At 67.7% G+C, this 55,328-nt stretch carries 54 protein-coding genes, 2 pseudogenes and 1 riboswitch; of the genes and pseudogenes, 30 read left to right on the top strand and 26 right to left on the bottom strand.

Annotation, left to right across the window (positions count from 1 at the left end):
• Positions 1-61: 61 nt before the first annotated feature.
• From tolB to GLR48_RS00260, 6 genes are all read left to right on the top strand, one after another.
• Positions 62-1,390 (top strand): Tol-Pal system beta propeller repeat protein TolB, encoded by a 1,329-nt coding sequence (gene tolB, locus GLR48_RS00285; protein WP_442915731.1) that lies wholly within the window; start codon positions 62-64, stop codon positions 1,388-1,390.
• 62 nt (positions 1,391-1,452) lie between these two features.
• Complete coding sequence (gene pal, locus GLR48_RS00280) at positions 1,453-1,986, top strand: peptidoglycan-associated lipoprotein Pal (RefSeq protein WP_237057665.1); 534 nt, start codon at positions 1,453-1,455, stop codon at positions 1,984-1,986.
• On the top strand, positions 1,986-2,813 hold the full coding sequence (gene ybgF, locus GLR48_RS00275; RefSeq protein WP_237057664.1) for a tol-pal system protein YbgF: 828 nt from the start codon (positions 1,986-1,988) through the stop codon (positions 2,811-2,813). The genes pal and ybgF overlap by 1 nt, the downstream gene beginning before the upstream one ends.
• Before the next feature lie 41 nt (positions 2,814-2,854).
• Entirely contained in the window at positions 2,855-4,126 is a 1,272-nt protein-coding gene (gene tilS, locus GLR48_RS00270; protein WP_237057663.1) for a tRNA lysidine(34) synthetase TilS, read from the top strand.
• 87 nt (positions 4,127-4,213) lie between these two features.
• Entirely contained in the window at positions 4,214-6,127 is a 1,914-nt protein-coding gene (gene ftsH, locus GLR48_RS00265; RefSeq protein ID WP_237057662.1) for an ATP-dependent zinc metalloprotease FtsH, read from the top strand.
• Positions 6,128-6,194: 67 nt separating this feature from the next.
• Positions 6,195-6,776 (top strand): MOSC domain-containing protein, encoded by a 582-nt coding sequence (locus GLR48_RS00260; protein WP_237057660.1) that lies wholly within the window; start codon positions 6,195-6,197, stop codon positions 6,774-6,776.
• Positions 6,777-6,854: 78 nt separating this feature from the next.
• Here GLR48_RS00260 and pdeM read toward each other — a convergent pair whose 3' ends face one another.
• From pdeM to smpB, 4 genes are all read right to left on the bottom strand, one after another.
• A complete protein-coding gene (pdeM, locus tag GLR48_RS00255; protein WP_237057658.1) occupies positions 6,855-7,553 on the bottom strand; it encodes a ligase-associated DNA damage response endonuclease PdeM in 699 nt (232 codons plus the stop codon).
• Positions 7,554-7,658: 105 nt separating this feature from the next.
• Complete coding sequence (locus tag GLR48_RS00250; protein WP_237057657.1) at positions 7,659-8,843, bottom strand: amino acid aminotransferase; 1,185 nt, start codon at positions 8,841-8,843, stop codon at positions 7,659-7,661.
• A gap of 22 nt (positions 8,844-8,865) precedes the next feature.
• Entirely contained in the window at positions 8,866-9,732 is an 867-nt protein-coding gene (gene sseA / locus GLR48_RS00245; RefSeq protein WP_237057656.1) for a 3-mercaptopyruvate sulfurtransferase, read from the bottom strand.
• A gap of 66 nt (positions 9,733-9,798) precedes the next feature.
• On the bottom strand, positions 9,799-10,272 hold the full coding sequence (gene smpB, locus GLR48_RS00240; protein WP_237064265.1) for an SsrA-binding protein SmpB: 474 nt from the start codon (positions 10,270-10,272) through the stop codon (positions 9,799-9,801).
• A 94-nt stretch (positions 10,273-10,366) separates the two neighbouring features.
• On the opposite strand from smpB, the gene GLR48_RS00235 reads away from it, so the two are divergent.
• Positions 10,367-10,795 carry an ion channel gene (locus GLR48_RS00235; RefSeq protein WP_237057655.1) on the top strand — a complete coding sequence of 143 codons (429 nt, stop codon included), beginning with the start codon at positions 10,367-10,369 and terminating at the stop codon, positions 10,793-10,795.
• A complete protein-coding gene (locus GLR48_RS00230; RefSeq protein ID WP_237057654.1) occupies positions 10,792-11,970 on the top strand; it encodes a winged helix-turn-helix domain-containing protein in 1,179 nt (392 codons plus the stop codon). Before GLR48_RS00235 ends, GLR48_RS00230 begins: the two co-directional genes overlap by 4 nt.
• Before the next feature lie 44 nt (positions 11,971-12,014).
• On the opposite strand, the gene GLR48_RS00225 is transcribed toward GLR48_RS00230, so the two are convergent.
• Together GLR48_RS00225 and dapA are read right to left on the bottom strand one after the other, a co-directional pair.
• Complete coding sequence (locus GLR48_RS00225; RefSeq protein ID WP_237057653.1) at positions 12,015-12,524, bottom strand: metal-dependent hydrolase; 510 nt, start codon at positions 12,522-12,524, stop codon at positions 12,015-12,017.
• Between the two features lie 16 nt (positions 12,525-12,540).
• The gene (dapA, locus tag GLR48_RS00220; RefSeq protein ID WP_237057652.1) at positions 12,541-13,413 is read right to left on the bottom strand and encodes a 4-hydroxy-tetrahydrodipicolinate synthase; all 873 of its coding nucleotides are present in this window, start codon (positions 13,411-13,413) and stop codon (positions 12,541-12,543) included.
• A gap of 157 nt (positions 13,414-13,570) precedes the next feature.
• Here dapA and GLR48_RS00215 point away from each other — a divergent pair, with 157 nt between their 5' ends.
• Positions 13,571-15,892 carry a lytic transglycosylase domain-containing protein gene (locus tag GLR48_RS00215; protein WP_237057650.1) on the top strand — a complete coding sequence of 774 codons (2,322 nt, stop codon included), beginning with the start codon at positions 13,571-13,573 and terminating at the stop codon, positions 15,890-15,892.
• 108 nt (positions 15,893-16,000) lie between these two features.
• Here GLR48_RS00215 and GLR48_RS00210 read toward each other — a convergent pair whose 3' ends face one another.
• From GLR48_RS00210 to mnmD, 3 genes are all read right to left on the bottom strand, one after another.
• Positions 16,001-17,032 (bottom strand): sensor histidine kinase, encoded by a 1,032-nt coding sequence (locus tag GLR48_RS00210; RefSeq protein ID WP_237057648.1) that lies wholly within the window; start codon positions 17,030-17,032, stop codon positions 16,001-16,003.
• Positions 17,033-17,158: 126 nt separating this feature from the next.
• A complete protein-coding gene (locus tag GLR48_RS00205) occupies positions 17,159-18,037 on the bottom strand; it encodes a DMT family transporter (RefSeq protein ID WP_237057646.1) in 879 nt (292 codons plus the stop codon).
• Positions 18,037-18,717: a tRNA (5-methylaminomethyl-2-thiouridine)(34)-methyltransferase MnmD gene (gene mnmD, locus GLR48_RS00200; RefSeq protein WP_237057643.1), complete on the bottom strand. Its 681-nt coding sequence runs from the start codon at positions 18,715-18,717 to the stop codon at positions 18,037-18,039. Before mnmD ends, GLR48_RS00205 begins: the two co-directional genes overlap by 1 nt.
• A 48-nt stretch (positions 18,718-18,765) precedes the next feature.
• Here mnmD and GLR48_RS00195 point away from each other — a divergent pair, with 48 nt between their 5' ends.
• Positions 18,766-19,803 (top strand): NAD(P)/FAD-dependent oxidoreductase, encoded by a 1,038-nt coding sequence (locus GLR48_RS00195; protein WP_237057642.1) that lies wholly within the window; start codon positions 18,766-18,768, stop codon positions 19,801-19,803.
• A gap of 193 nt (positions 19,804-19,996) precedes the next feature.
• Positions 19,997-20,392 (top strand): VOC family protein, encoded by a 396-nt coding sequence (locus GLR48_RS00190; RefSeq protein ID WP_237057641.1) that lies wholly within the window; start codon positions 19,997-19,999, stop codon positions 20,390-20,392.
• On the opposite strand, the gene GLR48_RS00185 is transcribed toward GLR48_RS00190, so the two are convergent.
• Positions 20,389-20,919, bottom strand: coding sequence for an NADPH-dependent FMN reductase (locus GLR48_RS00185; RefSeq protein WP_237057640.1), 531 nt, complete (start codon positions 20,917-20,919; stop codon positions 20,389-20,391). The genes GLR48_RS00190 and GLR48_RS00185 overlap by 4 nt on opposite strands.
• 126 nt (positions 20,920-21,045) lie before the next feature.
• Here GLR48_RS00185 and GLR48_RS00180 point away from each other — a divergent pair, with 126 nt between their 5' ends.
• Positions 21,046-22,683, top strand: coding sequence for a thiamine pyrophosphate-binding protein (locus tag GLR48_RS00180; protein WP_237057639.1), 1,638 nt, complete (start codon positions 21,046-21,048; stop codon positions 22,681-22,683).
• A gap of 78 nt (positions 22,684-22,761) precedes the next feature.
• On the opposite strand, the gene GLR48_RS00175 is transcribed toward GLR48_RS00180, so the two are convergent.
• The 6 genes and pseudogenes from GLR48_RS00175 to cobN all read right to left on the bottom strand — a co-directional run bounded on the left by GLR48_RS00175 (position 22,762) and on the right by cobN (position 29,430).
• Positions 22,762-23,220, bottom strand: coding sequence for a cupin domain-containing protein (locus GLR48_RS00175; RefSeq protein WP_237057638.1), 459 nt, complete (start codon positions 23,218-23,220; stop codon positions 22,762-22,764).
• A gap of 1 nt (position 23,221) precedes the next feature.
• Positions 23,222-23,831 (bottom strand): annotated as a pseudogene (gene cobO, locus GLR48_RS00170) (cob(I)yrinic acid a,c-diamide adenosyltransferase).
• 20 nt (positions 23,832-23,851) lie between these two features.
• Complete coding sequence (locus tag GLR48_RS00165; RefSeq protein ID WP_237057637.1) at positions 23,852-24,568, bottom strand: LrgB family protein; 717 nt, start codon at positions 24,566-24,568, stop codon at positions 23,852-23,854.
• Positions 24,565-24,906, bottom strand: coding sequence for a CidA/LrgA family protein (locus tag GLR48_RS00160; protein ID WP_237057636.1), 342 nt, complete (start codon positions 24,904-24,906; stop codon positions 24,565-24,567). The genes GLR48_RS00165 and GLR48_RS00160 overlap by 4 nt, the downstream gene beginning before the upstream one ends.
• Positions 24,903-25,397 (bottom strand): GNAT family N-acetyltransferase, encoded by a 495-nt coding sequence (locus GLR48_RS00155; RefSeq protein WP_237057634.1) that lies wholly within the window; start codon positions 25,395-25,397, stop codon positions 24,903-24,905. Before GLR48_RS00155 ends, GLR48_RS00160 begins: the two co-directional genes overlap by 4 nt.
• Before the next feature lie 274 nt (positions 25,398-25,671).
• Entirely contained in the window at positions 25,672-29,430 is a 3,759-nt protein-coding gene (gene cobN / locus GLR48_RS00150; protein WP_237057633.1) for a cobaltochelatase subunit CobN, read from the bottom strand.
• A 65-nt stretch (positions 29,431-29,495) separates the two neighbouring features.
• On the opposite strand from cobN, the gene GLR48_RS00145 reads away from it, so the two are divergent.
• On the top strand, positions 29,496-29,741 hold the full coding sequence (locus GLR48_RS00145) for a hypothetical protein (protein WP_237064612.1): 246 nt from the start codon (positions 29,496-29,498) through the stop codon (positions 29,739-29,741).
• Positions 29,742-29,746: 5 nt separating this feature from the next.
• Here GLR48_RS00145 and GLR48_RS00140 read toward each other — a convergent pair whose 3' ends face one another.
• The 3 genes from GLR48_RS00140 to GLR48_RS00130 all read right to left on the bottom strand — a co-directional run bounded on the left by GLR48_RS00140 (position 29,747) and on the right by GLR48_RS00130 (position 32,010).
• Positions 29,747-30,199, bottom strand: a complete 453-nt coding sequence (locus tag GLR48_RS00140; RefSeq protein ID WP_237057632.1) for a GNAT family N-acetyltransferase — start codon at positions 30,197-30,199, stop codon at positions 29,747-29,749.
• On the bottom strand, positions 30,196-31,263 hold the full coding sequence (cobW, locus tag GLR48_RS00135; protein WP_237057631.1) for a cobalamin biosynthesis protein CobW: 1,068 nt from the start codon (positions 31,261-31,263) through the stop codon (positions 30,196-30,198). The genes GLR48_RS00140 and cobW overlap by 4 nt, the downstream gene beginning before the upstream one ends.
• A 78-nt stretch (positions 31,264-31,341) precedes the next feature.
• Positions 31,342-32,010 carry an energy-coupling factor ABC transporter permease gene (locus GLR48_RS00130; RefSeq protein ID WP_237057630.1) on the bottom strand — a complete coding sequence of 223 codons (669 nt, stop codon included), beginning with the start codon at positions 32,008-32,010 and terminating at the stop codon, positions 31,342-31,344.
• A gap of 35 nt (positions 32,011-32,045) precedes the next feature.
• Positions 32,046-32,282, bottom strand: a riboswitch (cobalamin riboswitch).
• 186 nt (positions 32,283-32,468) lie between these two features.
• On the opposite strand from GLR48_RS00130, the gene smc reads away from it, so the two are divergent.
• Both smc and GLR48_RS00120 read left to right on the top strand, forming a co-directional pair.
• Positions 32,469-35,924, top strand: a complete 3,456-nt coding sequence (smc, locus tag GLR48_RS00125) for a chromosome segregation protein SMC (protein ID WP_237057629.1) — start codon at positions 32,469-32,471, stop codon at positions 35,922-35,924.
• On the top strand, positions 35,921-36,313 hold the full coding sequence (locus GLR48_RS00120; RefSeq protein ID WP_237057628.1) for a hypothetical protein: 393 nt from the start codon (positions 35,921-35,923) through the stop codon (positions 36,311-36,313). Before smc ends, GLR48_RS00120 begins: the two co-directional genes overlap by 4 nt.
• Before the next feature lie 345 nt (positions 36,314-36,658).
• Here GLR48_RS00120 and GLR48_RS00115 read toward each other — a convergent pair whose 3' ends face one another.
• Genes GLR48_RS00115 through GLR48_RS00100 form a run of 4 tightly spaced genes read right to left on the bottom strand, consistent with a single transcriptional unit; the run spans position 36,659 to position 40,078 of the window.
• Complete coding sequence (locus tag GLR48_RS00115; RefSeq protein WP_237057627.1) at positions 36,659-37,813, bottom strand: lytic murein transglycosylase; 1,155 nt, start codon at positions 37,811-37,813, stop codon at positions 36,659-36,661.
• Positions 37,814-37,863: 50 nt separating this feature from the next.
• Positions 37,864-38,763: an adenosylcobinamide-phosphate synthase CbiB gene (gene cbiB, locus GLR48_RS00110; protein WP_237057626.1), complete on the bottom strand. Its 900-nt coding sequence runs from the start codon at positions 38,761-38,763 to the stop codon at positions 37,864-37,866.
• Positions 38,760-39,695 carry a threonine-phosphate decarboxylase gene (locus tag GLR48_RS00105; RefSeq protein WP_237057624.1) on the bottom strand — a complete coding sequence of 312 codons (936 nt, stop codon included), beginning with the start codon at positions 39,693-39,695 and terminating at the stop codon, positions 38,760-38,762. The genes cbiB and GLR48_RS00105 overlap by 4 nt, the downstream gene beginning before the upstream one ends.
• A complete protein-coding gene (locus GLR48_RS00100; protein WP_237057622.1) occupies positions 39,692-40,078 on the bottom strand; it encodes a DUF1636 family protein in 387 nt (128 codons plus the stop codon). The genes GLR48_RS00105 and GLR48_RS00100 overlap by 4 nt, the downstream gene beginning before the upstream one ends.
• 146 nt (positions 40,079-40,224) lie before the next feature.
• Here GLR48_RS00100 and GLR48_RS00095 point away from each other — a divergent pair, with 146 nt between their 5' ends.
• Positions 40,225-40,641 carry a hypothetical protein gene (locus GLR48_RS00095; RefSeq protein WP_237057620.1) on the top strand — a complete coding sequence of 139 codons (417 nt, stop codon included), beginning with the start codon at positions 40,225-40,227 and terminating at the stop codon, positions 40,639-40,641.
• On the opposite strand, the gene GLR48_RS00090 is transcribed toward GLR48_RS00095, so the two are convergent.
• Positions 40,621-41,607, bottom strand: coding sequence for a glutathione S-transferase family protein (locus GLR48_RS00090; RefSeq protein WP_237057618.1), 987 nt, complete (start codon positions 41,605-41,607; stop codon positions 40,621-40,623). The two genes, GLR48_RS00095 and GLR48_RS00090, sit on opposite strands and share 21 nt — an antisense overlap.
• Before the next feature lie 432 nt (positions 41,608-42,039).
• Here GLR48_RS00090 and GLR48_RS00085 point away from each other — a divergent pair.
• From GLR48_RS00085 to GLR48_RS00040, 9 genes and pseudogenes are all read left to right on the top strand, one after another.
• Positions 42,040-43,085 (top strand): annotated as a pseudogene (locus GLR48_RS00085) (Hint domain-containing protein).
• 226 nt (positions 43,086-43,311) lie between these two features.
• Positions 43,312-43,515, top strand: a complete 204-nt coding sequence (locus GLR48_RS00075) for a DUF6732 family protein (RefSeq protein ID WP_237057615.1) — start codon at positions 43,312-43,314, stop codon at positions 43,513-43,515.
• Complete coding sequence (locus GLR48_RS00070; protein ID WP_237057614.1) at positions 43,512-44,768, top strand: sirohydrochlorin chelatase; 1,257 nt, start codon at positions 43,512-43,514, stop codon at positions 44,766-44,768. The genes GLR48_RS00075 and GLR48_RS00070 overlap by 4 nt, the downstream gene beginning before the upstream one ends.
• A 68-nt stretch (positions 44,769-44,836) precedes the next feature.
• Positions 44,837-45,475, top strand: a complete 639-nt coding sequence (locus GLR48_RS00065) for a precorrin-8X methylmutase (protein WP_237057613.1) — start codon at positions 44,837-44,839, stop codon at positions 45,473-45,475.
• Between the two features lie 43 nt (positions 45,476-45,518).
• A complete protein-coding gene (cbiE, locus tag GLR48_RS00060; RefSeq protein WP_237057612.1) occupies positions 45,519-46,718 on the top strand; it encodes a precorrin-6y C5,15-methyltransferase (decarboxylating) subunit CbiE in 1,200 nt (399 codons plus the stop codon).
• A 124-nt stretch (positions 46,719-46,842) separates the two neighbouring features.
• Positions 46,843-47,544 (top strand): precorrin-2 C(20)-methyltransferase, encoded by a 702-nt coding sequence (gene cobI, locus GLR48_RS00055; protein WP_237057611.1) that lies wholly within the window; start codon positions 46,843-46,845, stop codon positions 47,542-47,544.
• The gene (gene cobJ / locus GLR48_RS00050; RefSeq protein ID WP_237057609.1) at positions 47,535-49,355 is read left to right on the top strand and encodes a precorrin-3B C(17)-methyltransferase; all 1,821 of its coding nucleotides are present in this window, start codon (positions 47,535-47,537) and stop codon (positions 49,353-49,355) included. Before cobI ends, cobJ begins: the two co-directional genes overlap by 10 nt.
• 67 nt (positions 49,356-49,422) lie before the next feature.
• Positions 49,423-50,193, top strand: a complete 771-nt coding sequence (cobM, locus tag GLR48_RS00045; RefSeq protein ID WP_237057608.1) for a precorrin-4 C(11)-methyltransferase — start codon at positions 49,423-49,425, stop codon at positions 50,191-50,193.
• 95 nt (positions 50,194-50,288) lie between these two features.
• Positions 50,289-50,639, top strand: a complete 351-nt coding sequence (locus GLR48_RS00040; RefSeq protein ID WP_237057606.1) for a hypothetical protein — start codon at positions 50,289-50,291, stop codon at positions 50,637-50,639.
• Between the two features lie 21 nt (positions 50,640-50,660).
• Here GLR48_RS00040 and GLR48_RS00035 read toward each other — a convergent pair whose 3' ends face one another.
• Positions 50,661-51,830: a MalY/PatB family protein gene (locus GLR48_RS00035; RefSeq protein ID WP_237057604.1), complete on the bottom strand. Its 1,170-nt coding sequence runs from the start codon at positions 51,828-51,830 to the stop codon at positions 50,661-50,663.
• A gap of 113 nt (positions 51,831-51,943) precedes the next feature.
• Here GLR48_RS00035 and def (GLR48_RS00030) point away from each other — a divergent pair, with 113 nt between their 5' ends.
• The 3 genes from def (GLR48_RS00030) to def (GLR48_RS00020) are packed head-to-tail and all read left to right on the top strand — an operon-like array spanning position 51,944 to position 53,411.
• Positions 51,944-52,465 (top strand): peptide deformylase, encoded by a 522-nt coding sequence (def, locus tag GLR48_RS00030; RefSeq protein WP_237057602.1) that lies wholly within the window; start codon positions 51,944-51,946, stop codon positions 52,463-52,465.
• Positions 52,462-52,920 carry a peptide deformylase gene (gene def, locus GLR48_RS00025; protein WP_237057600.1) on the top strand — a complete coding sequence of 153 codons (459 nt, stop codon included), beginning with the start codon at positions 52,462-52,464 and terminating at the stop codon, positions 52,918-52,920. The genes def (GLR48_RS00030) and def (GLR48_RS00025) overlap by 4 nt, the downstream gene beginning before the upstream one ends.
• On the top strand, positions 52,920-53,411 hold the full coding sequence (gene def, locus GLR48_RS00020; protein ID WP_237064263.1) for a peptide deformylase: 492 nt from the start codon (positions 52,920-52,922) through the stop codon (positions 53,409-53,411). The genes def (GLR48_RS00025) and def (GLR48_RS00020) overlap by 1 nt, the downstream gene beginning before the upstream one ends.
• A gap of 91 nt (positions 53,412-53,502) precedes the next feature.
• On the opposite strand, the gene trpA is transcribed toward def (GLR48_RS00020), so the two are convergent.
• Entirely contained in the window at positions 53,503-54,294 is a 792-nt protein-coding gene (gene trpA, locus GLR48_RS00015; protein ID WP_237057599.1) for a tryptophan synthase subunit alpha, read from the bottom strand.
• 100 nt (positions 54,295-54,394) lie between these two features.
• On the opposite strand from trpA, the gene GLR48_RS00010 reads away from it, so the two are divergent.
• Positions 54,395-54,580: a hypothetical protein gene (locus GLR48_RS00010; protein WP_237057598.1), complete on the top strand. Its 186-nt coding sequence runs from the start codon at positions 54,395-54,397 to the stop codon at positions 54,578-54,580.
• A 265-nt stretch (positions 54,581-54,845) separates the two neighbouring features.
• On the top strand, positions 54,846-55,328 hold a 483-nt coding region (locus GLR48_RS00005; RefSeq protein ID WP_237057597.1), incomplete at its 3' end, for a GTPase.

Here is a 55,328-nt window from a genome sequence, read left to right as displayed (position 1 = left end):
CTTGATAGTGTGTCAACAACAGGCAAACGGGCGCAAAGCCCTGCGAGTGAGGACGAGAGTGATGAAGAACCGGTTCATGATTGCTGCAGTGGCCGCCGTGCTGGCGCTGGGCACGACCGCGCCAGTGCTGGCGCAAAGCGGGCCGCTGCGGCTGACGATCACCGATGGCGTGATCGAGCCGCTGCCCTTTGCGGTGCCGACATTCACCGCAGAGACCGCTGGCGCCGAGCAGCTGGCGAGCGATATCAGCCGGCTGGTGGCGCAGGATCTGGGCGGGACGGGCCTGTTCCGGGAAATCCCGTCAAGCGCCTACATCAGCCAGATGGGGGCATTCGGCTCTCCTGTCGCCTATCCTGACTGGCGGGCGATCAACGCGCAGGCGCTGATCGGCGGCGCCGTGGCGGTGAACGGCGACCAGCTGACGGTGAAGTTCCGCCTGTATGACGTGTTCACCGGGGCAGAGCTGGGCGAGGGGCTGCAATTCGCCGGCACGACGCAGGGCTGGCGGCGCATGGCGCACAAGGTGGCCGATGCAGCCTATAGCCGGATCACCGGCGAGGGCGGCTATTTCGACAGCCGCGTCGTCTACGTGGCCGAGCAGGGGCCGAAGGACAACCGCCAGAAGCGTCTGGCGATCATGGATTTCGACGGCGCGAACACGCAGTTCCTGACCGACAGCAGCGCCATCGTGCTGGCGCCACGGTTCTCGCCCTCGGGCGACCGGGTGCTTTATACCTCTTACGAATCGGGCTTTCCGCGGATCAACCTGCTGGACGTCGGCTCTGTCACCAAGCGGCAGGTTGCAACGGCAGAGGGCGAGATGGCGTTTTCCCCCCGCTTTTCCAAGGACGGCGCGCGGGTGGTCTATTCGATCGCCAACGGCGGCAACACGGACCTTTACATCTCTGACCTGAACAGCGGCGGATCGACCCGGCTGACCAATGCGCCCAGCATCGAAACGGCGCCCAGCTTCAGCCCCGACGGCAGCCAGATCGTGTTTGAATCCGACCGGTCCGGCGGCAGCCAGATCTACATCATGTCCGCCGGTGGCGGAGAGCCGCGGCGCGTGTCCTTTGGCGAGGGGCGTTACGGCACCCCCGTCTGGTCGCCGCGCGGCGACCTGATCGCGTTCACCAACCAGAACGGCGGGCAGTTCCATATCGGCGTCATGCGCACGGACGGGTCGGAGGAGCGTCTTCTGACGACATCGTTCCTTGACGAGGGCCCGACCTGGTCGCCCAATGGCCGCGTGCTGATGTTCACCCGCGAAACGCAGGGGGCGGGCGGCACTTCGGCAATGTATTCGGTCGATATTTCCGGCCGGAACCTGAAGGAAGTGCCCGTTCAGGGCGGCGCGTCGGACCCGTCGTGGGGCCCGTTGCAGCCGTGATTAACATGGCCGCAGGGCCGTGCTAGAGTGACACAAAGAGCAGTTCATAGGGACGATTTGACATGAAGATGACGACCAAGGCGATGCTGGTGCTGCTGGCGCTGTCGACCGCCGCTTGCACGCGGCCTGACCGGTTCGGCGGTGCGAACGGGGCTGACGGGATGGCGAACGGCGGCGCGCCGCTGGGCAATGCGATGCCGGCGGGCAATGGCGGCGCGTCCGACCCGCGCAGTGCGGCCTATTTCCAGCAGACCGTGGGCGACCGCGTGCTGTTCGTCGTGGACAGCAGCAGCCTGACACCGCAGGGGCAGGCCACGCTGGACGGTCAGGCGAACTGGTTGCAGACCAACAGCGACTATCTGGCGATCATCGAAGGTCACGCGGACGAGCAGGGCACGCGGGAATACAACCTCGCCCTTGGCGCGCGCCGGGCCAATGCGGTGCGTGAATATCTGGCCAGCAAGGGTATCGCGTCGTCGCGTCTGCGCACGATCAGCTACGGCAAGGAACGCCCGATCGAGGTCTGCTCGAACGAGGAATGCTACGCCAAGAACCGCCGCGCGGTCACGGTCATCTCGGTCGGATCGCTAAGCTGATGCGGGCCGTCGCACTGAAATTAGCGGTGGGCGCACTGATTTTCAGTGCGACGACCGCGATGGCGCAGGACAAGGCGGCCACGCTGGCGGATATCCGGCAGCAACTGGGCACGCTTTACAATGATGTGCAGGGCCTGCGGGCGGAACTGTCGACGACCGGCGCGCTGACCACCGGTGCAGTGGGGAACACCCCGCTGGACCGGCTGAACGCGATCGAAAGCGAGCTGACCCGCCTGACCGGCAAGACGGAAGAGCTGGAGTTCCGCATCAACCGGATCACCACGGACGGCACCAACCGGATCGGTGATCTGGAATTCCGGCTGTGCGAAATCGAGGAGGGCTGCGATATCGGCGCCCTTGGCGATACGCCGTCGCTGGGCGGTGTCGATTCGGCGGCGCAGGTGCCGACGGCGGCCCCCGCCCCGGCGCAACAACCGCAACTCGCCGTCGGCGAAAGTCAGGACTACCAGCGGGCGCAGGAGGCGCTCGCATCCGGTGACTTTCGCAGCGCCGCGGATCTCCTTGCGGCCTTTGGCACGACCTACCCGGGTTCAACGCTGACCGAAGACGCGGCGCTGGCGCGCGGCAAGGCGCTCGAAGGCTTGGGCGACACGCCCAATGCCGCCCGCGCCTATCTGGAGGCGTTTTCCGGCAATCCCGAAGGCACGGCGGCGCCAGAGGCGCTGTTCCGGCTGGGCAAGGCGCTGGGCGACGTGGGCCAGAATCAGGATGCTTGCGTGACGCTGAACGAAGTGGCGGTGCGGTTCCCGACCTCGCCCTTCGTGGCCGATGCCGCCAACGCGCGCGTCGCGCTGTCGTGTCCCTAGGGATCGATCTGCCCCAGCGGTTCGCGGACCGGATGGGGCAGATGCTTGGCCCCGACTTTCCCAGAGATATCGCCGTTGCCGTTTCCGGTGGCGGTGACAGCATGGCGATGCTGCATCTGGCCGCTGCTTGGGCGCGCGTCTATGGCGTGCGGCTGTGGGTCGTTACGGTGGATCATGGGTTGCGCACCGAGAGTGCCGCCGAGGCGACGATGGTGGCCGATGCGTGTGCCGCACTGGGCCTGCCGCACAGCACCCTGCGCTGGACCGGCTGGGACGGGCAGGGCAACCTGCAGGACACGGCCCGGCGTGCGCGGCGCGACCTGATCGGGGGGTGGCGGGGCGTTTGCGGCCATGTCCTGATGGCCCACACCCGCGACGATCAGGCGGAAACGCTGCTGATGCGGCTGGCGCGGGGGTCCGGCGTGGACGGGCTGGCGGCGATGGCCGTGCGCACCACGGTCCGGGCGGCTGCGGCGCCGGTGACCTGCCCGGACGGCCCGCCATCGCCCGCCACGCCGTCGGCGGCGTTCGAGATCCTGCGCCCGCTGCTGGACACCGACCGAGCCGCGCTTCGCCATTATCTCAAGACTTTGCATATCCCTTACGTCGACGATCCGTCGAACGACGACGACGCCTATGCCCGCGTCCGGATGCGCCGCCTGATCGGGGCAGAGGGGCTGGATGTCGCCACGCTGGCCGATACGGCGCGACAGATGGGCCGCGCGCAGGTGGCGCTGGACCGGCGCGCCCATGACGTCGCTGTGCAGGTCATGCGCGACGATGCGACGGCGCCGGGGGCTGTCGTGCTGGACCGCGACGGCTTTGCCTGGGTCGAGGCGGAAACGCAGTTGCGCATTCTGGCGGCGGCCTTGCAGATGGTCGCAACTGCGACCTATCGCCCCCGTCTGGATGCGCTGGAGGATGCGCTGGCGCGGCTGATCGGCGGTGGGACGACGACGCTGCACGGCGGAATCGTGGTGCCGCGCGGCGATCGCGTCTGGATCGCGCGGGAGCCTGCACGGGTGGCGGGGCGGATCGCCGTGGGCGAAAGCCAGCCCCTGTGGGACGGCCGGTGGCGGGTTTTCGGACCCAACATCAAAGGGTTGAGCGTGGGCGCGCTGGGCGAGGCGGGGCTGGCGCAGATCGCCGCAAAGCCCGCGCCGCGCGCGCCGCGTCTGGTACTGGCGGGCCTGCCGGGGGTCTGGGACGGCGACCGTCTGGTCGCCTGTCAGCCGCTGCGGTTCGGACCCCGATACGTGCTGGAACACCATCCCCCGGGAGGAGAGTTGCCGAACCGGCTGCTTGCGCATTGAAGATCGCGCGGGAATGTCTATTTTGCATGACAATAAACGGTCTGTTAGTAGACGGCCGGTAATTTCCGATGTCAAAGGAGCCTTCCATTGGGCAACGCGCGTAACATCGTCTTTTGGGTCGTCCTGTTCCTGCTGGTTCTGACGCTGTTCAATCTGTTCAGTGGCGGCACCAATGCGGGGATGAGCAATTCCAAAAGTTATTCCGAATTCGTGAGTGCCGTTGAAAGCGACTCGGTCAGCAGCGTCACGCTGGATGGCGAGCAGGTTCGCTATCGCGGCACCGACGGTCGCGACTATGTCGCGATCAAGCCGGCGGATGCGGAAGTCACCAACCTGCTGATCGCGCGCGACATTCCCGTCACCGCGAAAAGCCAGGAACAATCGCCGCTGTCGAGCTTTCTGATCGGCCTGCTGCCCTTCGTGCTGCTGATCGGTGTCTGGGTGTTCTTCATGAACCGGATGCAGGGCGGCGGCAAAGGCGGTGCGATGGGCTTTGGCAAGTCCAAGGCAAAGCTTTTGACCGAAAAGCACGGTCGTGTGACCTTTGACGAGGTCGCGGGCATCGACGAGGCGAAGGACGAGCTGGAAGAGATCGTCGAATTCCTGCGCAACCCGCAGAAGTTCAGCCGGCTGGGTGGCAAGATCCCCAAGGGTGCGCTGCTGGTTGGCCCTCCGGGCACCGGTAAGACGCTGCTGGCCCGCGCCATTGCGGGCGAGGCGGGTGTGCCGTTCTTCACGATCTCGGGTTCCGACTTTGTCGAGATGTTCGTGGGTGTCGGTGCCAGCCGGGTGCGCGACATGTTCGAGCAGGCGAAGAAGAACGCGCCCTGCATCGTCTTCATCGACGAAATCGACGCCGTGGGCCGGTCCCGTGGTGCCGGTTACGGTGGCGGCAACGACGAGCGCGAGCAGACGTTGAACCAGCTCTTGGTCGAGATGGACGGTTTCGAAGCGAACGAGGGCATCATCATCATCGCGGCCACCAACCGGCCCGACGTGCTGGACCCCGCGCTGCTGCGCCCCGGTCGTTTCGACCGGCAGGTCACGGTGCCGAATCCCGACATCAAGGGCCGCGAGAAGATCCTTGGCGTCCATGCGCGCAAGGTGCCGCTGGGTCCCGATGTGGACCTGCGCATCATCGCGCGCGGAACACCTGGTTTCTCCGGTGCTGACCTTGCGAACCTCGTGAACGAAAGCGCGCTGATGGCGGCCCGCGTGGGACGCCGGTTCGTGACGATGATCGACTTCGAATCGGCCAAAGACAAGGTCATGATGGGCGCGGAGCGTCGCAGCATGGTGATGACCGAAGACGAGAAGAAGCTGACTGCCTACCATGAAGCCGGTCACGCCGTCGTCGGCCTGAACGTGCCGCAGCACGACCCGATCCACAAGGCGACGATCATTCCGCGCGGCCGTGCGCTGGGTCTGGTGTTGAGCTTGCCGGAGCGGGACCAGTTGTCGGTGAGCTACACGAAGTATACCTCCAAGATCGCCATGGCGATGGGCGGCCGTGTGGCCGAGGAGCTGGTGTTCGGCAAGGATCAGGTGACCTCGGGTGCATCGTCTGACATCCAGCAGGTGTCGAAGATCGCCCGTGCGATGGTCACGCAGTTCGGCTATGCCGAAGAGCTGGGTTTCGTGGATTACGCCAACGAGCAGAACTCCTATCTGGGGAACTACGGTGGCGGCACGAACCATTCGGCGGATACCCAGAAGATCATCGACGACAAGGTGAAATCGCTGGTGCAGGAAGGCTATGACACCGCGATGCGCATCCTGACCGAGAAGCGCGACGATCTGGAGCGCCTGGCGCAGGGCCTGCTGGAATACGAGACGCTGACCGGCAACGAGATCACGCGCGTCATCGCCGGCGAGGCGCTGAAGCGGGGCGAGGATCTGGACGACACGCCGCCGTCTGGCGGGAACGCGATCCCCTCAGTGCCCAAGACGCGCAAGCAGCCGAAGGCGGACGGCGGGATGGAGCCGGAACCGACCGCCTGATCCGGGTTGATTAATCAAGGGCCCCGTGCTGCAAAGCACGGGGCCTTTTGCATTTGGGAGTGATGTCATGCCGGCGCTGGAAAAGACGGAGTATCTGGGGCGCGTGACATGGCTGGGTCGCGTGCCGCACCGGGATGCGCCCGAGATCGCAGGCGAGCCGCTGGCTGCGATGGCGCTGGGGTTCGACGGCATGACCGGCGAGGTGCATGCGGGTCTGACGCGGGCGTCCTGCAGCCGTGTGACGACGCAGTATCCCAAGGGGACCGAGATCCGGAACGTGCGGCAGGTCAGCATCGTGAGCGCGGAGGAGCTTGCGGTGATCGCCGACAAGCTGGGGCTGGAGGCGGTCGATCCGGCGTGGCTTGGTGCGTCTGTCGTGGTGAGCGGGATCGGTGATTTCACCCATCTGCCGCCGTCGTCGCGGCTGCAGGGGCCGGACGGTGTGACGCTTTGCGTCGACATGCTGAACCAGCCTTGCACTTTGGTGGCCAGAACGATCGAGGCGGCGCGACCGGGACACGGCAAGGCCTTCAAGGCGGCGGCCGCCGGGCGGCGCGGTGTCACCGCCTGGGTCGAGCGCCCGGGCACGCTGCGGCTGGGCGATACGCTGGTGTTGCATGTACCCGGACAGCGGGTCTGGCGTCCCTGACGGGGACGGTCGACGACGCTGTTCGGGCTGACGCCCGAAGGCGCCCCGCCCACCGTCCCCTGAGGGGCGGGTGGGGCGCTACTGCTTGCTGTGGCGCAGGCGCCGCGACGGCGCTGCGGACGTTGACCGGGCGAGCGGCACGCAGAGCGCGCGGTGCCCTGTCAGGATCGCCACGGTCTGTCCGGTGAAGAGGCGGGCGAGGACGGGGTCCGTCGCCCGCAGGCCGCCGGTATAGGCACCAAACGCGGGCAGGATCAGGCGGGTGCCGTCGGTGAGGAAGCAGGCGCGCGCGCCGCCCGCGCCGGGGATGGCGTGTTTCGGGTGGTAATGTCCCGAGATTTCCAGCGCGGTGTGGCTTGCGATGTGGCGGAACGTCAGACCGCCGTCGGTGTGGACGGCCAGGTGGGTCCCGCCAAAGGTCAGCGGACCCGGATCGTGGTTCCCTTCGAGCCAGAGCCAGCGGCGCCCGGCCTGCAGGCTGGCGAGGGTGTCCGTGTCGGTGGGCGAGAGGCTTTCGGCGGCCATCAGGTCGTCGAAGCTGTCGCCGAGGCAAAGAACGGTCTCTGGTGCCATCAAGGCGATATCATGCGCCAGTTTCGAGAGGGTCTCCTGAGTCTCGTAGGGCGGCAGCATTTGTCCGGAGCGGCGCGCGATCCGGTCCGACTTGCACAGGTGCATGTCCGAGATGCAGAGCAGGCGGCGGTCGGCCCACCAGAGCGCGCCCGACGGCAGGGCCGTCAGGCGGTGTTCACCAAATGTAAAGGAATGACTGTTCATGATCCGTTCTAGAGCGGATGTGCAGGAGGATTCAAACGCGACGCCCGCGCGTCGGGCCGCATACAAGGGGTGGTGCGGACCCGCCTGTCGGGCGGGCCCGGTTCGTCAGATACCGGCGTCGACGATGGCCTGCGCCAGAATCGGCACGGTCTGGGCGTTCAGGCCGGCGATGTTCATGCGGCTGTCGCTGACCATGTAGATGCCGTGGTCGGCGCGCAGCGTCTCGACCTTGTCTTCGGTCGTGCCGAGGCGGCTGAACATGCCGCGGTGGTCCGCGATGAAATCGAAGCGGTCGTCGTTGGACAGACGGCGCAGCTCGTCCGCGAGCTGTTGGCGCAGGTCGAGCATGGTGTTGCGGGTGTCTTCCAGTTCCGCCTCCCAGTCGGCGCGCAGGGCGGGGTCGGTCAGGATCGTGGTGACGACACGGGCACCGTGATCGGGCGGGAAGGAGTAGTTCTGACGGTTCAGGAAGTTGAGGTTGGCCTGCGTCAGCTTTGCCTCGGCCTCGTCGCGGGCGATGCCCATCAGGATGCCGGTCCGCTCGCGGTAGATGCCGAAGTTCTTGGAACACGACGCTGCGATCATCAGGTTCGGGAAGGCGCTCGCGATCTTGCGGGTGGCGGCGGCGTCTTCTTCCAGCCCGTCGCCAAAGCCCTGATAGGCCACGTCGACCAGCGGCACGGCCTTTGCGTCCTGCAGGGTCTTGATGATGGTGTCCCACTGGTCCGCCGTCGGGTTGGCGCCGGTCGGGTTGTGACAGCAGCCGTGCAGCAGGACGACGTCGCCCTCGGCCACGGTGCCCAGATCGGCGATCATGCCGTCGAAATCGACGCCGCGCGTGGCCTCGTCAAAGTAGCGGTATTCACGGACCTTCATGCGGAGGAACTTGATGATCGACGGGTGGTTCGGCCAGGTCGGGTTGCTGATCCAGACGGTCGCCTCGGGCGCGGCGAGCTTGACCATTTCCAGCGCCTGACGGATCGCACCGGTGCCACCGGGGGTCGCGATGGCGGCGATGCGGTCGCGGGGCAGGGTGTCCGACAGCAGCAGGTCGATCATCGCGTCGGCAAAGGCCGGATCACCGGCCAAGCCCACGTAGGCCTTGGTGGTCTGGTCGGCGACGAGGCGGCGTTCTGCCTCTTTCACCGCGCGCATGACCGGCGTGTTGCCGCTGGCGTCCTTGTAGACGCCGACGCCAAGGTCGATCTTGTCGTCGCGGGGGTCCGCCTTGTAGGTCTGCATCAGGGACAGGATCTTGTCGGCGGGTTGCGCCTTGAGCGTCTGGAACATCGCGGGTTTCCTTAGGGCCTGTTCAGTCGGCAGGGCCGGTTGCAATGGGAAGGTCGGGATACATGCCCCATTCGGACCATGACCCGTCGTAAAGCGCGTGGTCGGTATTGCCGATCCGTTCCAGCGCCAGATTGATGATCGCCGCGGTCACGCCGGACCCGCAGGTGGTGATGACCGGTCTGGTCAGATCGGCACCGGCCTCGGCAAAGACCTTTTGCAGGGCGGGGACGGGTTTCATCGTGCCGTCGGCGTTCAGCAGCGTCGCGTAATGCACGTTGCGCGCGCCGGGGATATGGCCGCTGCGCAGGCCGGCGCGGGGTTCCTTTTCCGCGCCCGTGAAGCGGCCCGGGCCGCGCGCGTCGAGGATCGTGTGATCGCCGAGCTTGGCCGCGCGGGCCACCTGTGTCACGTCGCGCACCATCTGGTTCTGGCGGCTGGTGGTCATGTGGCGGTCGCGGATGACGGGGGGCATGTCCTCGGTCTCGCGTCCCTCGGCCAGCCATTTTTTCAGGCCACCGTCGAGGACCGCGACGTCGCGCTTGCCCATCAGGCGGAACAGCCACCAGACGCGGGCGGCGGAAAACAGGCCCGTGCTGTCGTAGACCACGACCTGATGGCCGTCGCCCACGCCCATGGCACGCATGCGGGACATGAATTTTTCGGTCGCGGGGGCCATGTGGGGCAGTTCGGACCGGGCGTCGCTGATCTCGTCGATGTCAAAGAAGCGGGCACCGGGGATATGGGTGTCTTTATATTCGGCGCGCCCGTCGCGGCCCGCGTCCGGCATGTGCCACGAGGCGTCGAGCAGGCGCAGGTCGGGATCGTTCAGGTGGGCGGCCAGCCAGTCGGTGCTGACCAGCGTGTGCGGATCGTCGGACGTTTCTGGCATGGCGCACCTCTGCTGCGGATCGGCTCCTGCCTAGCGCAGCGCTTGGTCCAGCACAAGTTCCGGCGATCAGTCGTGCGTCTTGAGGATGCGCTGTTTCTGCCGCGCCCAGTCGCGTTTCGCGTCAGAGGCGCGCTTGTCGTGGTTTTTCTTGCCCTTGGCGATGGCGATCTTCAGCTTCACCAACCCGCGGTCGTTGAAGTACATGACCAGCGGGACAAGGGTCATGCCCTCGCGCTTGGTCGCGTTCCACAGGCGGGCGAGTTCGCGGGATTTCACCAGCAGCTTGCGCTTGGCGCGTGCCTCGTGCCCGAACATGGCCTGTTCGTAGGGCGCGATATAGCTGTTGGTCAGCCAGAGTTCGCCGTTGTCCACGGAGGCATAGCTGTCGGCAATGTTCGACTGGCCCACGCGGAGGGATTTGACCTCTGATCCGTGCAGGATGATGCCGACCTCCAGATCCTCCTGGATCTCGAAATCATAACGGGCGCGCCGGTTTTCGGCGACGACCTTGTAGTTCTTGTTGTCGGATTTGCTGGCCATGCGCCCGATGTAGGACAGGCAGCGGTGCTGCACAAGACGGCTGGCCGATCGGTGCGCCGGTGCTAAGGTCGCCGCGACCCGCAAAGGATGACCCATGCTGATCCAGATTGCCCTTGGCAGCGCGTTGGTGCTGATCTCGATCCTGATCGCGGGGGGCAGCTATTGGGTGATGGAACTGGTGCTGCACCGGCTGCATCCGTGGCTGGCGCGTCGGCCGCACCGGCCCAAGCTGGCGCTGGTGCTGAGCATGACGGCGATCTGGGTGCTGGCGCAGATGACCGTGGGTGTGTGGATCTGGGCGCTGGCCTTGCGCGGGCTGGAGATTTTCGGGACGCTGGAGGAAGCGGTCTATTTCGCGCTGGTGGCCTTCACCACGCTGGGGTTGGGCGACGTGCTGCTGCCGCAGGACTGGCGGTTGCTGGCGGGGATGGCGGCGACGAACGGGCTTTTGAACATCGGGCTGACGACGGCGCTGATGCTGGACAGCCTGCGCAGCATCCGCGCCGGGCAGATGGCGCCATGAGCGTGTCGGTGCTGGCGAACGATGCCGCGCGGCGGGTATTTCTGGACCGTCACGGTCTGGGGCGTGACGCGGGGCAGAGTGCGGGGGCGGTGATCGCGGATCTGGGATTCGTGCAGGTGGACAGCGTGAACACCTTTGCCCGCGCCCATGACCTGATCCTGTGGGCACGTCATGGGCGGTATCGGCCAGAGGCGCTGGACCGGCTGCTGGCCCGCGACCGGGCCGTGTTCGAACATTGGACCCACGATGCCGCCGTGATCCCGATGGACCTGTGGCCGCACTGGCGGCTGCGGTTCGCCCGCGATGCAGCAAGGCTGGAGAGCCGGTGGGAGATCGACCGGCCCGCGGGCTTTGGCGGGCAGGTGGACACGGTGCTGCGCCAGATCGCGGACCACGGCGCCTGCACCTCTGGCGAGGTGGGGGTGGACGAGGTGCGCAGCGGCGGTGGCTGGTGGGAGTGGCATCCCAGCAAGACCGCGCTGGAATATCTGTGGCGCAGCGGTCAGGTCTCTGTCCTGCGGCGCGACGGGTTCCGCAAGGTCTATGACCTGACCGAGCGGGTGATTCCGGATGCCGTGCGCGCGGTACCAGGCGATGCGGCGGCGACGATCGACTGGCTCTGCGGTGCGGCCCTCGACCGGCTGGGATTCGCCACCAGCGGCGAAATCGCGGCCTTCTGGGCCGTGGTGACGCCCGCCGAGGCGCGCGACTGGTGTCAGGCGGCGCTGGCCGCGAGCGAGGCGATCCCGCTGGACGTGACGGGGCACGACGGCAAACGGCGGCGCTGCATCGTGCGGGCGGATGTGGCCGACACGGTGCCGGACGTGCCCGGTCGGGTGAGGATCCTGTCGCCTTTCGATCCCGCCCTGCGGGATCGCAAACGGGCGGAGTGGTTGTTCGGGTTTCATTACCGGATCGAGATCTTCGTGCCCGCGCCCCGGCGCAGGTATGGCTATTACGTTTTTCCGGTCTGGGAAGGCACAGGTGCCATCGGACGCATCGACATGGCCCGGCAGGGCGCGGTGCTGGCGGTCCGCGCCTTCTGGCCGGAGGCGGGTGTTGCAATGGGGCAGGGGCGATTGGCGCGGTTGCAGGCGGAACTGGCGCGGGCCGCGCGGTTCGGCGGTTGCGAGACCGTGGATTATGCAGAGGGTTGGCTGCGGAACGGGGGGTGACGCTGTTTGCGGGCAAGCCCGCAAAGGCGCCCCACCCCCCGTCCCTAGGCTTGCGTGGCGTTGCGCGTGCCGCGCGTTTGCCACGCGACGACGCACGCGGTGATGCAGATCGCGAACTCGACCGCGAAGGTCCAGTGAAAGATGAAATTCCACACCCACCAGTCGAAGCGGGCGGGCACCTCGACCACGTTGAGATGCAGATCCGAGAATGGACGCAGCCAGAAGATCGTCGCGGCGAAGCTGTCCATCGCCATGTGCAGCAGCAGGCAGATCAGGCCCGTGCCGATGAGGGTCTGCGCCGCAGCCCGCCTGCGGCCCCATGGCAGCAGGACCGCCGCAAGGGCGAGGGCCACCCAGAACAGGGGCCAGTGGGTCACGTAGGCATGATGCTCGGTCTGGCGGTGGTCGACCAAATAGAACCACAGCAGGTCGGCGTCGGGCAGCACGGAACAGATCAGGGCGACCGCGAGCAGCCTGCCCCACTGGTCACGGGGCAGTCGCGGCCGCAGGGCCCGCGTCGCGAGGTAACCGGCTGGGAGATGCGCGATGAACACGCGACCCTCGGCCAGATCAGTTCAGCAGGCCGGCGTGGACCATGCCGGCGCGGATCCGGTCCTTGACCGGGTCGGTCAGGCCGACCAGCGGGGGGCGCACATCGGCGTTGCCGTGGCCCAGCAGGGACAGGCCGTATTTCGCACCGACGAGGCCCGGTTCGAGGAAGATCGCCTCGTGCAGGGGCATCAGGCGGTCGGTGATGTCCAGTGCCGTGGCGTAGTCGCCGGCGAGCGTGGCCACTTGCATCTGGGCGCAGAGCGCCGGGGCCACGTTCGCGGTGACGGAGATGCATCCAACGCCGCCGTGGGCGTTGAAGCCGAGTGCCGTCGCATCCTCGCCCGACATCTGGACGAAGTCCGTGCCGCAGGTCATCCGCTGCTTGGGCACGCGGGACAAATCACCGGTGGCGTCCTTGACGCCCACGATCATCGGCAGCTTGGCGAGTTCGGCCATCGTCGCGACGCTCATGTCCACGGCGGAGCGGCCGGGGATGTTGTAGATCACGATCGGCAGGCCGCAATTGGCAGCAGCGGTGAAGTGCGCGATCAGGCCGTTCTGCGTTGGTTTGTTGTAGTAGGGTGTCACGACCAGCGCCGCGGCGGCGCCTGCGGCCTTGGCGGCCTGCACCAGACGCACGGTTTCGACGGTGTTGTTCGATCCCGCGCCCGCAATCACGGGCACGCGGCCTGCGGCGTGGTCGACCACGGTTTTCACGACCAGATCATGCTCTGCATGGGTCAGCGTCGGGCTTTCGCCTGTCGTGCCGACCGGGACCAGACCGTGTGTGCCCTGATCCACATGCCAGTCGACCAGCCGTTTCAGCCCGGCGAGGTCCACTTCTCCGTCCACGAAGGGGGTGACGAGGGCGACGTAAGAGCCTTTGAACATGGGGTCGAAGTCCTGTGAGAGGGGCATGGCCCGGTCGGGCCGCTGGAACGTGGCGGACCCTAGACGGGTTTGCGCGCAATGCCAAGATTGTGCGTTGCACGCACCCGTGCGACAGATACCATGCGATGACCCTTTTCCACAGACCCGGAACCCCCTGATGTCGTTCCCCGCCTTGCGCCGCCTTGCTGTCGCAGCCAGTCTTCTTGCCGCCCCGCTTCCGGGGCTGGCCCAGGTGACCGGCGACGACGTGGCCGCCGTGACATATGCCATGAAGCGTGATTTCCTGAACGCCTATGTCAAGGCCGGGGCCGATGACCGGGCGATCCGCGATCTGGTGACATGGCAGCGGCTGCGGTTCGGGGATGCGGCCTTTGCCGACTATATTGCCTTCGATGCGACCAACGCGGACTGGCCCGGTCAGGACACGTTACGCAGTGCGGGCGAGTTGCTGATCCCGGCGGGTTACGATCCCAAGGCGGTGGTCGGCTGGTTCAGCAAGACCGCGCCGATGACCGGAGAGGGTGCGGTGCGTCTGGCGCAGGCGCAGGCGGCGCTGGGTGATGCTGCTGCGGCACGCGCGACGGTGCGCGCCGCATGGACCGGCTTGTCGCTGACCGAGGGCGGTCAGGCTGCCTTGCTGGCGGCCTACGGCGTCGATCTGGCGGATCTGCACATGGCCCGCGCCGATGCGCTGCTGTGGCGCTGGCAGACGGCAGAGGCAGAGCGGATGCTGCCCCTGCTGGGGGCCGACGACAGCGCGCTGGTGCGGGCGCGGGTTGCGCTGATCCGCAAGGCGGGCAATCCCGATGCGGCGCTGGCGGCGGTGCCGGCGGCGCTGCGCAGCACGCCGGGGCTGCTGTACGACCGGTTCAACTGGCAGGCCAGCAAGGGCCGCCAGTCTGACGCCATGGCGATCCTGCAGGCGCAGTCGACCAGCGCAGAGGCGCTTAGGCAGCCGTGGCGCTGGGCCAGCTGGCGGCGGATGCTGGCGCGCTGGCAGATGCGCGAAGGCAAATATCAGGCGGCCTACGATCTCGCCTCGCGGCATTTTCTGAACCCCGCCGACAGTGCGGAATCCTACGCCGACCTCGAATGGTTGTCGGGCTACCTCAAGCTGCGGTACCTGCAGGATCCCGCGCAGGCGCTGGTGCATTTCGACCGCACCGCGGCCGAGGTGGACAGCCCGATTTCGCTGGGCCGGGCCGGATACTGGCAAGGCCGCGCGCTGGAGGCGTTGGGCCGTACCGAGGATGCCCGCGAAGCCTATGCGCGCGGGGCACAGAACCAGACGAGCTTCTACGGCTTGCTGGCGGCGGAGAAGCTGGGTGTGCCGCTCGATCCGTTCCTGACCGGCACGCAGGACGCGCGCAACTGGCAGGACGCACCCATCATGCGCGACGACATGGTGCGTGCGGGCATGGCGCTGCTGCAGGCGGGCGAGCGGGGCAAGGCGGTGCTGTTCTTTGCCGCCCTCGGCAAGCGGCTGGACGCGGACGACCTCTCACGCCTTGGTGCGGCGCTGGAGGCGCAGGACGAGACCTATTTCGAGGTGCTGCTGGGCAAGTCCGCCGCAGCGCGGGGACTGATCGTGCCGACAGTCTATTTCCCGATCCACGGGGTCGCGGATATGGACCTGCCGGTGCCCTCGGCGCTGGCGCTGTCCATCGCGCGGCGCGAGTCGGAGTTCAACGCGACCGTCGGCAGCCCGGTGGGCGCGCTGGGGCTGATGCAGCTGATGCCGGGCACCGCCAGGGACGTCGCGCGCAGCCTTGACCTGCCCTACGACAAGGCGCGTCTGACCGCCGACTGGCGTTACAACGCGACGCTGGGCAGCCGGTATCTGGCGGACCTTGAGGATCGTTTCGGCGACAGCCCGGTGCAGATCGCGGCGGGTTACAATGCCGGCCCCGGCCGGCCCCGCGATTGGATGAAGGAGCGCGGCGATCCGCGCACCGGCGAGGTCGACGTGATCGACTGGATCGAGATGATTCCGTTCCGCGAGACGCGCAATTATGTCCAGCGGGTGACGGAATCGATCCCGATCTACCGCGCGCGGCTGACCGGGCAGGCGGGGCAGGTCCGCTTTACCGACCTGCTGCGCGGCGAAAGCGCTGTGGTCCGTCCCGTGGCCCGCGCCGATGGCACGCTGGACCTGCCCGCACCGGTCACCGGGACGGAGGCGGTGCTGAACCCCGCCGCCGCCCTGCCGCGCCCGGTGCTGCGCCCGGTTGATCTGGCCGCCGGGGCGCTGCGGCAGGCCGCGCTGACGACCGCCGGGGTGCCGCCGATGCGTCCGAAAGCCAGACCCTCCGAACGTCTGGCCGTCGCGGCGGTGGCGCCTGCCACCGATGTCGGACCGCCGGCGATGACGGACGATCCCGAAACGATGACGACCCCGCCGTCCGCACCCGCCTCTGTCGCGATGACGAACGATGGACCGCGTCAGACCCTGCGCCCGGTGGTCCGTCCCGAGGGCTGAGACGACATGACCTGACGGTGCGGTATCACGCCGGCGGGGCAGGGGTGCAGCGCGGCTGCGGGCAATGGACGTGAGGATGCAAGAAGACAGGGACGGGGCAACGCCCGCCTAACGGGGCTGCTGGCTGTCGTGGACCTGATGGCTGTCGCAGACCAGTGCCCAATGCAGCCCCTCCGGGCGGTATGCGAGGGTCACGTCCGCCGCGAGCGCGCCTTCGACCATGCCCTGCAGCACGGTGCTGCCAAAGCCCTGACGCTGCGGCGGGACCACCTCTGGCCCGCCCGATTCGGTCCAGGACAGGGTCATCTTGTCGTCGACGATCTGCCAGGCGACGTCCAGACGCCCCTCTGGCGTCGAGAGCGCGCCGTATTTCGTCGCATTCGTGGCCAGTTCGTGCAGGGCCAGCCCGATCGGCTGGATCGCCTGAAACCGCAGCGGCAGATCCGGGCCGGAGATGGTGACCCGGTCCTGCGCACCATCGGTAAAGGGTTGCAGCTGTTCGCGCACCAGAGCGCCCAGCGCCACGCCACCGGCCCCGCGCGAGACCAGCAAATCCTGATTATGCGCCAGCGCCGCCATCCGGGCATTGAAGCGGGGCAGGAACTCCTCGATCGGGCCGCTGCGGGCGGTCATCCGCGCGATGCTTTGCACGACGGTCAGCAGGTTCTTCAGCCGGTGGTTCATTTCCTGCATCAGATCCTGCACCTGACGCTCTGCCGCCTTGTGGGCGGTCATGTCCATGATCGCGACCAGCCCCTTGACCGGCCTGCGCCCCTCGCCTTCGGGTTGGTCAAAGGTGACCTGCTTGCGCGCGCTCAGCCAGCGTTCGCTGCCGTCTGCGGTCATGACCCGGTGGACGACGTCGATGCAATCCGGCTGACCGGGGGACAGCATGGCGCTGACCTGCGCCTCGATCGCGGGGCGTTCGTCGGGATGGATGCGGCCGTGCAGCTCGTCTCTGGGAATGGGTCGGTGCGCGGGCAGGTCGAACAGCGTCGCGGCCCGGCGATCCAGCGTGATCGTGTCGTTCAAATAGTCGATGCTGCCCAGACCCAGCCCCGCAACGCGCACACCAAGGGGCAGCAGCGCGTCGGGTTCCGCAACGAAAGTCGGCAAAGAGGTATCGGCGGTCTGTGGCATCACTCTCGGAACACATGTCGAATTTAAATAAAGTTAAGCCGCTTTTGGTAGCCGCGCAATGTCAGCGCCCTGACCTGCTTCTATAATCCGCCAGTCCCGCCTGTCCGGCGGTGCGACGGCCCTATGTCATCCGACAACCGGCTGGACCCGGCGCGCCCGGATCAAGGTAAAGACACCGGCCGCCACGACGATGGCCGCACCGATGGCCACATGGGTCTGCAACGCCTCGCCAAAGACCGTGAGGCCGATCACGCTGGCAAAGACCAGTTGCAGATAGGCAAAGGGTTGCACGGCGCTCGCCTCGGCCACTTCGTAGCAGCGGATCAGCAGCCAGTGACCGGTGACGCCGGTGACGCACAGCGTGGCCATCCAGCCCCAGTCGGGGGCGGTCATCGGTTCCCAGAACCAGATGCCGATCAGGGTCATCGCGACCGCCCCGCTGACGCCGGTCCAGAAAAAGCTGGTGGCGGTGGTGTCCGCCCGCGCGACATAGCGCGTGAGCAAGCCGTAAAGCGCGAACATGCAGGCCGCCGCCAGCGGCAGCACGGCGGCGGGGGCAAAGACGGTGATCCCCGGTTCCAGAATGACCAGCACGCCGATAAACCCCACGCCGATCGCGACCCAGCGCCGCCAGCCGACGCCCTCGCCCAGCACCGGGCCGGACAGCGCCGCGACCAGCAGCGGGTAGCAGGCAAAGATCGCGTGGCTTTCCACCAGCCCAAGTGCGACGAACCCCAGCACCATGATGCAGATCTCTCCGGCCAGCAGCAGGCCGCGAAAGGCCTGCAGGACGGGCTGGGTGGTGGCGGCGGCGCGGCGGACCGATCCGGTTTTCGCCCGCGCGATGGCAATGACGAAGGCCGCGAAGAACCAGTAGCGGATCATCACGATCATCCAGACGTTGTATTCCCCCGCCAGATGCCGCGACAGCCCGTCCTGCACCGCAAAGACGAAGGTCGTGGCGATCATCAGGCCGATCCCCAGCCGCGTATTCGAGGTTTGCATCAGTGCTCCTTCGTGGCGACGGTCATGTGTCGCTTGGTGGCGAACCCCGGCACACGGGTCACGGTAAAGCCCGCGTCGGCCAGGCCTGCGCGCACATGGCCCGCGGCGGAATAGGTCGCGGCAGTGCCGCCGGGTGCTGTCCGGGCGGCGACCTGCGCCAGGATCTGCGGCGTCCAGAGGGCCGGGTTCTTGGCGGGCGAAAAGCCGTCGAGGAACCACGCATCCACGCAGACGTCCCACGCGGGCAGGCTGTCGGCCGCATCGCCCGCGATGATCCGCAGGGTAAAGTCGTCCCCTTGCGCATCCGCGACACGCGGCAACACCTGCACCGGCAGATCGGCAGCAAAGGGCGCCAGTGCTTTGGCCAGCGCCCCTGCGTCCAGCGGATAGGCCTCGAAACTGGTGAACTGCAGGCGCCCCGGCACGCCCGCGTCGCGGAACGCCTGCAGCGTCACGAGGAAGTTCAGCCCGGTGCCAAAGCCCAGCTCGCCTACGTGGAACCCGTCGTGGAACCGCTCGGGCAGGCCGTTTCCCGCCAGAAAGACGTGCCGGGTCTCGGCCAGCCCGCCTTGCAGGGAATAGAACGGATCGTCGAACTGCCGCGACACCGGCACGGCGCCAAATGGCGTCTCGCGCCAGTCAAGGGGGTGGCCCGCGGGGGCTGTGGTCTGGCCGGTCATGTCGCTTTGCCCTAAGGGATGGGCAACTTGTGGAACGCGGGGTGCACAATGGCAACGGCAGATGTGACGGTCATGGGGGCAGGGGTGTTCGGCCTGTCCATCGCCTGGGCCTGCCTGCAGCGCGGCGCGCGGGTGCATGTCATCGACCCGGCGGGCGTGGCGGCGGGGGCCTCCGGCGGCATCGTCGGTGCACTGGCCCCGCATGTCCCCGAACAATGGAACGCCAAGAAGGCCTTTCAGCGGGACAGCCTGCTGATGGCGCAGGGCTTCTGGGCGGCGGTCGAGGCGGCCTCCGGCCAGTCCACCGGCTACGTCCGCAGCGGGCGATTGCAACCGCTGGCCGACGAGGCCGCCGTGGCGCTGGCCCGCGCGCGGGCTGCCGGTGCGGCGGACCTCTGGCAGGGTCAGGCGATATGGGAGGTCGTGCCCGCGTCCGATCTGCCGTGGTCGCCGCCCAGCCCGACGGGTCTGGTGATCCACGACACGCTCTCGGCCCTGATCCATCCCCGACAGGCGACCCATGCGCTGGCCGCCGCGATCACGGCGCAGGGCGGTGTCGTGACGCGCGACGGCCAACCGCAAGGCGCAGTCGTCTGGGCCACCGGCGCCGCCGGCCTGGCCGAGATGACGGCGCAACACAGCCGCATGGTCGGCGCGGGGGTGAAGGGGCAGGCGGCGCTGCTGCGCCATGACGCGGCGGGTCAACCGCAGCTCTTTGCGGGCGGCCTGCACATCGTCCCGCATCTGGACGGCACCGTGGCGATCGGGTCGACCACCGAACGCGATTTCAGCGACGCCACGACGACCGACGACCAACTCGACGCCCTGATCGCACAGGCCCGCGCCGCCCTGCCGGCACTCGGCGCTGCCCCTGTCATCGCCCGCTGGGCCGGTGTCCGCCCCCGCAGCCGCAGCCGCGCGCCCATGATCGGCACACACCCGTTCCTCCCCGGCGCCTTCGTCGCCAACGGCGGGTTCAAGATCGGCTTCGGCATGGCCCCCAAGGTCGCAGCCGTCATGGCCGACCTGATCCTCGCCACCACAGATGCCATCCCCGAGGATTTCCGCCCGCAGGCGTCCCTCTGACTTCTTCTGGTCCCAAATACTTCGGGGGGCGTCCGCGTCAGCGGACGGGGGGCTGGCCCCCCAAGCCGATTTTTCTTGGAAAAATCTGCCGCTCTGGCCTCGCCCGACGGGATCAGTGCCGCAGCCCCGAATTGCAGCTGCGCGCCGGTCGTGCTCATCTGGGCCGCGCAAGAGCCATGACAAGGGGACAGACATGCCGCACCTGACTGCACTCGATCACCTCGTGCTGACCGTGGCCGACATCACCGCCACGGTCGCCTTTTATCGCGACGTGCTGGGGATGCAGGTGCAGACCTTTACACCCGCCGATGGCAGCACGCGAACGGCCCTGACGTTCGGCGCGCAGAAGATCAACCTGCATCCCGCCGCCCGCCCGTTCGATCCCAAGGCACGGCATCCCGCGCCGGGCAGCGCCGACCTGTGCTTTCTGACGGACACGCCGCTGGAAGGCTGGCAGGCCCACTTCGCGACGCAAGGCGTGACGGTGATCGCGGGTCCCGTCAATCGCACCGGGGCCATGGGTCCGATCCGCTCCCTCTACGTCCGCGACCCCGACGGCAACCTGATCGAGGTCGCGACGCGGGTCTAGGTCATGGCGCGCAGCGCCTCCATCTGGCGGCCCAGAAAATCGCGGTAGCTGTCGGCGATCAGGAGGCCATCGGCGTCGAAGGCGTCGTGGCTTTGCGCGACCAGCACCTCTGGTCCGTTCAGCACGCGGGCATCGAACGGCACGAGGCAGTGGCGCAGGGCATATTGCGCCCGCTCGCCACCGGACCGTCCGGCGCTCGCGGACATGATCGCCACGGGCTTGCCCGCCAGCGGGGTGGTCTTGATCCGGCTGATCCAGTCGAAGGCATTCTTCAGCGCGCCGGACACGCCCTTGTTGTATTCGGGCGTCGATATGATGATGGCATCGGCCTCGCCGATCTGGCGCGCAAGGGTCTGCACCGCCTCCGGCACGCCGCTCTCGGCCTCCAGATCGCCGTTGTACAGCGGCAAGTCGATGCTGGCGCGCGTATAGGTGTCGGCCCCGAACATCTCGGCCGCGTTCTGCAACAGGTGGGTGTTGGTCGAGGCGCGGCGCAGCGAGCCGGAGATACCGAGAAGGCGGGTCATGGGTCAGGTCTGTCCTTTGATGGGTCAACCCCGCCATCTAACCCGTGCGCTGTCCTTGCCAACCCGTCTTGCCCATCGGCGCCTGCGGCATCATGGTGCCCGGACAGCGGGCGAAGGACAAAAGACATGCGACACGGCGGACAGATCCTCAGCGATCAACTGGTGAAACTGGGGGTGCGGCGGGTATTTTCCGTGCCGGGCGAAAGCTTCCTCGCGGCCCTCGACGGTCTGTATGACAGCGGCATCCAGAACGTCGTCTGCCGTCAGGAAGGCGGTGCCGCCATGATGGCCGAGGCGCACGCCAAGCTGACAGGCCAACCGGGCGTCTGTTTCGTCACGCGCGGTCCGGGCGCCACCAACGCCAGCGCGGGGGTGCATGTTGCGATGCAGGACAGCACGCCGCTGGTGGTCTTCGTGGGCCAGATCGACAGCGGCCATGTCGACCGGGACACCTTTCAGGAGGTCGACTACAAGCAGATGTTCGGCGGGCTGGCCAAATGGGTGGCGCAGGTCAACGACACCGCGCGCCTGCCGGAATATATCGCGCGGGCCTTCCGCGTGGCCCTGTCGGGGCGTCCGGGCCCTGTCGTGCTGGCCCTGCCGGAAAACATGCTAAGCGCGCAGGCCGACGTGCCCGATTTCGCGGGCGTCTGGCGTACGCCTGCGGCACCCGCGTCATACGTCTGGGACCACCTGTTGCTGCGCCTGTCAGAGGCGCGCGCGCCTTTGATGGTCGTGGGTGGCCCGCACTGGTCAGCACAGGGGGCCACCGCACTGGGGGCCTTTGCCACGGCCGCACAGATCCCGGTGGCGACGGCGTTTCGCCGGCAGGACTACATTGACAATCGCCACGCCTGCTTTGCCGGTGACCTGAACGTGGGCGTCAATCCGCGGCTGGCCAAGCGGGTGCGCGACGCGGATTGCCTGCTGCTGGTCGGCACGCGGTTCGGCGATATCGAGACGCAGGGCTACACCCTCGTCGATCCCGCCGATCCGCAGAAGGTGATCCTGCACGTCCATGCGGACGCGGACGAGATCGGGCGCGTTTACGGGTCCGACCTCGGCGTCGTCTGTCCCGGCGACGTGGCCGTACTGGCGCTGCAGGACGCGCTGTCGCGGCAGGGGGCCTGGACCGGCTGGCCGGACGCCACAGCCGCCGCGCGGGCGGACTATGACCACTGGCAGACGCCCGTGGAAAGCCCCGGTGCGGTCAAGCAGGAACAGGTGATCCGCTGGCTGTCCGACACCCTGCCGGACGACGCCATCGTGACCAACGGCGCCGGCAACTATGCCGCCTGGCTGCACCGCTATTTCGCGTGGAAGCAATACGGCACGCAACTCGCCCCCACCTCCGGGTCGATGGGCTACGGCTTTCCGGCGGCGGTCGCGGCGGCGCTGGAGCATCCGGACCGCACGGTGGTCTGCCTTGCGGGCGACGGCTGTTTCCAGATGACCTGCAACGAGTTGTCGACGGCGGTGCAGCACGGGGCCGCGCCCATCGTCATCGTAATGAACAACGGCCGCTACGGCACAATTAGGATGCATCAGGAGCGCAGCTACCCGGGCCGTGTGTCCGGCACGGTGCTGGCCAACCCCGACTTTGCGGCACTGGCGCGGGCCTACGGCGGGTTTGGCGCGGTCGTGACGGAACAGGGGCAGTTCGCCGATGCCTTCGCGCAGGCGCAGGCCGCGGGGACGGTTGCGGTGATCGAGGTCAGACTGGACCCCCGGGTGCTGTCGCCAGGTGCGTCGTTGCCGGAGTAGCCGATTTTTCGTCGAAAAATCGGGGTGGGGCGCTGCCCCACACCCCGAAGTATTTGCGACCAGAAGAAGGGGGAGGCGTCAGGCGCCGTGATAGGGGGCGGTCTTTGTAACCGTGCCGCTGGCGTCCCGGTAGGTCTTGAGGCCGTCGCGGATCGTCACGGTCTCTGCGGTCAGGGGGTAGGTCACCATGTCGTCGCCGGACCGGGTGCCGATGACCAGATAGCTCGCCGCGGCCGCACCATCGTTGCGCAGACAGTGACCGACCGCTGTGCCCGCCTTGAAGCAGGCGGTGTCGCCGGGCTGCATCACCGTTTCCGTCGCGCCCTCGACCAGCGTCACCGTGCCGGTCAGCAGGTGCATCATCTCATCCTCTGCGCTGTGCCAGTGCAGGATCGAGGAGGCGGAGCCCACTGGCAGCGTCTCGATGAAGGCGCCGAACTGGGTCAGGTTGCCTGTATCCGACAGCAAGTCGGCTGTGTAGGGGCCGCAGACGCCATCGCCGGTCTCGCGCCGGGCCGTGCCGCTGCGGATCAGCATGTCAGAATTCCACCCCGATCTGTGCCTTGATGCCGGACCGGAAGGGGTGCTTGACCAGTTCCATTTCCGTGACCAGGTCCGCGATCTCGATCAGGTCGTCGTGGGCGTTGCGCCCGGTCAGCACTGACATGGGTCATCGGGGGCTTTTCGTCGCGCAGGAAGGCCACGACCTCGTGCACGTCGACGTAGTCGTAGCGGATCGCGATGTTGATCTCGTCCAGCAGGACCATCGTGTTGGTCGCGTCGCGGATCAGGTCCTTGGCCTTGGCCCAGGCGGCCTGCGCCATTTCGGTGTCGCGGGACTTATCCTGGGTTTCCCAGGTGAAGCCTTCGCCCATCGTGTGGAAGGCGCAGATGTCGGTGAACTTTGCCAGGATCAGGTCGCGCTCGCCGGTGCTCATTCCGCCCTTGATGAACTGCACAACGGCGCATTTCATGTCATGGGCGATGCAGCGAAAGATCATGCCGAAGGCCGCCGAGGACTTGCCCTTGCCCTTGCCCGTATGGACGATGATCAGGCCCTTTTGGTCGGTCTTGGTCGCCATGATCTTGTCGCGGGCGGCCTTCTTCTTGGCCATCTTCATCGCGTGGCGGTCGGGATCATCGGTCATAACATCCTCCGTTTCAGGTCTTAGTAGGTGCCGATCAGCCACGGCGCAAGCAAGGGCGCCAGCAGCGCCGTCAGAAGGGCGTTCAGGCCCATGCCGACGCCGGCGAAGGCGCCAGCCGTCTCGTTCACCTGAAAGGCCCGGGCGGTGCCGATCCCGTGGCTGGCCACCCCCAGCGCAAAGCCGCGCGCGCGGTAATCGGTGATGCGCAGGGCGTTAAACAGGGGCGTGGCCACGATTGCGCCGGTGATGCCCGTGGCGATGACCAGCACGGCCGTCAGGCTGGGCTGTCCGCCGATCGCCTCTGACACGCCAAGCGCCACCGGGGCGGTCGCCGATTTCGGCAGCAGGGACAGCAAGGTCGCGTGATCGACGCCCAATGCGCTGGCGATCAGGACCGCGCTGGCCATCGCGGTCAGCGATCCCGCGGCAAGGGCCGCCAGCATCGGCAGCGCACTGCTGCGCACCAGCGCGAGGTTGGTGTAAAGCGGGACCGCCAGTGCCACGGTGGCCGGCCCCAGCATGAAGTGGACGAACTGCGCGCCCTCGAAATAAGTCTCATAGCTGGTGCCGGTCAGCCGCAGCAGCACCGCCAGCAGTGCGACCGCCAGCAGCACCGGGTTCAGCACCGGCTTGCGGCCCGAGGCGCGAAAGGCGCTGTCGCCCAGCCCGTAGGCGATCAGGGTCAGCGTCAGCCACAGCAGCGGCCCCTCTGCGAGATAGGACCAGAGCTCGGTCATCGCCGCACCAGCCGGGCCACGCCCAGGAAGGTGCCGACGCCCGCGAGGATCGCCAGCACGGTGGATCCGACGATGGCCACCCCAAGGGCCGGTCCTTGCGTCCCGAAGGTGTCGAGGTGCCCGACGACACCCACACCCGCCGGCACGAAGAGAAGCGACAGGTTCGCCAGCAGCACCCGCGCGGTGGGCGTGATCGCCGCAAGCCGCGGCACGGCGAGCAGCGCCACAAACAGCAGCGCCATGCCGATCACCGGACCGGGCAGGGGCAGGTGCAGAGCGCGGGCCGCGACCTCTCCGATCAGTTGGAACGCCAGCAGGACGGTCAGATGCCGGGTCATGGTGCGGTGTCCATGACGTAGGTGATCGACGTCGATCGGTCATAGCCGGGGTGGGCCGTGCGGCCTGCCTCGCGGAACCCCAAGTGCTGGAAAGTCGCCTGATTTTCCACAAGCTCCACGCGGGTCTGCAGGGTCAAGGTGGCAAAGCCCAGCCGCCGCGCCCGTGCCGCCGCCGTATCCACCATGACGCGCGCCAGCCCTCGGCCTCGCGCGGTGGCCGAGACGGCCAGCTTGCCCAGATAAAGCGTCCCGACCTGTGGCGTCAGCACCATGCAGGCTGCGGGCGGTGCGCCGATCGCCCAGACCTCCCGGTCGATGCGGCGCAGGTCAGACAGTGTCAGATGCAACATGGATGACGGCGGATCGATCCGACCGGCCATGCCGGCAAAGGCGGTGCGGATCAGGTCCAGCACCGCAGGCAGGCGGGGATCGTCGGGCGAGAGCAGTTGCGGAATTGTCGCGGCGGCGGTGGATTGCATGGGATCGGGCATCGCGGACTCTTTTCGGCGGACGATAGCGGTATTACGGGAACAACTCACGCGGTATCGCATTGGATCACAACCGCGTCATACCCGAAAGTCACCGTCATGCGTATCTTCGTGCTCTGCCTGTTTGCCTGCTACCTCGGCACCGCCGCCCTCGCGACAGGCCTGTAATCGGCCGCGCCCTTCTTCTGGTCACAAATACTTCGGGGGAGCGGCCCTTGGGCCGCGGGGGCAGCGCCCCCATTTTCCGATTTTTCGTCGAAAAATCGGCCCCCGAGGGTCATAGCAATCCGCTGATCCGCGCCCGTGCGGCGTTGGATCGCGGGTGCCAGAGGTTGCGGTCGATCGCCTCCTGCAGGCGGGCGGCGATCTCGCGCAGGGCGGGTGCGTTGGCATCTGCGATGAAGCTGCGGGTCTCGTCGTCGGCCAGGATCGCCTCTTCGACCAGATCGAAGTGGTGGTTGCGCACGGCGCCTGTCGTGGCGGCAAAGGCAAAGAGGTAATCCACCGTCGCCGCGATCTCGAAGGCGCCCTTGTAGCCGTGGCGTTTGACGCCGGCGATCCACTTGGGGTTGACCACGCGCGACCGCACGACGCGGCCGATTTCGTCTTCCAGCGTGCGGATCACCGGGCGTTCGGGGCGGGAGTGGTCGTTGTGATAGACCGGGCGGTCCTGTCCTTGCAGGGTGGCGACGGCGGCGGCGGCACCGCCTTCGAACTGGTAGTAGTCGTCTGAATCGAGGATGTCGTGTTCGCGGTTGTCCTGATTCTGCACGATGGCCTCGGTCTGCGACAGGCGCTGGGTGAAGGCGGCGCGCGCCGCGTGCCCTGCCGCATCGGCGCCGTAGGCGTAGGATCCCCATGTCAGGTAGGCCTCGGCCAGATCGGCACGGTCTGACCAGAGGCGTTCGTCGATCATCGCCTGCAGGCCCGCGCCGTAGGCGCCGGGTTTGGAGCCAAACACGCGGGAGGCGTCCTCGCCCGCCCGTGCGCGGGCGGCGGCGGGGTTCAGGTCCGCGGGTTCGTCAAGGGCCTGCACGGCGCGGGCGGCCCCGTCGACAAGGGCGATCAACTGCGGAAAGGCGTCGCGGAAGAAGCCCGAGATGCGCAGGGTCACGTCCACGCGCGGCCGCCCGAGGGTGGAGGCGGGGATCACGGTGAACCCCGTCACCCGGCGGTTGGCGCTGTCCCAGGTTGGTTTCACCCCCATCAGCGCCAGCGCCTGTGCGATGTCGTCGCCCCCCGTGCGCATGTTCGCCGTGCCCCATGCGGTGATCAGCAGGCTGCGCGGCCAGTCGCCGTGGGTCTGCAGGTGGGTATCCAGCAGCAGGTTCGCGCTTTTCCAGCCCAGCGTCCAGGCGGTGGGCGTCGGCACGGCGCGGCTGTCGACGGAGTAGAAGTTCCGCCCGGTGGGGAGCGTGTCGAGGCGGCCCCGCGTCGGTGCGCCCGAAGGTCCCGGCGGGATCGCGCGGCCGTCAAGGGCGCGGAGCAGGTTTGCGCCCTCGTCCGGGCCGCAGGCGGCGATGGCGGGGCGGATGCGTGTCGCGATCTCTGCCAGGACGGGGGACGACGCTGTCGGGCTGACGCCCGAGGCGCCGTCCCAGGGGCTGCGCCCGTTCACACCTGAAACGCTCCCCCGGAGCGTTTCCGAGACGGTGTTCAACCCACCGTCCCGTAACAGCGTTTGTGCGTAGGCTTCCAGACGTTCGACGGTATCGCCATTGCTGCGCCAGCCTTGCGGGTCGCCCAAGGCTGCGGGTTTTTCAGCGGCGGGGGCGGCCATGTCGCAATCCAGCGGATCGAGGGTCAGGCCGAAGTCCAGCGCCAGTGCGCGCAACAGCGAGGCGTTCGCGCCGGTGCCGTCGCCGCGCGGCACGCGGGCGAGGGCGATGGCGAGGTCGATTTCCTGCTGGCCCGTGGGGCTTTGCCCGAAGATGTGCAGGCCGTCTCGGATCTGCGCCTCTTTCAGCTCGCAGAGGTAGGCGTCGAGTTTGGCAAGGTCGGTGTCGTCCCCCGCAAGGCCCGCGTCCTGTGCGAGGCCCGTCGTGTCCGACAGGGACAGGATCTGGTCGCGCAGCAGGGTCAGGCGGCGGGGGTCGAGGCCTGCGGCCTCGTAGTATTCGTCCACCAGCGCCTCGAGGTCGCGCATCGGGCCGTAGCTTTCGGCGCGGGTGAGCGGCGGGGTCAAGTGGTCGACGATGACGGCAGAGGTGCGACGCTTGGCCTGAGTGCCTTCACCGGGGTCGTTCACGATGAAAGGGTAGATATGGGGCATCGGGCCGAGGGCGACTTCGGGCCAGCAGGTGTCGGACAGGGCCAGCGCCTTGCCGGGCAGCCATTCGAGGTTGCCGTGCTTGCCCATGTGAATGACCGCGTGGGCGCCCCAATGGTGGCGGATCCAGAAATAGAAGGCGAGGTAGTTGTGCGGCGGGACGAGGTCGGGGGAATGGTAGGTCTGGCCCGGGTCGATGTTGTAACCGCGCGCCGGTTGCAGGGCGACGATGGCGTTGCCAAAGCGGTGGATGGACAGCTTGAAGCCGTGGGATGCCTCCGGCGGGAGTATTTCGGAAAAAGCGAGGAACGGATCGTCCTCGGGGTCGCCCCAGCGTGTGGTGATCTGATTTTTGACGTCCCAAGGGAGAGTCTCGAAGTGCTGCCTGTAGATGTCGAGGGGGAGGACCTCTCCGCCCGCCGTGTCCGTGCGGTCGGTGAGCCAGTTCGTGGGGCCGGCCATCAGGGTGTCCATCAGGGTCTGCGCGTCCGAAGGTGGCGTGGTGGTGTAGCCTGCCTTCGCCAGCAGGTTCAGGGTGTGGACGGTTGCGGCGGGGGTGTCGAGGCCGACGCCGTTGGCGAGGCGGCCGTCCTTGTTGGGATAGTTGGCGAGGATCAGGGCCACCTTGCGGTCAGGTGGCGCCGTGCGGCGCAGCCTTGTCCAGTTCACCATCAGGGCGGTTACGAAGTCGATGCGGTCGCCCATCGCCTGATAGGTCGTGATGGCGCATTCGGTGGCTTCGTCGAAGTAGGATGCCCCCTTGAAGCTGACGGCGCGGGTCAGGATGCGGCCGTCGACCTCTGGCAGGGCGACGTTCATCGCGATGTCGCGGGCGGAGAGGCCCTGAGGGGACGCGGCCCACGCCTCCTCTGACCCGCCCGACAGGACGATCTGGAACACGGGGGCGTCGTTGGCGATTAGCGGATTTGCGGGGCTGTCGTCGCCGTCGTGGGGGCTGCCGACGGCAAAGGCGGTGGCGTTCAGGATTGCGTCGGGCGGCGCCTGCCGGAAGAGTTCGCCCAAGGTCGCGACCGACAGCGGGTCCTTGAGCGAGGCCACGAAGATCGGCAGCGGGTTCAGGCCCGACCGCGACAGGGACCGCACGAGGCGGTTGATGGGGGCAAGCCCGCCGCCCTGCACCAGCGCGCGGTAGAAGACGATGGGCACGATGGGCGCGTCCTGGGTCCATGTCGCCTGCGCCGTGGCGAGGTCCGCGAGCCCCGTGCCGGGCCAGTAGACGCCCGCCCGCAGCAGGGGACTGGCGCCTGCGGGGCGGTCGGTGTCGTCCACGATGGCGCGCGCGCAAGCAAGGAAGCGGACGGTGTTCGGCGGCCCGCCTTCGACCAGATAGGACCAGAGCGCGTCGTAGTCCGCGTCCGTCACCGTGGACAGCCCGCGCAGGTCCGGGTCGTCGCGGTCGTCGCCGGGCAGGAAGGCCACCGGCACGCCCGCAGCGCGCAGACGGGCGGCGTATTGCGTGACGCCATACGTCCAGTAACCCACGCCGCCCAGCACGCGGGCGATGACCAGACGGGATTTTTCGGCGCAGGCGTCGAGGTGCATGTCCACCGACACCGGGTGTTGCAGATGCATCAGGTTCAGCAGCCGCAGGGAGGGGGCATCGTCCATCGCCGCCCGCGCCTCTGACAATGCTGCAAGTTCCGTGTCGGCGGCGCTGATGAAGACGACGTCGGCGGGCGTCTGGCCCGGATCGACCGGGTCTGACCCGTCGGACATCGTCACGGCGCTAGCGGCGAGCAGGTGCATCAGGCTTGACCTTTCCTGTGATTGGCCCACATGGGGGTGTCACACCACGCGAGGGGATCGCACCCATGGACTACGGCAAATCGGGAGTACCGCAGATGGCGAAAAAAGGCCCGAAGCATAACGAACACAACCAGTACGGCAGCGACAAGACGCCCTTCGGCTCTCGTCCTTCCAAAGAAGAGCTGTTGGCGCGCATGAAGAAGAGCCAGGGCAAGACCGATCTGGACAAGCCCAGCGACCCGGCCGACGACTTTGCCACCGACGAGGCGAAGGGCAAGGCGATCCGCGGCAAGGAAGACCTGCCCGACTGAGGCGGTCACAACCGCTTTTCCATGAAGACCGAATGGGGCCCCTCGACGTAATCGCCGAAGGGGCCGCAGTCCGTGAAGCCGTGCCGCCGGTAAAGCCGGTGTGCGGGATAAAGGTCGTCGCCGGTTTCCAGCCGCATCAGCGGCAGGTTCTGGGCACGGGCCTCGTCCTCCAGCGTCTGCATCAGGGCCGCACCGGTGCCGGTGCCGCGGGCGTCTGGGTGGACGAACATCGACTTGACCTCGCCGTAGGTGCCCTTGTTGGATAGGGCGGCGCAGCCCATTGCCGCACCGTCACGCGCTGCGATGAAGAAGCGGACGTGAGGTTCCGCCAGCTGGTCCGGGTTCAGGGCAAAGCTGAACTCTGGCGGGTAAAGCGACAGCAGATAGGCGTGGCTGGCGTTCAGCAGCGCCAGACCTTCTGCCGACCGTGGATCGGCCAGTGCCACGGTGATCGTCATGCCTGCAGGGCGGCCGTGATGGCCGCGCGGTCGAGGCCCGCTTCTCCGATCACCACGAGGCGCGCGCCGCGCGGGGTCTGGCCCAGCGGCTGATCGAAGTAGTGATCGACGCGCGGACCGACCGCCTGCACCGTCAGGCGCATCGGCTTGCCCGCGACAGAGGCGAAACCCTTCAGCCGCAGGATATCGTGGGTGCGGATGACGTCCGCCAGTTGCGTGGCAAAGGCTGCGGGATCGGTGATCTCGTCGCGCTGCACGACGAAGGATTCGAATTCGTCGTGGCCGTGGTCATGGTGGTCGTCGTCGTGGTGGTCGTCATCCTCATCGTCGTGATGGTGGTGATGATGGACCTCGTGGCGGGCCTCCAGATCGGCTTCGGCGCCGATGCCTTGCCCCAGCAGCACGTCGACGGGCAGTGCGCCCATGGCGGTGCGCACGACCTGCACGCCGGGGCGTGCCTCTGATTTCAGGCGGTCTGACAGGTCAGAGGCCGCCTTGGGGTCCATCAGGTCGGTCTTGTTGATGACGATCATGTCGGCGCAGGCGATCTGATCCTCGAAGAGTTCCGACAGGGGCGTTTCGTGGTCGAGGCCATCGTCGGCGGCGCGCTGGGCGTCCACGGCGGCGACGTCATGGGCGAACCGCCCTTCGGTCACGGCCACGCCGTCCACCACGGTCACGACGCTGTCGACGGTGACGCGGGTGGCAAGACCCGGCCAGTTGAAGGCGCGCACCAGCGGCTGCGGCAGGGCGAGGCCTGAGGTCTCGATCACGATGTGGTCGGGGGGCGGCGTGCGGGCCAGCAGCGCCTCCATCGTGGGGATGAAATCGTCGGCCACGGTGCAGCAGATGCAGCCGTTGGACAGTTCCACGATGTCGTCAGCGGCGCAGACGTCGCTGTCGCAGCCTTTCAGGATGTCACCGTCGACGCCGAGGTCGCCGAATTCGTTGATAATAAGCGCGATGCGCTTGCCTTTGGCATTCTGCAGCATGTGGCGGATCAGGGTGGTCTTGCCGGCGCCGAGGAAGCCGGTGACGACGGTGGCGGGAATTTTGGCGGCCATTGGAAAACTCGTTCTGTCAAAGGGATGCGGGCCGAAACCTTTCGGCTTCGGCCCGTCTTGTGTCATGCCGTCAGGCGATCAGCCGTAGACGCGGGCGTCCAGCAGGGGCGAGCCTTTGGCGGACAGGCGCTTGGCCACGGCCAGCACGGCCAGATCGACCAGCGGTTCCAGCAGGACGACGGTCATGTAGGCGGCCCCGAAGGTGCCCAGCGATGCCAGCGTGGCGACGCTGGCGCCCTGACCCCAGACCACCCAGAAGGCGACCCAGGCGACGACGCCGGCCTGATAGGTCACCGACAGTTTCAGCGCCTGCGCGTAGGTCAGGTCGACGTAGGCCGTGCCGCGGGCGACGACCATTTTTGTCACGCCATGCAGCGCCAGGAGCGGGACCAGCAGCGTGGTCACGTTCATGCCGTATTGCGGCAGATCGAAGGGCGACATCAGCAGCCCCTGCAGCAGCAGCCCCAGCGCCAGTCCCACGGCAGCCGGCGCGGTGCCCAGCATCAGCAGCAGGGTGGACCCGAGGATCAGGTGAACCTCCGACGGGCCGACGGCCAGATGCGGCAGCAGTTCGAAGAACACGAAGGTCGCGGCGGTCGCCATGGCCGACCGCGCGATCAGCGAGGCCGCGCCGCGCTGCACGAGGTTGTCCCAGACCAGCTTGGCCGAGACGGTGGCGGCACCGGCAGCGGTCACGCTGCCAAGGGCCAGTTTTGCGCCGGTGACGACGCCAGGTTCGATATGCATTTCAGTCTCCTGTACCCCGTCACACCCGACGGGCCTTGGTTTCATCATGCAGGGCCGGTCTCCTGGCTTGCGGCTCGTGCACGCGACGTCGCCTTCCCGGTTGCCCAATTACTTGGTGTCCCAGTGGCTTCTTGACGTCACGCTCACCGCTTACAGTCGCGGGGGCGGCTGTGGCATGGGGCCTTCCGGTCGGAATCGGCCCGTTCCACATTCCCAGTTTCATCCCCGGCGCTTTGCGCCTTGTGTGGGGAACCTTGCATCACCTTTCTGCGCCCCGGGGCCAGCCCGCGTCAAGCCTGCTGTGCGGCAAATCCCGCTGGGGACCGGCCCACCAGAGGGGTCAACATCTTGTGGATAACCGCCGAAAGCGGCGCAGATGCGGTAGGGCGCCGTTGACTTGGGTCTGCCCCCTCCGGCATCCTTGGCCTTCAAGGGAATCACCGGATCATTCAGCTTTCATGCGTTTCACCCGACTGCGCCTCAATGGTTTCAAAAGCTTCGTCGATCCCACGGACCTCGTGATCGCCGACGGGCTGACCGGCGTCGTGGGTCCCAACGGCTGCGGCAAGTCCAACCTGCTGGAGGCGCTGCGCTGGGTCATGGGCGAAAACCGCCCCACCGCGATGCGCGGCGGCGGGATGGAGGACGTGATCTTCGCCGGCACCGCGACCCGCCCCGCCCGCAACTTTGCCGAAGTCGCGCTGATCATCGACAATGGCGAACGGCTGGCACCCGCCGCCTTCAACGACAGTGACAGCCTCGATATCACGCGCCGCATCACCCGCGACGCAGGCAGCGCCTACAAGGTCGGCACCAAGGACGTGCGCGCGCGCGACGTGCAGATGCTCTTCGCCGATGCCTCCACCGGGGCCCATTCGCCCGCATTGGTGCGGCAAGGCCAGATCAGCGAGCTTATCAACGCCAAACCCACGAACCGCCGCCGGATTCTGGAAGAGGCCGCCGGGATCAGCGGCCTCTACCAGCGCCGCCACGAGGCGGAGTTGAAACTGCGCGGCGCCGAACAGAACCTTGCCCGCGTCGACGATGTGGTGGGGCAACTCGCGGCGCAACTGGGCACGCTCGCCCGGCAGGCCCGTCAGGCCGCCCGCTACCGCGAGATCGGCAATGCGTTGCGCCATGCGGAGGGGCTGCTGCTGTATCGTCGCTGGTTCGACGCCGACGCGGCGCTGACATTGGCAGAGGCCGAGGTGCGCACCCGCACCCTCGCCGCCGTGCAGGCCGAGCGTGCGGCGCAAGAGGCCAATGCGCGGCGCGGCGCCGCTGACGAGGCGCTGCCGCCCCTGCGTGAGGAGGATGCAATTGCGGCCGCCGTGGTGCAGCGCCTGATGGTGCAGCGCGACCAGCTGGCCGACCGCGAGGCGCAGGCCGCCGCCGCCATCGCCACCCTGACCCGGCGCATCGAACAGCTGACCCGCGACATCGCCCGCGAAACCAGCCTGAACGCCGATGCCGAAGAAACGATCGCCCGCCTGACCCTTGAAGCGGAAGAGATCGCCGCGGCCAGCATCGGTCATGCCGAGGCCCTTGACGCCGCACAGGACGCCAGCGCTGAGGCTGCCGAGGTGCTGGCGCAGCGCGAACAGGATCTGGACCAGCTGACCGAGGATGTGGCCCGCCTGTCCGCCCGCCACCAGTCCGCGCAGCGCCTGCTGGACGACAGCCACAAGACCGTCACCCGCGCCGAGGCCGAAGCCGACCGCGCCCGCAGTGCGATGGCCACCGCCAGGGCTGCGCGTGATGCGGCCGACGCAGCCTTTGCTGCCGCGTCCGAGGCCGAAGAGATCGCCACCGCCACCGCCCAGAACGCCGAAGAGACCCTGCTGGAGACCGAAGCCGCCCGCGCCGCGACCCAAAGCCGCGAAAGCGACGCCCGCGCCCTGCGATCCGCCGCCGAGGGCGAGGCGAACGCCCTGCGGGCCGAGGTCGCGGCGCTGTCGCGCCTTGTGGACCGGGACGCGGGCGAGGGCGGTCAGGTGCTCGATCTGCTGCGTGTCGCGCGGGGGTATGAGGCCGCTTTGGGTGCGGCTCTGGCCGACGACCTCAAGGCGCCTGCCGTCAGCGCCGCCGATCCCTCTGGCTGGGTGACGCTGCCCGGCTACGACGCACCGCAAGCCCTGCCGGCCGGGGTGCAGCCCCTGTCCGACGTGGTCGAGGCGCCTGCCGTTCTGGCGCGGCGGATCACGCAGGTCGGGCTAGTGGATGCGGCCGATGGTGCACGGTTGCAGGGTGATCTGCTGCCGGGCCAGCGCCTTGTGTCGCAGGCGGGCGATCTGTGGCGCTGGGACGGGTTCCGCGCGGGGGCCGAGGATGCCCCTTCTGCCGCCGCCCTGCGCCTGCAACAGTTGAACCGCCTTGCCGATCTGCGTGCCGATCTGGCACAGGCAGAGGCCGCCGCATCAGAGGCTATCGCCGCCCACGAGACGCTGACCGCCCGCCTGTCGGCCCTGACGGAGGCGGACCAGACCGCGCGCCACGCCCGCCGCGACGCCGATGCCCGCGTGGCCGAGGCGCACCGCGCCGCCAGCCGCGCCGAGGCGGAACGCAACCTTGCGGACGGACGCGTCGAATCGCTGGAACTGGCCGTCGCGCGACACGCTGAAGAAGCCGCAAGCGCCCGCGCGCAGCTGTCACAGGCGCAGGCGGCGCAGGCGGACCTGCCCGACCTCGAAGCTGCCCGCGCCGGTGCCAGTGACATCCGCATGACGGTCGAGGCGGCGCGGATGACCATGCTCGCCCGCCGCGCCGGGGCCGACGATCTGCGCCGCACCGGAGAGGCGCGCCAGAAACGCAGTCAGGAGATTGCCAAGGATCTGGCCGGCTGGCGCAACCGGCTGGAGACGGCGACCCAGCGCAGCACCGAACTGCTGGCCCGCAAGGCGGCGTCCGAGGACGAACTGGCCGAAGCCTCTGCCGTGCCCGACCAGCTGGCCGAGACGCGCGCGGCGTTGGCCGACAGCATCGCCACCGCCGAGGACCGTCGCGCCGCCGCCATGGAGGCGCTGTCAGTCGCAGAGACCGCCTTGCGCGATGCGACGCTGGCGGAGCGCGACGCGGAACGTGCGGCCTCTGACGCGCGCGAGGCGCGGGCGCGGTCCGACGCGATGGGCGACGCCGCCCGCGAAACCACCGCCGCCGCCGTGGCGCGGATGATGGAAGAGCGCGATCTGGCGCCGGCCGCCCTGTTCGCCGAACTGGGCATCGCGATCGCCGACCTGCCGGCCGCCGACCGGATCGAGGGCGATCTGGCCGGTCACCGGCGCCAGCGCGACGCGCTGGGTGCGGTGAACCTGCGGGCCGAGGACGATGCTCTGGAGGTCCAGACAGAGCACGACGAGCTGGTGCGCGAAAAGGCCGATCTGGAAGCCGCCATTGCGGCGCTGCGGTCGGGAATCGCAGGTCTGAACAAGGAGGGCCGGGAGCGTCTGCTGACCGCTTTCGAACAGGTGAATGCCTCGTTCGGGACGTTGTTCCGCAGCCTCTTCGGTGGCGGCGAGGCGCGGCTGGAACTGGTCGAAAGCGACGATCCGCTGGAGGCCGGTCTGGAGATCATGTGCCAGCCGCCGGGCAAGAAGCTGAGCACGCTGAGCCTTTTGTCGGGCGGCGAGCAGACGCTGACGGCGATGGCGCTGATCTTTGCGGTCTTCCTTGCCAACCCCGCGCCGATCTGTGTGCTGGACGAGGTCGATGCGCCGCTGGACGATGCCAACGTCACCCGCTTCTGCGACCTGCTGGACGAGATGACCCGGCGCACCGACACGCGGTTCCTGATCATCACCCACCACGCCGTTACAATGAGCCGGATGGACCGGCTGTTCGGCGTGACGATGGGGGAACAGGGGGTCAGCCAGCTGGTGTCCGTCGATCTGAAGAAGGCGGAGGCGATGGTCGCGTGAAGGACCTGACCGGGCGCTGGATCGGGCGCTACGACTATGCCAGCCGCGTCATGCCCGCCGTGGCTTTCGAGGTGGAGCTGGTGGAGGACGGCGGCGATCTGACGGGCATGATCACCGAGGCCAACGGGTTTCGCAGCGACAAGGGCGCGACCTTGCGGGCGCGGCTGATCGGGGGGCGCAACGGGGCGGAGGTGAAGTTCGCCAAGTATTACATCGGCTTCGATCAGGATGACGATCCGCATTACGCCGGCACGGTGAACGACGCGCTGACGCGGATCACGGGGCTGTGGCATTTCCCGACCGTGGGGGGTGCGGGCGGGCGGTTCGTGATGACGCGGGAGCGGGTGCAGGTCGCGGTCCGGGCGCGGCGCATGGTGGCGGTGCGCTGACGCCGTACGGCGCTGTTGGGCGCAGGCGCCCAAGGCGCCCCGCCCGCCGTCCCATTACATGACAAAAGTCAAATGTTTCGCGTGCGATACATATTATGTAAAATCAATTGGTTGTAGTCATTATTTGTTAAGGATTTGGCGGGCGGCGGAGGCCTTCAACGGACGTTTGCCGTGCCGGGTAAATGAGGATCGGTGCGGCAGGTCGGCTGCGTTGATTTTGATGAAAAGCTGGTCGGGCAGAGGGATGACACGCGCGGGGATCGGGGCGTGGCCGAGGGGACCGGGACCTCGCGGCCAGTGCAGGCTTTTGACATGAACATGGGGCTGACGGGCCATGCGGGCGGGTCAGAGGCGGGCGAGCAGGTCCGCCGTGGGCCAGGCGTCGGCGGGCAGGCCGAGGCGTTGCTGTTCGGTTTGCACGGCCTCGCGCGTCTTTTCGCCCAGGATTCCGTCGCTGCCGCCGACGTCGTGGCCCAATGCCACAAGCTTGTCCTGCAGGGCGATCATCTGGTCGCCGGACAGGCCGGGATCGGCGTTGCCGGCATCAAAGATCGGGGCGCCCGCAAGGCGGGTCGCGAAGTAGGCGGCGGTCGTGACGTAGGTCATCGACTGGTTCCATTCGAAATAGACCGCGAAGTTGGGGTAGGCCATGAAAGCCGGGCCGTTGCGGCCCATCGGCAGCAGGACCGCGCCGTCGAGGTCAGCGAGGTCGCCGGTCTTGGCGGTGACGCCAAGGGCGGCCCAGTCGGCGGCGGGGGCGGGGTGGTTCAGGCCGGTGCGGGACCAGTCGAGGGTCGCGGGGACAGTGATTTCCTGCAGGGCTGGTTCATTTGCGCGCCAGCCCAGTGACGCCAGCAGGGCTGCGCCCGACATCAGCGCGTCGGGGGCGGAGGTTTTCAGGCTGATGTGGCCGTCGCCGTCGCCGTCGGTGCCGTGGGCGATGATGTCGCGGGGCAGCATCTGGACCTGACCGATCTCTCCGGCCCAGGCGCCCGTCGTGTCGAGGTCGAAATCACCGCGCGCGTAAAGCTGCATGGCGGCGAGGAGTTCGGGGCGGAAGAGCTCTGGCCTGCGGCAGTCGTGGGCGAGGGTGAAGAGCGCGTTGCGGGTGCTGAAATCGCCCTGGATCGCGCCGTAGTCCGTCTCGAACGCCCAGAAGGCGAGCAGGACGCCGCGGGGGATGCCGTATTGGTCTTCGATCCGGGTGAAGGTGTCGTCATAGCGGGCGGACATGGCCTGCCCGTTCTCGATCCGGGCGGCGCTGATCAGGCGGCGCGCGAAGGTGACGAAATCGAGCTGGAAGACGCCCTGCGCCTGATCCGCGCGCAGCACGGCGGGGTCGATCTGCGCATCCGCGAGGAAGGCGCGCGCGGTGGCGGCGGGGATGCCCATGGCGGTGGCCTCGGCCTGCAACCCGGCCTTGAAGTCTGGCAGCGAGGCGCCGCAGTCCTGTGCGGCGAGCGGCGTGGCGAGGGTCAGGGCGAGGGCGGTGAGGCGCATGGGGTCGGTCCTTGTCGGTTCGGCGCTACCTTGCCAGACCGGGGCGCAGATTAGAACAGCGTCAGGATCACGGCCGCGAGAAGGGCCAGCGCCCATGTGCGCCACAGCACCGCGCAGGCGTTGTCGATGTCGGCGGGACCGATGGCGTGGCGACCGTGGGCGTTCACGAAGGGATAGTCGCGGCGCGCGCCGTCGTAGGTGCGCGGGCCGGAGAGGGCGATGCCGAGGACCTGCGCCATCGCCGCCTCTGGCCAGCCGGCGTTGGGCGAGCGGTGGCGCGGTGCCTCTGCCATGATCGCGGGGAGGGCTGCGCGTTTGGGGGCCGTGGCCCAGATCAGCAGGGCGGTCAGGCGGGCGGGGATCAGGTTCAGCAGGTCGTCGAAACGGGCGGCGGCCCAACCGAAGTCTGCGTATTTTTCAGTGCGGTAGCCGATCATCGAATCGGCAGTATTGGTGATCTTGTAGAGCAGCAGACCCGGCAGGCCGCCGATGGCGAACCAGAAAGCGGGGGCGATGACGCCGTCGGAGAGATTCTCGGCCGCGGATTCGATGGCGGCACGACTGATGGCGGGGGCGTCGAGCGACTTCGTTTCCCGACCGACGATCTGGGCGACGGCTGTACGGCCTGCGGGCAGGGACTGGCGCAGGGCCACGGCGACAAGACGGACGTGGTCGACGAGGCTGCGCTGGGCCAGCAGGATGGCCAGCACCACGACGTCGACGATGCGGCCGGGGAACGCGGCCAGCGCCAGCCCTAAAGCTATAAAGCCCAGGCAGAGCAGCGCGAAGGCGACGATGCCCTTGGTGCGGCGGTTGCGGCCGTGGTTGGTGCGGGTGTCGATAAAGCTGACGCAGCGGCCCATCAGGACGGCGGGGTGCGGCAGGCGCGACCAGAGCCAGCGCGGTTCGCCCAACAGGGAGTCCAGCAGCAGGCCAAGGATCAGCGTCAAAATGCGGCGTCCACCTGCGCCCAGCGGTCGGGCGGCGGCAGGCCGAGGCGCAGCCAGTCGGTGGCGTAGGGGAAGACCCTGCTCCAGATGCGGTGCCGGGCGAGGTGGGCTTGGGCGGCGGCGGCGTCCTCGACCTGATAGAGGCGAAAGAGCGTCGTGCCGCCCTTGATCAGCGCGCCCTGTGCCGTCAGCAGCGCGTCGAGGCGCTGGGCGTCGGCGGCGAGTCTGTCGCAGGTCTCGTCCGCCCAGAGGGGATCGGCCAGCGCCTCTGCCCCGATGGCGAGCGCCGGGCCGGAGACGGGCCAGGGGCCCAGTGCCTCGGCCAGATCGGCGATGATCGCGGGGTCGCCGATGGCGAAGCCCAGCCGCAGACCCGCGAGGCCCCAGAACTTGCCAAAGGATTTCAACACGATAGTGCCGGGACGCGCGGCCAGGCGGATCAGGGACGCGGCGGGCATCACGTCGCAGAAGCTTTCGTCGATGATGGTCAGTGGCGACTTCAGCAGATTGGGGTTCCACGTCAGGCCGTCGGGATTGTTGGGGTGAACCGCGACGATTGCGTCGTACGTGCGGCCATCGACTGTCCAGCCGGCGGCGCGAAAGGCCGCGGCATGTTCGTTGTAGGTCGGACCTGGGATCGCGACGCGCCCCGGCGGCCGTAGGCGTGGCAATTGGGCGATAGCGGCGGATGCGCCGGGCACGGCAAGGACGGCGGCCTCGGCGGGGACGTTCCAGAAGGCGCGGGCGCGCTGGATCAGGATCGTCATGGCATCGTGGTCGGGCAGGGCGGTCCAGGCGGTCGCGGGCAGGGTCGGCATCGGGTAGGGCACCGGGTTGATGCCGGTGGACAGGTCCAGCCAGTCGGCCCGCTTGCCGCCCCAGGTCGCGATGGCCGCGTCAAGGCCGCCGCCGTGATCGCGGGGCGGCGTCATGCGGTGTCACCTGCGGCGTCGGGCAGCGGCGGATGGCGCGTGACGAAGTGGCCCTTGATCGCCTGTGGCCATGTCCGGTAGGGCACCTGCCCGGTGGCGGACTCCGCATGGAGCGCGGCGTAGGTCACGATGCCTGCGGCGGCGTCTTCCACGGGTTCAAAGCTGCCGAGGGTATAGGACAGCTTGCCGTGGGCCTGCACGGTCACGTTGCATCCCGTCTTGCAGCCCATCAGGCAGGCGACGCGGCGGGTGCGCAGGCCTGCGACACCCGTGGCCGCAGTTTCGATCAGCGCGGCGAGGGTTTCGCCGTCGGTGACGGTCGCACCGGACTGGTCCCAGCCATCGCGCTTGCACGTGTCGCAGATGGTGATCCATGTGGTCATCGCAGAACGCCTTTTTGCCGGTATTCTACAGGTTCAACCGGATTTCGCGGCGCGACACAAGTCGCAGGACGGCAGTAAACTGCCCGTAACCCGGAGGCATTGCATTTTTGCTGTTGTGCGGGGGCGAAACCGCCTAGCTCTGGCACATGGTAGATCAGACTCACTCTTTTCCGGGACCGGCGCCCCTCCGGGTGCTGATCGTGCAAAGCAATGCCGATCTGGGCGCGCTCTGGTCCGGGCATCTGGAACGGCAGGGGGCCGGGGTGACGCTGGCCCTGACGGCGGACGACGCGCTGAAGGCGCTGCTGCGGGTGAATTTTCACGCCATCATCCTCGACATGGTGCTGTCCGACGGCAACGCGCTGATCGTGGCCGACATCGCGGCCTTTCGGCAGCCGGAGGCGAATGTCATCTGCGTGACGGACAGCACCTTCTTTTCGGACGGGTCGATCTTTGCCCACAGTGCCACGGCTCGGCTGATGCTGCGCCGCGAGACGCCGCCAGAGGAACTGGCGGCGATCGTGTCGCATTACGGCGCGCAGTCAGCCGCGACCGTGCGGTAGGGCAAAGTCCGGCCAGGGATTGATCGGGATGATCCGGTGCGGGTTCACCGTCTCGTGGCTGTAGTGATAGTGCCGCACGATGTGATCCATGTTCACCGTATCCGCCATCGGCCCGTCCGGCGTCTGCCACTGGTAAAGCTCTCGGGTGAAACCCCAGAGCGCCGGATAGTCGCGGATGAAGGCCCGGTTGCATTTGAAGTGCGTGTGATAGACGTTGTCGAACCGCATCAGCGTGGTCCACAGGCGCCAGTCGGCCTCGGTGATGCGGTCACCCGTCAGGTAGCGGTTGGCGCAGAGGATCCCTTCGAGCCAGTCGAGGCTGTCGAAAAGGGGCACCACGGCGTCGTCATAGGCCTGTTGCGACGTGGCAAAGCCCGCCTTGTAGACCCCGTTGTTCACCGTGTGATAGACGCGGTCGTTCACCGGGGCGATGGCGTCGCGCAGGTCCGCGGGCCAGTAGTCGTCGGTGTTGCCGGTCAGGTCGTCGAAGGCGCTGTTGAACATGCGGATGATCTCGGAGGATTCGTTGGACACGATGCGACCGCTTGCCGTGTCCCACAGCAACGGCACGGTGACATGGCCGGTCATGTCGGGCGTATCCTTCAGATAGACCTGCCGCAGGTAATCGAGGCCGAAGAGCGCGTCCCCCGTCGCACCGGGATAGTCCGGGCTGAGCGTCCAGCCTTCGGACAGCATCTCTGGATGCACGACCGAGACGCCGATGTGGTCGGTCAGCCCCTTGAGCTTGCGAAGGGCCAGTGCGCGGTGCGCCCAGGGGCAGGCGTAGCTGACATACATGTGGTAGCGGCCGGATTCAGCCTTGAAACCCGCGTCGCCAGACGGCCCGGCGCTGCCATCGGGGGTGATCCAGTTGCGAAAGCTTGCCTCGTCCCGTTTGAACGAGCCGCCGTTTTCATCGGTGTCATACCACTTGTCTTGCCATTTCCCGTCGACCAGCAGGCCCATCGTACATTCCTCCGTTGATTGACCCAGACCCTAGGCCATCCGCCGCCGGGGCTAAACCCGACCCTGCGCGCAGGCCCTGTGCGCAGCACGGCGCTGTCGCTAACGGAACAATAGTCTGTATTTTGATTGATTGGATCCACGCCCGCATCAATGCAAAAACGATCTTGTCGCGATTTAGTTTGATTGCTAAATAAAATCCTAACAGGTGATGCTGCCGCAGACGCAGCTGCGCCTGCGCCATCTGAACGGATATGCCTGCCGGCGCGGCCACGACATCTAACATCCGCAATCTGTGGCGCGCCCCGGCGGTGGGTTCGGCCATGATCTGAAAAGGAAAGCACCGTGGCCAGTTTCTTTGCGCTTGGGATTGACGTGATCAATAATCCGGCCGTGTCGACCAATTCATCGGTTGGTCAGGACGGCGCTGGCCAGATGACGTTGATGGGCGGCAGCCAGCCGTTTCCGGACGATGCCATCGTCGAATTCATCACCCAGAACGAAACCGCCGGGGGCGAACTGGACGGCGGGTCATCTTTTGTCGGGATCCGCGTCTATGCCGACATCGACGCCTACAAGGCCGGTATCGTGCAATACAATTATGTGCCGCAGAACCCCGGTCAATCCGCGAATATCCAGGGCGATGTCAGCGGCTTGGGCGATACCTACGTCCGGTTCAATGCGGGCGTGCTGGTGCCGCGGACGGCGTCGGGTGCGCCGGACACTGCGGCGCCGGTCTTTGGAAATCTGCTTGTCGCGCCCGGCACCAATGCTGCGGACAATTTCGGCACGCTGGTCATCGATCGCAATACCGATCAGGATTTCAATGGCAATGGCGTCATCGACCCGCACACGCTGGAGGACGGCAACGGCAAGTTCTACGTCGGCACCGCTGTGCCCTGCTTTACCGCCGGCAGCCTGATCGCGACACCGACGGGCCAGATCGCGGTCGAGACGCTTCGGCCCGGCGACCTTGTGCTGACCCGCGACAACGGCGTGCAACCGATCGCCTGGGCCGGGGCAAAGGGGCTGTCCGGCGTCGACCTTCAGACCAGACCGCAGATGCGCCCCATCCTGATCAAGGCCGGTGCGCTGGGCAACGGGGCGCCGGAACGTGACATGATGGTCTCCCCAATCACCGCGTGCTGGTGTCGAACGCCACGGCGGAAATCCACTTTGGCGAACGCGAGGTGCTGGTCGCCGCCAAGCATCTGGTGGATGGCCGGACGGTCGTCGTCGCGCAGGCGGAACGGGTGACCTACTTTCATTTCATGTTCGCGCACCACGAGATCGTGCTGTCCGATTGCGCCTGGACCGAAAGCTTTCAGCCGGGGGTGGAATCGCTGCAGGGCGTGGGCCAGTCGCAGCGGGCCGAGATCATGGTGCTGTTCCCGGCGCTGGCCAATGCGGACGGGCTGCAGGCCTACGGCTCTGCCCGCCCGGCTCTGAAGCGGCGCGAGGCGCAACTTCTGCTGTCATAAAACAGGGGCCGGTCTGGCCGCGAGGATGACACAGGCGCCGCTGACCGGTCCGGAACCGTCGGTCAGTTGCATTGCGGTCGCGGACGGCCCGTTCTATACCCCTCGACGACGACGCCCTTTACGGGGCCAGAGCGGTTGTTGGCGGCAAGGTCGACCCTGACGGGGACCGGGCACCATATCGTCGAAACGCAGCTCTGCGCCCGATGACCCATGTCCGGAGACTGCCATGCGCCTGCTGACCCTCATCCTGATCGCCACCGGCTCTGCCGCCTCTGCCCACCCCGGCCATCTGGTCGACGCGGCGGGACACAACCACTGGGTCGCCGGGATTGCGCTGGGGGCGGCGGGGATCGCGATCGTGCTGGGCGCCTTGAAGGACCGCAAGGGCAAGGCCGCCCGCGACCCCGAACCCGAGGCGCAAAGCGCATGAAGACCGGGGTCATGATCTGCGGCCACGGGTCGCGTAGCCAGTCGGCGGTCGATGAATTCGCGACCTTGGCGCAGAAACTGCCCGCATGGCTGCCCGACGACTGGCTGGTGGACTACGGCTACCTCGAATTCGCGAACCCGGTGATCCGCGACGGCCTTGATCGCCTGCGCGCGGCTGGCTGCGACCGGATTTTGGCGGTGCCGGGGATGCTCTTTGCCGCGATGCACGCCAAGAACGACATTCCCACCGTGCTGAACACCTATGCCGCCCAGCACGGCGTCACGATCAGCTATGGCCGCGAGCTGGGCGTCGATCCCAAGATGATCGCCGCCGCCGCCGCGCGTGTGCAAGAGGCGGTGGACCGCGCCAATGCCAAGCACGGCCCGCTGCCGCTGACCGAAACCTGCCTCGTGGTGGTCGGGCGCGGGGCGTCGGACCCGGATGCGAACGGCAACGTGGCCAAGATCGCGCGGATGATCGCCGAAGGCATGGGCTTCGGCTGGCACGAGGTCGGCTATTCCGGCGTGACCTTCCCGCTGGTGGAACCTTGCCTGCAACACGTCGTGCGGCTGCCCTACAGCCGTGTGATCGTGTTCCCGTATTTCCTGTTCTCGGGCATCCTGATCGACCGGATTTACGGCTTTACCGACCGGGTTGCGGCAGAGCATCCCCAGGTCCAGTTCATCAAGGCCGGCTACCTCGGCGATCATCCGCAGGTGCTGGCGACCTTCGCCGAGCGGATCACCGAACAGGCAGGGGCCACGCCGCCGCCGAACTGCGGTATCTGCGGCTACCGCGATCAGGTGCTGGCCATGGCCGATGGCCGCACAAGGGACATCAGCGCCGCCGACCGCACGCATCCTGCCTTCGGCGCCGTGCCGCCCGCGCTCTGCGTCATGTGCAAATACCGCACCCGCGTTCTGGGGTTCGAGGGCGAGGTCGGCGCGGTGCAGGAAAGCCACCACCACCACGTCGAAGGGCAGGGCGCCAACGCGCCCGGGTCGAACGTCGCCGACTGCACCCTGTGCGACACCTTCTGCACCGGCCTGTGCCGGCTGGAGGCGCAGCACGCCCATGCCCATGCCCATGGATTGGCCCACAGCCACGATCACGCTCACCCCCACGATCACGCGGACGGCCACCACCATCACGACCACGGCCACGATCATCACCACGACCACGCCCACCCGGTCTATCCCCATGCCCAACACCCTCTCGGCCCCGAAAGCGCGCGCAAGACCCGAAAACCTTAAGTCCTCGCTTTTTATCAAATACTCCCCCCGGAGGGTCCGACCCTTCCCCCACGCAAAGGCGTCGCCGCTTGAGACCCTACGAAAAAGACCCCGCCGCGATCTACGCGCAAAGCTTTGCGACCGTCCGGGCCGAGGCGCGGCTGGACCGTTTTGCGGCAGACATGCATCCGGTCATCACCCGCCTGATCCACGCCTGCGGCATGGTCGAGGTCGCGGACCGTCTGGCGTTCTCTGCCGGGGCCGCAGCGGCGGGACACGCCGCGCTGGCCGCTGGCGCGCCGATCCTGTGCGATTGCGAGATGGTGGCCGCGGGGATCATCCGCCGGCAGTTGCCGGCAGACAATGCCGTGATCGTGACGCTGAACGATCCCGCCGTGGCGCCCCGGGCGCAGGCCATCGGCAACACGCGGTCCGCGGCGGCGGTGGAGCTGTGGACTGATCATCTGGCGGGGGCCGTTGTCGCCATCGGCAATGCTCCGACGGCGCTGTTTCATCTGCTGGAACTGATCGACGCGGGCGGGCCAAGACCCGCGGTTATCCTGGGCTTTCCCGTGGGTTTTGTCGGGGCAGCTGAATCAAAGGCGGAACTGGCGGCCGACCCGCGCGGCTGCGAGTTCATCGCCTTGCGCGGGCGGCGCGGCGGATCGGCCATGGCGGCGGCGGCGGTGAATGCGCTGGCCGCCGGTCTGCCGGAGGACCGGGCGTGATGCGTCCGGCAAGAGTATCGGCACAAAATCGGAGGCGCACCGCATGACACCCTGGCTGCATATCGTCGGCATCGGCGAAGATGGCATGGACGGGTTGAACCCTGCGACGCGCGCGGTTGTCGAGGCGGCGGAGGTCATCCTCGGCGGCGACCGGCACCATGCGCTGTCGGACAACGTCACGGCGGAACGTCTGGCCTGGCCGTCGCCCTTTGACGCGATGATCGACACGATCCGGGGTCTGCGCGGGCGGCGGGCCGTCGTGCTGGTCACCGGCGATCCGCTGTGGTTTTCCGTCGGTGCCCGGATCGGGCGGGCCATCGACCCGGCCGAGATCGTCTATCATCCGCAGCTGAGCGCCTTTCAGCTGGCCGCGGCCCGCATGGGCTGGAGCCTTGCGGATGTCGAGACGCTGACCGTGCACGGGCGGCCCGTGGCGCAGATGGTGGCCTTCATCCAGCCCGACGCGCGTTTGCTGATCCTGACGACGGGCGCCGAGACGCCCGCCCAGATTGCCGCCTATCTGGCGCAGCGCGGGTTCGGGCAGTCGCGGATGACCGTGCTGGCGGCGATGGGCGGCAAGGATGAGGCACGCTTCGACGGCGTGGCGGAAAGCTGGAATCATGTCGTGCCGCCTTTCAACACGCTGGCGGTCGAATGTATCGCCGCCCCCGATGCGGCCCTGCTGCCGCGCGTGCCGGGGCTGGCGGACGATCTGTTCCAGTCCGATGGCACGATGACCAAGCAGGAGATCCGTGCGGCGACGCTGGCCAAGCTGATGCCGATGCGGGGTGCTTTGCTGTGGGATATCGGCTGCGGGTCCGGGTCGGTCGCGATCGAGTGGATGCGTGCCGCCCGCTATGCCCGCGCCATCGGGATCGAGCCGCGCGATGACCGCCGGGCGATGGCGGCGGCCAACGCGCTGGCGCTGGGCGCCCCGCGTCTGGAGCTGATCGAGGGCACGGCGCCGGACTGTCTGGACGGATTGGCGGCACCCGATGCGATCTTCATCGGCGGCGGGTTGAGCGAGGCGGTCTTTGCCGCAGCCTGGGCGGCCCTGCGCCCGCTGGGGCGGCTGGTCGTGAATGCGGTGACGCTGGAATCCGAGGCGGTGCTGATCGACCTGCACGCGCGGCACGGCGGCGACCTCGTGCGGCTGTCGGTCTGCCGGGCGGAGCCTGTGGGCCGCTTGACGGGCTGGCGTGCGGCGATGCCGGTGACCCAGTGGAGCCGGGTCAAGCGATGAGGGGTCGGACCCTCCGGGGGGAGTATTTCGGAAAAAGCGAGGACCGGGTGGAAAGGGCAGGCGCCTGCGCCTGTGGCGGTGGCCGGAGCTTTCGGTGGGCGTTTGTCCGGTCAGGTCAATGCGGATGAGCGGTGTGCTTTACGGTGTCGGCGTGGGGCCGGGGGCGGCGGACCTGATGACGCTGCGGGCGGCGCGGCTGATTTCCGCGGCTGAGGTTGTGGCCTATCCGACGCTGGCGGGGGGGGCGAGTTTTGCCCGCGCGATTGCGGCGGAGGTGATCCCAGTCGGGGCCATCGAGATCGCGATGGATGTGCCGATGAGTGTGGAGCGCGCACCGGCGCAGGCGGCCTATGACGCGGGGGCGGCGGCGATCGCGGTGCATCTGGATGCGGGACGCGACGTGGTCTGCCTGTGCGAGGGGGATCCGTTCTTTTACGGATCGTTCATGTATCTGTTTGCGCGGCTGTCGGCGCGGTTCCGGGTGGAGGTCGTGCCGGGGGTCACTTCGATCGCGGCCTGTGCGGCGCGGGCGGGGCGGCCGCTGGTGGCGCGTAACGAACGTCTGACGGTGCTGCCGGGGCCGCTGCCTGAAGCGGAGTTGCGTGAGCGGATCGCGGGTGCGGAGAGTGTCGCGATCATGAAGGTGGGGCGGCATCTGGGCAAGATCCGCGCCGTGATCGCGGACCTGGGGCTGACCGACAGTGCGGTCTACGTCGAACGCGCGACCCTGCCCGAGGAGGTGGTCTGTGCGCTGGCGGAGGCGCCCGAGGTCGCGCCTTATTTTTCTATGATCCTGCTGACGAAGGGGGCCGATCCATGGCTGTAGACCCTGTGGTGCTGGCGCTGTCGCGGTCGGGTGAGGCTGTGGCTCATCGTGTGGCCGGGATTTTGGGCTGTCTGGTCCACGGGCGGCGGGGGCGTGTGGAGCGGGCGGATGCCTTTTTCGACAACGCGCTGGATCATGCGCGGGATCTGTTTGCGGCGGGGGTGCCGATCGTCGCCGTCTGTGCCAGCGGCATCCTGATCCGGGCGGTGGCGCCGTTGCTGGCGGACAAGGTGACGGAGCCGCCGGTGCTGTCGGTCAGTGACGATGGTGCGGTCGTGGTCCCGCTGCTGGGGGGGCATCGCGGCGCGAACCGGCTGGCGGCGCGGATCGCGGAGGCGCTTGGCGCCGTCGCGGCGGTGACGACGGCGGGGGACGTGAGCCTTGGGGTGGCGCTGGACGCGCCGCCGGCGGGCTGGCGGCTGGTCAATCCCGGCGATGCGAAGGACGCGATGGCGCGGCTGCTGGCGGGGGAGGGCGTGCGGATCAAGGGGCCGGATGCGCAGGCGGCTGGCTGGCTGGCGGGGCTGCCTGTGGGCGACGGCCTGACGATCACCTGTGGCGACGGGCCGGTGGCGGGTCTGGGGGCGGATCATCTGCAGTTTGCGCCGCAACGCTACGCGCTGGGGGTCGGCTGCGCACGGAATTGCCCGGTTGGCGATCTGCGCGCGCTGGTCGATGCGGCACTGGCGGAGGCGGGGATCGCGCCGGAGGCGCTGGCCTGTGTGAACACGATTGCGCTGAAGGCGGACGAGCCTGCGATCATTGCGCTGTCGCGGGATTTCGGGGTGCCGTTGCGGGTCTTCGCGGCTGACGTGCTGGAGGCGGAGACGCACCGGCTGGCACACCCGTCGGACGTGGTTTTTGCCGAGGTCGGCGCACATGGCGTGGCGGAGGCGGCGGCGCTGGCGCAGGTGGGACCCGCGGGGCGGCTGCATCTGGCGAAGCGTAAAGCGGCGATGGCGACTTGTGCGGTGGCGGTCTCGGATGAGTCGCTGGTGGACTTGCGCGGTCGGGCGCGGGGCAAGCTGGCGGTCGTGGGGATTGGACCGGGGCAGGCGGCGTGGCGCACACCCGAGGTGTCGCGTCTGGTGGCGGAGGCCGAGGAGCTGGTGGGCTACGGGCTGTATATCGACCTGCTGGGACCGCTGGCGTTGGGCAAGGCGCGGTCTGATTTCCCGCTGGGTGGGGAAGAGGCGCGGTGCCGGCATGCGCTGGAGCAGGCAGGGCTGGGCAAGACCGTGGCGCTGGTCTGTTCGGGGGACGCGGGGATCTATGCCATGGGGGCGCTGGTGTTCGAACTGCTGGACCGGGGGCCGGAGGCGCAGGGAGTCTCTGATGCCGCGCGGCGGGTCGAGGTGGTATGCTCGCCCGGGGTCAGTGCGTTGCAGGGGGCCGCGGCCCGGGCGGGGGCGCCTTTGGGGCATGATTTCTGCGCGATTTCCCTGAGCGATCTGCTGACGCCGCGGGACGATATCCTGCGGCGGCTGCGGGCGGCGGCGGAGGGGGATTTCGTTGTGGCCTTTTACAATCCGGTGTCAAAAACACGGCGGACGCTGCTGGCGGAGGCGCGGGATATTCTGCTGGCCCACCGGCCCGGCGATACGCCAGTGATGCTGGCCTCGTCACTGGGGCGGCCGGAGGAGCATGTGCGGTACCGGCGGCTGGATCAGCTGGAGGTCGACGAGGTCGACATGTTGACCGTGGTGCTGGTGGGGTCGAGCAACAGCAGGTTGGCGCAGCTGGGCGAAGGGCCGCGGATGTTCACGCCGCGGGGTTATGCGCGCAAGATCGATGGCGATCTGGCGGGATGACGGTGTGCGGCGCTGTTCGGGCTGACGACCGAAGGCGCCCCGCGCACCGTCCCATGGAGGGACAGACATGACGGTTTATTTCATCGGGGCGGGTCCGGGCGATCCTGAACTTTTGACGCTGAAGGCGGCGCGGCTGATCGGGGCCTGTCCGGTGTGTCTGTATGCGGGTTCCTTGGTGCCGGAGGCGGTGGTGGCCCATGTGCCTGCGGCCGCCCGCGTGCTGGATACGGCGGCCATGACGCTGGAGGAGACCCATGCGGAAATTGTCGCGGCCCATGCGGCGGGGCAGGATGTGGCGCGGGTGCATTCGGGGGATCCGTCGCTGTACGGTGCCATCGCCGAGCAGATTCGGCGGCTGAAGGCGGACGGGATCGATTACGCGATCATCCCCGGCGTGCCGGCCTATGCGGCGGCGGCGGCGGCGATGGGGACGGAGTTGACCGTGCCGGAGGTCGGGCAGTCCATCGTGCTGACGCGCATGAGCATGAAATCGACGGGCATGCCCGCTGGCGAGACGCTGGAGAATTTCGCGGCCACCGGCACGACGCTGGCGATTCATCTGGGGATCCGGGCGTTGCGCGACATCACCCGGCGGCTGGTGCCGTTCTATGGCGCGGATTGTCCGGTGGCGGTGATCTATCGCGCCTCCTGGCCCGATCAGGTGATTCTGCGCGGCACGCTGGAGGACATCCATGCCGCCGTCAGGGCTGCGAAAATCACGCGGACGGCGCTGATCATGGTCGGTCCCGTGCTGGGCGCGCAACACGGGTTTCCCGACAGCGCGCTTTATGATGCGGCGAAACCCCATGTTTTGCGGCCCGTAGCGAAAAAGGCCTGACATTTTCTGCACTTGCGTTGCGGCGGCGCGGCGGAAAAAGTTCTTTGAACAATCGTTACAATTGCGCGTTACCTTGGCAGTGAAGGAGCGCTGCCATGACTGATTATCTGCCCGAAGCCGTCCTGAAGGGGTTGCAGGATGCCCGCCGCCTGTCGACGCAGCGCGGCAATCGCCTGTGCGTGCATGACGGTGAAGAGGTGTTGCGCATCCGGCGGTTCTGGGCCGAGGGGATGGCACTGGACGCCGGTGCCTGCGATCTGCTGCGGGGCCGGGTCGATATCTATGACGGCATGCGGCACCTGTATCAGGCGCTGATCACCGGCACCCGGATCGAGGGCGGCGAGTGCATCGTCGATTTCAAGTGGCTGAGCCTCGTGAGCGAGACCGCCCCCGTCGATTACGCGCGTCTGGACCAGACTCCGGCAGGGTTGCTGCCCCGCGCCTGATGGCGGGACAGCGGGTTTGCATCATTGCAGGTCGGCGAAGGCCTTTTGCAGGCGGTCGACCGCATCCTCGATCTGCGCGCGCGGTGCGCCGAAGTTGAAGCGCAGGAAGCTGTCGCCGCCTTTGCCGAAGGTCTCGCCGTGGTTCGGCGCGATGCGGGCGTCCTGCTGGACGCGGCGGATCACCTCGTCTTGCGACATGCCGGTGCCGGCGAAATCGACCCAGGCGAGATAGGTCGCCTCCAGCGGCATGGCGTGGACGCCGGGGATCGCGTTCACGCCCGCCTCGAACAGGCGGCGGTTGTCGTCGAGGTAGGCGCAGAGGTCGTCGACCCATGCCGCACCCTGCGCCGAATAGGCGGCGGTCGTCATGTGCAGGCCGAAGCTGTTGGGCGAGGTGCCCAGTGCGTGCATCCGGGCGGCAAAGGGGGCGCGCAGGGCAGGGTCCGGGATGATGACGTTGCCGGTGTGCGAGCCCGCGATGTTGAAGGTCTTGGTGGCCGCCGTCATCATCACGAGGCGGTCGGCGATCCCGTCGATGCTGGCCATCGGGATATGGGTCTGGCCGGGCATCAGCAGGTCGTGGTGGATCTCGTCGCTGACCAGCACGAGGTCGTGGCGTTTGGCGAAGGCCGCGACCTGCTGCAGTTCTGCCCGCGACCAGACGCGGCCGCCGGGGTTGTGGGGCGAGCAGAGGATGACCATCCGCTCGGTCCCGGTCATCTGGGTGTCGTAGGTGTCGAAGTCCATCTCGTAACGGCCATCTGCGTTGACCAGTTCGCAGGACCGGACTTCCCGCCCGGCCGCTTTGATGACGCGGGCGAAGGCGTGGTAGACCGGGGTAAACAGGACGACGGCGTCGCCCGGGGCGGTGTAGGCGTCGACGCAGAGACCGGTGCCGTTGACGAGGCCGTGGGTGGTGAAGATGGCGTCCGCCTCGACCTGCCAGCCGTGGCGGGTCTGCATCCACCAGCGGATCGCGTCGGTGTAGGGTGTTGGGTTGCCGAAGTAGCCGTAGACGCCGTGGTCGCGCATGTTCTGTACCGCGTCCTGAATCACGTCGGGGGCGCGGAATTCCATGTCGGCGACCCACATCGGGATACCGTCCTCGGGGCTGACGCCGTAGGCGGACTGCATCCCGTCCCACTTGACGCAGTGGGTGTTGCGGCGGTTCACGGGGGCATCGAAACTCATCTGGGGGACCTGCTGGCTGGGAACGGCGCGACCCTAGCAGGACAGGTGCGGGTGCCAAGGCGAAAATTGCGGGGTGTCTTGGCAAGCGGCGGGACAGGGGCTAGATCGGGGGCATGACAATACGCCCCATCCTGATCCATCCCGATCCCCGCCTGAAAAAGGTCACGGACCCCGTCGGCGCCGTCACGGCAGAGTTGCGGACGCTGGCCGACGACATGCTGGAGACGATGTACAACGCGCCCGGCATCGGTCTGGCCGCCCCACAGGTCGGCGTGATGAGCCGCGTGCTGGTGATGGACTGCGTCAAGGACGAGACGCAGCCCGCGCGCCCCATGGTCCTGCTGAACCCGCAAGTGACCTGGGTCAGCGAGGCGCTGAGCACCTATGAGGAAGGGTGTTTGTCGATCCCCGAGCAATATGCGGACGTGGAGCGCCCGGCGGAGGTCGAGGTGCGCTGGATGGATCTGGAGGGCGCCACGCAGACCGAGCGGTTCAGCGGGTTGTGGGCGACCTGCGTGCAGCACGAGATCGACCATCTGGATGGCAAGCTGTTCATCGACTACCTCAAGCCGCTGCGGCGGCAGATGATCACGCGCAAGATGCAGAAGCTGAAGCGCGAAAGGGCGCGGGCGTGACGCGGCCCATTCTGACCGTGCCGCACGACGCCCTGCGGGCCATCTGCGCGCCTGTGACACACTTTGATGCAGCGCTCGCGGCGCTGACCGAAGAGATGTTTGCCGCGATGTATGCGGCCCCCGGGCGCGGGTTGGCCGCACCGCAGATCGGCGTTCTGTCCCGCGTCTTTGTCATGGATGCGACCTGGAAGACGGGTGATCATACGCCGCGCGTGTTCATCAACGCCGAGATCCTGACGGCGGACCCGGCGCTGGTGGTGAACGAGGAAGCCTGCCTGTCGATCCCGCAGCAGACCGTCGCCGTGCCGCGCCCGCGGGCCGTGCGGCTGCGCTGGCAGGACTTGCAAGGCGGGGTGCACGAGGGCGACTTTGACGGGACGGATGCGGTGATCGTGCAGCATGAACGGGACCATCTGGATGGTATCCTTTGCACCGATTACGTGGACCTTCCGTGATGCGGACGGTCGTGCCTTGGCCGCATCCGGTGCTGCGGACACCCGCCGCCGATGTGGCCGAGATCACTGACGAGATCCGCGCGCTGTGGTCCGACATGATCGCGGTGATGGAGGCGATGCCGGGGGTGGGGCTTGCCGCCGTGCAGCTGGGCGTGCCGTTGCGGCTGGCGGTGGTCGACGCCAGCACGGCACGCGGTCAGGCGGTGCGCATGGCCAATCCCGAAATCCTGCACGCCAGCGTGGAATTCCGTGACCATGAGGAAGCGAGCCCCTGTCTGCCGGGGGTGAGCGCCATGGTGAAGCGGCCCCGGGCGGTGACGGTGCGGTTCATGGACGAGGCCAGTGCCACGGTCGAGCGCGATTTCGTCGGCCTCTGGGCCGTCAGCGTGCAGCACCAGATCGACCATCTGGCGGGGCAGATGTATTTCGACCGACTGACGAAGCTGAAGCGCGACATGCTGCTGAAGCGGGCCGCAAAACGGCGCGGCTAGCCGGTTTTTCGACGAAAAACCGGCTGTGGGGGCGCTGCCCCCGGTGCTGCGCACCTCCCCCGGAGTATTTTGGAAAAAGCGAGGATATCGCTCAGGCGCTGTGGCAGCCGTCGGCCAGTGTTTTGACGAAGGCGAGGACGTCGGCGACGGATTCTCCGGCCCCGATCTTTTCCACGATGGCGGATCCCACGACGGCGCCGTCGGCGACCTCAGCGATGGCATGGGCGGCCTCCGGCGTCTTGATCCCGAAGCCCACGATGACGGGCAGGTCCGTGTGGGACTTGATGCGCGCGACTTCGGGGGCGACGTCGGCGGTCTGGGCGCTGGCGGTGCCGGTGATACCGGTGACCGAGACGTAGTAGAGGAAGCCCGAGGTGTTCGTGAGCACCTTGGGCAGGCGCTTGTCGTCCGTCGTCGGCGTGGCGAGGCGGATGAAGTTCAGGCCGGCGGCCTGCGCGGGCAGGCAGAGTTCCTCGTCCTCTTCGGGGGGCAGGTCGACGATGATGAGGCCGTCGATCCCGGCGGCCTTGGCCTGTTCGAGGAACAGCGGCACGCCGCGGGAATAGATCGGGTTGTAGTACCCCATCAGGACGATCGGCGTGGTGTCGTCGGTTTCGCGCAAGGACCGCGCGATGGCGAGTGTCTTGTCCAGCGTCATGTGACCCGCGAGGGCGCGCTGGCCCGCCAGCTGGATCGTCGTGCCGTCGGCCATCGGGTCGGTGAAGGGCAGGCCCAGTTCGATGATGTCGACGCCGGCGGCGGGCAGGCCTTTCACGATGGCGAGGCTCGTGTCGTAGGTCGGATCGCCCGCCATCACGTAGGCGACGAAGGCCTTCTGGCCGCGGGCGTTCAGGTCTGCGAATTTGGCGTCGATACGGGACATGGCGCAATCTTTCATGGGTCGTGGCGTTTCTGGGCGATGGACCGCGCAAATGCAATGGGGCTGGAATTGAAATACCGCCGGTCACGCCCATATCAGGGGCATGAATTACATCCTTGCCCTGCTGCTCCCGCCTCTGTCGATCCTATTCGCAGGTCGTCCCATCGTGGCCATCATCACCTTCCTGATCTGGATTCCGGCGATCCTGCTGAGCGGCGGTCTGACCCACCCGATGTTCGTGATCCTGGCCTGGATCCTGATCTACGAGGGTCGCAACCGCACGGCCTAGGGGCCTGCTGTCTCGGTTTTGGAACAGGCGCCGATCCTGTCTTGACGCGCCTGACTGTTAGGGCCGTGCGGCAGACGCCGGCGTCGCACGTGAACGCGGCTTTGCGGGGGGCCGCGACGAACGGCCAGGTCCGGGCTGGACGTCTGGCGTTTGATTGCGAAAATCGCGCCGGGATGGCCTGGAACGGGCCGCGGCCAAAGCGTTTGGCTTGCACGGGCGGGGCGCCGGGGCTATGGCCGGGCGGTATTCAGTCAGGAGATGCGTCATGGGCTTCAAGATGGGGATCGTCGGGCTGCCGAACGTCGGCAAGTCGACGCTGTTCAATGCGCTGACGCGCACGGCCGCGGCACAGGCCGCGAACTTTCCGTTCTGCACGATCGAGCCGAACGTGGGCGACGTGGCGGTGCCCGATGCGCGGCTGGACAAGCTGGCCGGGATCGCGGGCAGCAAGCAGATCATCCCGACGCGGATGACCTTCGTGGATATCGCGGGACTCGTGAAGGGTGCGTCCAAGGGTGAGGGTCTGGGGAACCAGTTTTTGGCCAACATCCGCGAGTGCGATGCCATCGCCCATGTGCTGCGCTGTTTCGAGGATGACGACATCACCCATGTCGAAGGCCGCGTCGATCCTGTTTCCGATGCCGAGGTGATCGAGACGGAGCTGATGCTGTCGGATCTGGAGAGCATCGAGAAGCGGCTGGCGAACCTGCAGCGCAAGGTGCGCGGCGGCGACAAGGATGCCGGTCAG

This window comes from Loktanella sp. M215 (assembly GCF_021735925.1).
GTDB lineage: Bacteria > Pseudomonadota > Alphaproteobacteria > Rhodobacterales > Rhodobacteraceae > Loktanella.
This window is presented reverse-complemented; position numbering and strand designations above follow the sequence as displayed.

Coding starts and splice junctions, on each gene's coding strand:
- GLR48_RS00250 (WP_237057657.1), bottom strand. CDS start 8,843: ATGTTCCAGACGCTCAAGGCGCAACCCGCCGACAAGATCCTGTCCCTG.
- GLR48_RS00160 (WP_237057636.1), bottom strand. CDS start 24,906: ATGACCCGGCATCTGACCGTCCTGCTGGCGTTCCAACTGATCGGAGAG.
- GLR48_RS00185 (WP_237057640.1), bottom strand. CDS start 20,919: ATGACCCGCCTTCTCGGTATCTCCGGCTCGCTGCGCCGCGCCTCGACC.
- GLR48_RS00075 (WP_237057615.1), top strand. CDS start 43,312: ATGCGCCTGCTGACCCTCATCCTGATCGCCACCGGCTCTGCCGCCTCT.
- GLR48_RS00145 (WP_237064612.1), top strand. CDS start 29,496: ATGGACTACGGCAAATCGGGAGTACCGCAGATGGCGAAAAAAGGCCCG.
- GLR48_RS00105 (WP_237057624.1), bottom strand. CDS start 39,695: ATGACGCCGCCCCGCGATCACGGCGGCGGCCTTGACGCGGCCATCGCG.
- cobJ (WP_237057609.1), top strand. CDS start 47,535: ATGGCTGTAGACCCTGTGGTGCTGGCGCTGTCGCGGTCGGGTGAGGCT.
- GLR48_RS00205 (WP_237057646.1), bottom strand. CDS start 18,037: ATGCAAACCTCGAATACGCGGCTGGGGATCGGCCTGATGATCGCCACG.
- GLR48_RS00210 (WP_237057648.1), bottom strand. CDS start 17,032: ATGCCACAGACCGCCGATACCTCTTTGCCGACTTTCGTTGCGGAACCC.
- tolB (WP_442915731.1), top strand. CDS start 62: ATGAAGAACCGGTTCATGATTGCTGCAGTGGCCGCCGTGCTGGCGCTG.
- smpB (WP_237064265.1), bottom strand. CDS start 10,272: ATGGCCAGCAAATCCGACAACAAGAACTACAAGGTCGTCGCCGAAAAC.
- cobN (WP_237057633.1), bottom strand. CDS start 29,430: ATGCACCTGCTCGCCGCTAGCGCCGTGACGATGTCCGACGGGTCAGAC.
- cobW (WP_237057631.1), bottom strand. CDS start 31,263: ATGGCCGCCAAAATTCCCGCCACCGTCGTCACCGGCTTCCTCGGCGCC.
- GLR48_RS00130 (WP_237057630.1), bottom strand. CDS start 32,010: ATGCATATCGAACCTGGCGTCGTCACCGGCGCAAAACTGGCCCTTGGC.
- GLR48_RS00090 (WP_237057618.1), bottom strand. CDS start 41,607: ATGGGCCTGCTGGTCGACGGGAAATGGCAAGACAAGTGGTATGACACC.
- GLR48_RS00140 (WP_237057632.1), bottom strand. CDS start 30,199: ATGACGATCACCGTGGCACTGGCCGATCCACGGTCGGCAGAAGGTCTG.
- pal (WP_237057665.1), top strand. CDS start 1,453: ATGAAGATGACGACCAAGGCGATGCTGGTGCTGCTGGCGCTGTCGACC.
- GLR48_RS00095 (WP_237057620.1), top strand. CDS start 40,225: ATGGTAGATCAGACTCACTCTTTTCCGGGACCGGCGCCCCTCCGGGTG.
- GLR48_RS00235 (WP_237057655.1), top strand. CDS start 10,367: ATGCTGATCCAGATTGCCCTTGGCAGCGCGTTGGTGCTGATCTCGATC.
- sseA (WP_237057656.1), bottom strand. CDS start 9,732: ATGCCAGAAACGTCCGACGATCCGCACACGCTGGTCAGCACCGACTGG.
- GLR48_RS00195 (WP_237057642.1), top strand. CDS start 18,766: ATGGCAACGGCAGATGTGACGGTCATGGGGGCAGGGGTGTTCGGCCTG.
- GLR48_RS00035 (WP_237057604.1), bottom strand. CDS start 51,830: ATGAGTTTCGATGCCCCCGTGAACCGCCGCAACACCCACTGCGTCAAG.
- GLR48_RS00100 (WP_237057622.1), bottom strand. CDS start 40,078: ATGACCACATGGATCACCATCTGCGACACGTGCAAGCGCGATGGCTGG.
- cobM (WP_237057608.1), top strand. CDS start 49,423: ATGACGGTTTATTTCATCGGGGCGGGTCCGGGCGATCCTGAACTTTTG.
- GLR48_RS00180 (WP_237057639.1), top strand. CDS start 21,046: ATGCGACACGGCGGACAGATCCTCAGCGATCAACTGGTGAAACTGGGG.
- pdeM (WP_237057658.1), bottom strand. CDS start 7,553: ATGAACAGTCATTCCTTTACATTTGGTGAACACCGCCTGACGGCCCTG.
- smc (WP_237057629.1), top strand. CDS start 32,469: ATGCGTTTCACCCGACTGCGCCTCAATGGTTTCAAAAGCTTCGTCGAT.
- GLR48_RS00040 (WP_237057606.1), top strand. CDS start 50,289: ATGACTGATTATCTGCCCGAAGCCGTCCTGAAGGGGTTGCAGGATGCC.
- GLR48_RS00155 (WP_237057634.1), bottom strand. CDS start 25,397: ATGCCCGATCCCATGCAATCCACCGCCGCCGCGACAATTCCGCAACTG.
- ybgF (WP_237057664.1), top strand. CDS start 1,986: ATGCGGGCCGTCGCACTGAAATTAGCGGTGGGCGCACTGATTTTCAGT.
- GLR48_RS00070 (WP_237057614.1), top strand. CDS start 43,512: ATGAAGACCGGGGTCATGATCTGCGGCCACGGGTCGCGTAGCCAGTCG.
- trpA (WP_237057599.1), bottom strand. CDS start 54,294: ATGTCCCGTATCGACGCCAAATTCGCAGACCTGAACGCCCGCGGCCAG.
- mnmD (WP_237057643.1), bottom strand. CDS start 18,717: ATGACCGGCCAGACCACAGCCCCCGCGGGCCACCCCCTTGACTGGCGC.
- cbiE (WP_237057612.1), top strand. CDS start 45,519: ATGACACCCTGGCTGCATATCGTCGGCATCGGCGAAGATGGCATGGAC.
- tilS (WP_237057663.1), top strand. CDS start 2,855: ATGCTTGGCCCCGACTTTCCCAGAGATATCGCCGTTGCCGTTTCCGGT.
- GLR48_RS00115 (WP_237057627.1), bottom strand. CDS start 37,813: ATGCGCCTCACCGCCCTCGCCCTGACCCTCGCCACGCCGCTCGCCGCA.
- GLR48_RS00215 (WP_237057650.1), top strand. CDS start 13,571: ATGTCGTTCCCCGCCTTGCGCCGCCTTGCTGTCGCAGCCAGTCTTCTT.
- GLR48_RS00260 (WP_237057660.1), top strand. CDS start 6,195: ATGCCGGCGCTGGAAAAGACGGAGTATCTGGGGCGCGTGACATGGCTG.
- GLR48_RS00175 (WP_237057638.1), bottom strand. CDS start 23,220: ATGCTGATCCGCAGCGGCACGGCCCGGCGCGAGACCGGCGATGGCGTC.
- GLR48_RS00230 (WP_237057654.1), top strand. CDS start 10,792: ATGAGCGTGTCGGTGCTGGCGAACGATGCCGCGCGGCGGGTATTTCTG.
- GLR48_RS00190 (WP_237057641.1), top strand. CDS start 19,997: ATGCCGCACCTGACTGCACTCGATCACCTCGTGCTGACCGTGGCCGAC.
- def (WP_237057602.1), top strand. CDS start 51,944: ATGACAATACGCCCCATCCTGATCCATCCCGATCCCCGCCTGAAAAAG.
- dapA (WP_237057652.1), bottom strand. CDS start 13,413: ATGTTCAAAGGCTCTTACGTCGCCCTCGTCACCCCCTTCGTGGACGGA.
- def (WP_237064263.1), top strand. CDS start 52,920: ATGCGGACGGTCGTGCCTTGGCCGCATCCGGTGCTGCGGACACCCGCC.
- GLR48_RS00165 (WP_237057637.1), bottom strand. CDS start 24,568: ATGACCGAGCTCTGGTCCTATCTCGCAGAGGGGCCGCTGCTGTGGCTG.
- cobI (WP_237057611.1), top strand. CDS start 46,843: ATGAGCGGTGTGCTTTACGGTGTCGGCGTGGGGCCGGGGGCGGCGGAC.
- GLR48_RS00010 (WP_237057598.1), top strand. CDS start 54,395: ATGAATTACATCCTTGCCCTGCTGCTCCCGCCTCTGTCGATCCTATTC.